The following is a 45,884-nucleotide window of genomic DNA, read 5'->3' as shown; positions in this document are numbered from 1 at the left end:
CCCCCCCCCCCCCCCCCCGAACGACGAAAGCGGTCAACGCCACCCGCACCACACCACACGAACCAGCCCCGGAAGCGGCCAAGACCAACCGCACCACACCGAAGCTGGTCAACGCCCAACCGCACAACGCTGGAACAGCAGGAGCCCGCACCGCAGGGGGCTTGGGGGAGTCGCTCCCCCAACAGATACACGGAGAAAGGGAAGCGGCCCCCAGCGAAGCTGGGGGCCGCGAACAGCACTTCGGTGGAGGTGCCGGGAATCGAACCCGGGTCCTCTGCCGGTTCATCAGGACTTCTCCGTGCGCAGTCCGCTGTGTCTCTACTCGACCCCGCCGGTCTCGCGAACAAGTCCGGTGTGACGGGCCCAGCCGCTGTTTGGTGTCCCGTCGCGGTCCGCGGCCGGCCGCGACGGTGAGCCCCCTAGCTGATGCCGGGAACCGGGGCGGAGGCATCCCCGGGCCGACAGAGTTGCCCCGCTACTTAGGCAGCGAGGGCGAACTCGCGCTGGCTACTAGCCTTGGCGCTTATTAGGTTGCGATGACGCTTGAGGTGGTCTCTCGCCTGCACCTGCACGCTTCCCCTGAATCAACGTCCAGAGTCGAAACCGTTCACCCCCTGGCTTGGTGGGAACACACCTAGTTTAACGCGCCGCACCACCGCATTCCTTCCCGGGACGGCCCGAGAGCCGGTTGCCTGGGCAAACCCGGTGATCACCCCTAGCCGCGCGAACACTCCGGGACGCGACTCGGCCCGTGGTGAGCGCGCACCACGGGCCGAGGTCGGGTATCCGGCGTGAACTACATGGTCAGCACGTGACGTAGCGCCCGTTCGCTGACGGCGGCAGCCCCACCGTGACCGAAACCTCCAGGCAGCGCCCCGATGGAGGGTTGCGGATGAAGTAGTTGGTCACGAAGGCCGCGATGACCGGGCACCCGAACTTCAGGAAGCCGGGGGCCACCTTCATGCACGAGCCGTTCGCCGCGAGCGTGCCGCCGGTGAGGACGGCGGAGTACAGGCCCTGGGTGGTGCCCGCGCTGAACGTGTGCGTGTAGACCTTCGCTGCTGCCTGGGACTCGGCGGAGACGGCGGCCGCCGAGGCAGGTTCGGCACTCGCGGCCCCAGCCACGGTGCCCAGCGCCGACGCGGAGATCGCGAGGACCGCCGCGGAACGCTTCCAGAACGTCAAAGACCCCATAATGGGCTCCCTCCAGTTGTGACGTTCAGCTCATTTCGAGCTTCTGGCGAGAGCCTGCGTTCACCCGGTTCAGGCACGGTATGTATCCGATATAGGTACCTGCTTGTCCCGGCTTCACCCAGCGGATAACTTGTTAAGGTCTAACTAGACCATTAGGGCTAACGGTGACCAGTTTTCAGAAGATGGACTTCAGGGTGCTGGGACCACTGGAGATCGCTGGTCCGGACGGACTTGTCGACCTCGGTGCACCCAAGCAACGAACCCTCGCCGCGCTGCTGCTGTGTCGCGCGGGCACGCCGATATCGGCCGACGCACTGGTCGCCGCCCTCTGGAACGATCACGCTCCGCGATCGGCGCGGAAAAACCTTCAGGTTTATGTCTACCAATTGCGAAAAGCATTCGCTGCTGTCGGAGCGCCCGATCGGCTGCACCACGTGCACTCCGGCTACTGCCTGACCGTGGAACCCGGCGAGCTCGACATCGACCGGTTCAGCGACCTGTTCGGCAAGGGTCGGACGGAGCTGGCCGCCGGTGAGGTCGAGCGCGCGGCGCGGGTGCTGGGGCAGGCGCTGTCGCTGTGGCGGGGCGAGCCCTTCGCCGACCTGCCCGACGTGGAGGCGCTGCAGCGCCAGGGCCGGAGCTGGCAGGAGCGGCGGCTGGTCGCCGAGGAGGCCAGGATCGAGGCCGACCTGCGGCGCGGGCGGCACACCGAGGTGGTGGACGAGCTGTTCTGCCTGGTCAGGACGCACCCGCTGCACGAGCAGTTCCGCGCGCAGCTGATGACCGCGCTGCTGCTGGGTGAGCGCAAGACCGAGGCGCTGGCCGTCTACGACCACGGCAGACAGGTGCTCGCGGCCGAGCTGGGCATCGCGCCCGGCGCGAACCTGGCCCGGATGCACGAGGCGGCGCTGACCGGCGAGGTGCCCGCCATCTACACCGGTGCGGTGCGCACCGCGCCGGTGCGCGTCGTCCCTCGGCAGCTCCCCCGCAGCATCTCCGACTTCGTCGGTCGCGCACCGGAGCTCGCGCTGCTCCAGGACCGGTTGGCCGAGGCAGCACGGGGCGGCTGGCCGCTGCTCGTGCTGACCGGGGCCGCCGGGGTCGGCAAGAGCACGCTCGCGGTCAAGGCCGCGCACGCGGCCGCGGCGCACTTCCCCGACGGCCAGCTCTACGTCGACCTCGCCGAGCACGACGGCGGGGACGCGCTCGCCCGGATGCTGCGCGCCCTCGGCTGCGCCGCGCACGAGCTGCCGGCCGGGCGCTGCGAGCGGCAGGCCCTGTACCGGACGATCGTGGCCGACAAGTCGGTGCTCGTGGTGCTGGACAATGCTGCGAACGAGTCACAGGTTCGTTCACTGCTCCCGGGTTCTGCCTGCTCAGCGACCATCGTGACCTCTCGGAGCCGGCTGCTGGGGCTGGACTCGGCGCAGCTGGTCGAGGTCCCGGCGTTCCACCGGGAGGAGAGCGTCCAGCTGCTGCTCTCCTGCTCCGGGCCGGCCGAGCCGGACAGCACGCGGCACGCCATCGCCATCGCCGAGGTGTGCGACCAGCTCCCCCTGGCGGTGCGCGTGGCGGGTGTGCGCGCGGCGCAGAGGTCCCTGCGCGACCTCGCCAGGCGGTTGGTCACCGGACGCAATCCTTTGGATGAGCTGGTCGCGGGCGACGAGTCCGTGCGCGGGCGGCTCACCGCGAGCTACCGGGAGCTGGACGAGGACGGCAGGACCGCGCTGCGCAGGCTCGGCACGCTGGGTCCCGGCGAGTTCGCGCCCTGGGTGCTCGCCGCGTTGCTCGGCACGCACACCGGGCGCGCCGAACGCAGCCTGGACCTGTTGCTGGACCGGCACTTCGTCCGGCAGATCGACAGCAGCGAGAGCTCGGCGCGGTTCGTGCTCCCGCCGCTCACCCACCACTTCGCCACGGAGGTCTCGCAGGAGCCCGTGGTCCCCCAGCTGTCCTAACAGGACGGAACGGGCCTACTGCCCCAGCAGTCGCGCGGGTGTGTCGTGCAGAACCGCGCGGAGGAAGTCCGCGCCGAGCCGGTCGTCGGACTCGGCCCACCCGGCGATGGCGCGCAGCTGCTCGGCGTACGCGTACGGGATGTTGGGGAAGTCGGTGCCGAGGGCGATCCGGCCTGGCAGGGCCGCCAGCCGGTCCGTCCAGTCCGACGGCATCGGGCAGAACGCGGTGGTGAACTCGACGCCGACCATCGTGGTGTCCAGGTGCACGCCGGGCCATCGCTCGGCCAGCCGCAGCGCGTGGTCGAACTCGGGCATGCCCGCGTGCGCGAGGACGGCGACGAGGCGGGGATGCTCGCGCAGCACCTCCTCGAACACGTCCAGACCGGTGTAGGTGCCGGGCAGCGGGCCATGTCCACAGTGGATGATCACGGGAATCCCGGCGTCGGCGAGCTGCCCCCACACCGGCCGCAACAGCGGGGAACGGGGGTCGTAGTCGCCGACCTGGACGTGCGCCTTGAAGCACCGCACACCCGCTTCGACGGCTTGGCGGACATACGCATCCGCGTCCGGCTCCGGGTAGAAGGTCGCCGTGGGGACCGCCTCCGGCACTCCGGCGGCGAACTCCCGGGCCCACTCGTTGAGCCAGGCCGCCATGTCCGGCTTGTGCGGATAGACCAGCGGCGCGAACCGGCGGACGCCCAGCGAGCGCAGCAGCTCGACGCGCTCCGGCTCGCCGGTCCGGTAGTGGATCGGCCAGTGCATCCCGTAGTGCTCGCCCGCGCGGTCGAAGAAGTCCCAGACCTTGGCCAGCACCCGTTCCGGCAGGAAGTGCACGTGCAGGTCGACGAGCCCCGGGATGCCGAGGTCACGCACCCATGCGGCGACCTGGGCATCGGAGGCAGGTCCGGCCTGTCGGCCGGGCATCAGTCGCGGAACCCCTTGCGGGCGCGACCGATGGCCTTGGCCGTCTCGCGGTCGGCGGTCTTCTTCGCCAGGATGTGCCGCTTGTCGTAGGCCTTGTTGCCGCGCGCGAGGGCGAGCTCGACCTTGACCTTGCCGTCCTTGAAGTACATCGACATCGGCACCAGGGAGAGACCGCTCTCCTTGGTCTTGCCGATCAACCGCTCGATCTCCGCCCGGTGCAGCAACAGCTTCCGCTTCCGCCGCGGCTCGTGGTTGGTCCACGTGCCCCAGTGGTACTCGGCGATGTGGACGTTGCGCAGCCACACCTCGCCGTCGTCCACCGACGCGTAGGCGTCGACCAGTGAGGCCTTCCCGGCACGCAGGCTCTTGACCTCGGTACCGACCAGGGCGATACCGGCCTCGTAGGTGTCGAGGACGGTGTAGTTGTGCCGCGCCCTGCGGTTCTGCGCGATCACCTTCTCGCCGCGTTCCTTGGCCATGACAACAATGTTACGTGGCCCGGGAAACGGTTAGAGGCGCACGTACAGGCGCAGGGTCACGTAGCCGGTGATCGCCGAGATGACCGCGCCGATCGGGAACAGCAGCAGCGAGACCTGGAAGACGTCGGCGTAGCCGAGCGGCGCGATGATGTTGGCCTCGATCGGGGCCTTGAGCACGTCGTCGATGAACGTGCCCTTGGCGAAGAACAGGCCCGTCAACGCGAGGACCGCACCGGTGAGACCGGCGACCACCGCCTCGATGAGGAACGGCAGCTGGGTGTACCACCGGGTCGCGCCGACCAGCCGCATGATCCCCACCTCGGTCCGTCTGGTGTAGGCGGAGACCTGGATGGTGTTGGAGATCAGCAGCAGCGCCGCGAGCGCCTGGACCAGCGCGACCGCGAAGGTGGCGTTGCGGAAGCTGCCGAAGAACTCGAAGAGCTGGTTCAGCAGGACGTCCTGGTCCACCACGCGGAGCACGCCGACCTTGCCGGTGAACTCCTTGGAGATCGCGTCGAAGCGCAGCGGGTCCTTGAGCTTGACCCGGAACGACGACGGCAGCGACTCCGGGCGGGTGAGCTTCACCAGCTCCGGCTGCGCCGCGAAGATCTCCTTGAACCGCTCGTAGGCCTTGTCGCGGTTCTGGAAGGCGACCGTGTCCACGATGGAGTTGCGCTGCAACGACTCGCGCAGACCGGAACAGATCTGCTCGGTGCAGTTCTTGTCGGAGGCGCTGACGTCGTTGGTCAGGTAGACCGCGACCTCGACCTTGTCGTAGTACAGCTTCTCGGTGTTGTCGATGAGCCGCACGATGAGCAGGCCACCGCCGAGCAGACCGAGCGAGATCGCTGTCGTGAGGATCATCGCGATGGTCATCGTGATGTTCCGGCGTAGCCCGGTGATGACCTCGCTGAACACGAAACTGGCACGCATCGGGAGTGGTGCTCCTAGTAGTGGCTCGGGAAAGTTGTCTCAGCAGCCGCGGCCGACCCGAGGGGTCAGCGGCCGACTCCGTACACGCCCCGGGCGTCGTCGCGGACGACCTTGCCGAGGTGCAGCTCGACGACCCGCCTGCGCATGGCGTCGACGATGGAGTGGTCGTGCGTCGCCATCAGCACGGTCGTGCCGGTGCGGTTGATCCGCTCCAGCAGCAGCATGATGTCCTGGCTGGTGTCCGGGTCCAGGTTTCCCGTCGGCTCGTCGGCCAGCAGCAGCAACGGCCGGTTGACGAAGGCGCGGGCGATCGCGACTCGCTGCTGCTCACCGCCGGAGAGCTCGTGCGGCATCCGGTCCGCCTTGCCTTCGAGGCCGACCAGCTCCAGCACCTCGGGCACGACCTTCTTGATGGTGTGCCTCGGCTTGCCGATGACCTCCAGGGCGAAGGCGACGTTCTCGGCGACGGTCTTGTTGGCGAGCAGGCGGAAGTCCTGGAAGACGCAGCCGATGCGCTGGCGCAGCCGCGGCACCCGGCGCCGGGAGAGGCGCCCGACGTTCCAGTCGGCGACGACCAGGTTGCCCTTGGAGGGCACCTCCTCCCGCAGCAGCAGCCGCAGGAACGTGGACTTACCGGAGCCAGACGGGCCGATAAGGAACACGAACTCGCCCTTGTCCACGCTCACCGAGACGTCGTCGAGCGCGGGTCGGGTGGAGGTCTTGTAGACCTTGGACACGTGTTCGAGCCGGATCACGAGGCGCGAGTTTACCCACCGGATGTATGACAGGTGTTTCCCGCAAGCCGACGAACGGGTGCTCGGCGTGTCGCGGCTGGTGACGCCTCGTTTGAGGCCGAACGGCCGCATCCCCCGGGAGGGGGACGCGACCGCGCGGGTGTGCGCTTGCGCGCGCCTGTCGGCGACCGGTCCTAGGAGGCCTCGGAGCCGGACTGGCGGCGCCAGCGGATGCCTGCCTCCAGGAAGTCGTCGATCTCGCCGTCGAGCACGTTGCCGGGGTTGCCGACCTCGTGCTCGGTGCGCAGGTCCTTGACCATCTGGTACGGGTGCAGCACGTAGGAGCGCATCTGGTTGCCCCAGCTGGAGCCGCCGTCGCCCTTGAGCGCGTCCATCTTGGCCCGCTCCTCCTGGCGCTTGCGCTCCAGCAGCTTCGCCTGCAGCACGCCCATGGCGGTGGCCTTGTTCTGCAGCTGCGAGCGCTCGTTCTGGCAGGACACCACGATGCCGCTGGGGATGTGGGTGATCCGGACCGCGGAGTCGGTGGTGTTCACGCCCTGGCCGCCGGGGCCGGAGGAGCGGTAGACGTCGACCCTGAGCTCCTTCTCGTCGATCTCCACGTGGTCGGACTGCTCGACGACGGGCACGACCTCGACGCCCGCGAAGGAGGTCTGGCGGCGGCCCTGGTTGTCGAAGGGCGAGATCCGCACCAGGCGGTGGGTGCCCTGCTCGACGGAGAGGGTGCCGTAGGCGAAGGGGCTGCGGACGCGGAAGGTCGCGGACTTGATGCCCGCCTCCTCCGCGTAGGAGGTGTCGTAGACGTCGGTCGGGTAGCCGTGCCGCTCGGCCCAGCGCAGGTACATCCGCATCAGCATCTCGGCGAAGTCGGCGGCGTCGACGCCACCCGCCTCGGCGCGCACGGTGACCAGCGCCTCGCGCTCGTCGTACTCGCCGGAGAGCAGGGTGCGGACCTCAAGCGAGGAGATCTGCTCGCGCAGCTTGGCGCGCTCGGCGTCGGCCTCCTCGACGGAGGAGGCGTCACCCTCCTCCTCGGCCAGCTCGTAGAGGACCTCCAGGTCCTCGATGCGCTGGCGCAGCTCGGTGACCTTGCGCAGGTCGGCCTGCTTGTAGGCGAGCTGGCTGGTGACCTGCTGGGCCCGCTCCTGGTCGTCCCAGAGGTCCGGCCGACCGGCCTGATCCTCAAGTTCGGCCACGTCGGCGCGCAGTTTCTCGAGGTCCATCACCGCCTCGACACCGGAGAGCGTGGAGGAGAGGTCCTTGAGGTCGGCAGCGACGTCCGGGTTCACGTCGTGAAATCGTACTGACTTGGCGGGGGCTCCGTGCGCGAAGGTGCCACCCGCCCTCCCCGGAACGCGCGACAGGGCCGCCCGCCGGAGCGGGCGACCCTGCCGTGAGCTGTCGTTCGATCAGGCGGTGGGAACCGCGTCGAGCAGCTTGAGAACGGCTTTGGTGTGGGCGACGGCGAAGTCCGCCGCGGCCTTGGCGAAGGGGTCCTCCGCCGACTTGGCCTGGGCCTTGAGCTCGTCCAGCTTGGCCGTGTAGGCCTGCTTGGCCGAGTCGACCATGGCCACCCGCTGCTTGCCGCCGAGCGAACCCGCGTGCACCAGCCTCAGGATCAGCGGGCTGCGGAGGTGGTCGGGACCGGGCTCGGTGGCCAGCCACGTCTTGAACGCCTTCTTGCCCGCGGGCGTGATGACGTACTGCTGGCTGGAGCGCGGCCCCTGCTTGCCGAGCTTGAGCAGCCCGGCCGCGGCGAGTGCGGGGAGTTCGCGGTACACCTGGCTGCGGGTGACGCTGAAGAACGCACCGAAGCGTTCCCCAGCGGACGCGACCAGCTGGCCGCCCGTCTTCGGACCGTCGTGCAGCAGGCCGAGCAGCGCTGCCGCGGTTGCGTTCAGTTCAGTCACCTAGCCAACGGTGCCACGGCTTTCCCCCGCTGTCCACAGTGGTCTGCCCATCTGTCCACTGTGGCTTGAAACGCACTGGGACGAACGTGATCGTTGATCACCCGTTCGGCCCCGGAGCGGCCATCCGGGCGACGACCGCACGCAGTGATCAAGGCGGCGGACGGGTGGAGCGGGACGGCATCTGCTACATGATTCATGTTCACTTATTCACCGTATTGACTGAGCGGGAATCGGCTCTGGAGCGCCGGAGCATCACGTATCAATAACGGCCCGGCGCAGTTCCGCAGGTCGGTCCGGTTCAGCTCACTGAATATGCATGTTTCTGTACGGACAGTCACCCGTGGCGTTGCCCTGACCACTCTGGACGTGCGCGTTATCGTCACGGCTCGACAAGGGCTCGAAGCACTCCCGCGCGGTCAAAGACGACCCCGGGGAGTGGATCGTCCGGGAAAGGACATGGCAGGTGATCGGTTTCCTGCTGCGACGGCTGGTGAACTATGTGGTGCTGTGCCTGGTCGCGACATTCCTCGCGTTCAGCCTCGCATCACTGACGTTCGACCCCATCGCGAAGCTGCGCGAGCGCAACCCACCACCTCCGCCCGCGGCCATCGCGGCCAAGGAGCTGAGTCTGCACCTCGACCAGCCGATCCCCCAGCGATTTTTCACGTGGCTGGGCGGGGTCGTGCAGGGTGACTTCGGTCAGACCATCACCAACAACCCGATCACCGAGGAGCTCGGCCGCCGGATGGGCATCAGCCTCCGGCTGTTCCTCATCGGCACGCTCGTCGGCGTGATCCTGGGTGTGGTGCTTGGCGTGGTCAGCGCGATCCGGCAGTACAAGTTCAGCGACTACTTCGCGACGCTGTTCTCGTTCATAATCCTGTCAACACCGGTCTTCCTGCTCGGCGTGCTGCTGAAGTACGGGGCGCAACAGCTCAACGACGCCACCGGCACGAAAGTGCTCCAGTTCACCGGTGAGTTCACACCGGGCTTCGAGGGCAGCTGGTGGGCGATGCTGCTGGACCGCGCGCACCACCTGATCCTGCCAACGCTGACGATCGCCCTCGGCCAGATCGCCTTCTACAGCCGCTACCAGCGCAGCGCGATGCTCGACGTCCTCGGCAGCGACTTCCTGCGCACCGCGCAGGCGAAGGGCCTCACCAGGGGCAAGGCGCTGTTCAAGCACGGCCTGCGCACCGCGCTGATCCCGATGGCGACGCTGTTCGCCTTCGGCTTCGGCCTGCTGATCACCGGCGGTGTGTTCACCGAGCGCCTGTTCACCTGGTACGGCATGGGCGACTGGCTGGTCACCGGCATCACCGAGCAGGACACCAACATCGTCGCGACCGTGACGCTGTTCGTCGCCGTGCTGGTGCTGATCTCCGGCTGGCTGGCCGACGTCCTGTACGCCGCTCTCGACCCACGGGTCCGGATCTAGGGCCGGGAGGAAACATGTCCGTCAACCTCAACGACAGCGACTCGACGGGAACCACCGGCGCCGCGACCGGGAGTCCGGTGGACGCCGCCGTCGAGACGACGCAGTCGACCGGCCGCGGTGCCCTTGTCGTGCGCCGCTTCATGCGCAACAGGCTCGCGCTGATCGGTCTCGTCGTCCTGGTCCTGCTCTACGCGATGGCGTTCCTGGCTCCGCTGTTCTCGCCGTGGGACTACAAGCAGCAGGACTACAACGCGTTCCTGTCGCCGCCGAGCGCCGACCACTGGTTCGGAACGACGCAGATCGGCGAGGACGTGTTCGCGCAGACCATGCGCGGGCTGCAGAAGTCGCTCACCATCGGCCTGCTCGTCGCGCTGATCTCCACGTTCATCGCCACGATCGTCGGCTCGGCCGCCGGCTACTTCGGCAAGTGGTCCGACCGCACGCTGATGTGGGTCGTCGACCTGCTGCTCGTGCTGCCGTCGTTCCTCATCATCGCGATCATCAGCCCCTCGCTGCGCGGGGAGAACTGGCTGTGGTTCGTGGTGCTGCTCGCGGCGTTCAACTGGATGATCACCTCCCGCATCGTGCGCGGCATGACGCTGACCCTGCGCGAGCGGGAGTTCGTCAAGGCCGCGCGGTTCATGGGCGAGAAGCCCTGGAAGATCATCCGCAAGCACATCCTGCCGAACATGGCGTCGCTGCTGATCATCGACACCACGATCAACGTCGGCAGCGCCGTGCTGGCCGAGACCGGCCTGAGCTTCTTCGGCTTCGGCGTGCAGCCGCCGGACGTCTCCCTCGGCACGCTGATCCGCGACGGGACGCGCGCCGCGCTGACCTTCCCGTGGCTGTTCATGTTCTCCGGTGGTCTGCTGATCATCGCGGTGCTCGCGGTGAACTTCATCGGTGACGGCCTGCGGGACGCGCTCGACCCGACCTCGCAGAAGGGCCGGGTGAAGGAGAAGAAGGAGAAGCGGAAGGGCAAGCACTCCCGGGGCTCCGGCGAGACCGCCGCCGTCACCGGCCCCGGCTCGGCCGAGGTGCCCGCGCCCAAGCGTGAGGATGATCGATGACCAGCGCTGACATCCAGTTCGACGCCCCGGCGTCGGCGAACACCGGACCGCTGCTCGAGGTCACCGACCTCGACGTGTCCTTCCCGAGCGAGGACGGCCGGGTCCGCGCGGTGCGCGGCCTGAGCTACCGCGTCGACCGGGGCGAGGTGCTCGGCATCGTCGGCGAGTCCGGCTCCGGCAAGTCCGTGTCCTCCCTGGCCGTGATGGGCCTGCTGCCGCCGCAGGCGAAGATCACCGGCTCGATCCGGTTCCAGGGCAAGGAGCTGCTCGGCCGCTCCGACCGGGAACTCTCGCAGATCCGCGGCAAGCGGATCGCGATGGTCTTCCAGGACCCGCTGTCCGCGCTGACGCCGGTCTACACCGTCGGCGACCAGATCGCGGAGACGATCCTGGTGCACGGCAAGGGAAAGGTCACCAAGCAGCAGGCGGCCAACCGGGCCGTCGAGCTGCTCGACCTGGTGGGCATCCCCAACGCCGGCCAGCGCGCGAAGGCGTTCCCGCACGAGTTCTCCGGCGGTATGCGCCAGCGCGCGGTGATCGCCATGGGCATCGCCAACGACCCCGACCTGATCATCGCGGACGAGCCGACGACGGCGTTGGACGTGACGGTGCAGGCGCAGGTCCTTGAGGTGCTCAAGACCGCGCAGGAGGTCACCGGCGCGGGCATCGTGATCATCACCCACGACCTCGGCGTCGTGGCGGGCTTCGCCGACAAGCTGCTGGTGATGTACGCGGGCCGCGCGGTGGAGTCCGGTGAGGTCGAGCAGATCTACGCCGCGCCGAGGATGCCCTACACGCTGGGCCTGCTCGGCTCGATCCCGCGGCTGGACGCCGAGGAGAAGCAGCCGCTGGTGCCCATCGTCGGCCAGCCGCCGTCACTGGTGTCGCTGCCGCCGGGCTGCCCCTTCGGCCCGCGCTGCCCGATGCACGTCGCCGCGTGCGACACCGAGGAGCCACCGCTGTCCATTGTGGACACCCGGACGGGTGTCGACAACCCGCACCGCGCCGCGTGCATCCGCAGCGCGGAGATCGCCAGCAAGGAGCCGGACCCCGCCGAGGTCTTCGGCGCCGAGGTCGTCGAGGAGGCCGAGATCGCCTCGGTCCCGCGCGAGGACCGCCAGGTCGTGCTGAGCGTCGACGAGCTGGTCAAGCAGTTCGAGGTGACCAAGGGCGTGGTGTTCCGCCGCAAGGTCGGCACCGTGCACGCGGTCGACGGCATCAGCTTCGACATCCGCGAGGGCGAGACGCTGGGCCTCGTCGGCGAGTCCGGCTGCGGCAAGACCACGACGCTGATGGAGATCCTGGGGCTGGAGAAGCCGACCGGCGGCGGGATCTCGGTGCTCGGCCGCAGCGTCGGCGACATCCCCGCGAAGGACAAGAAGGCCATCCGCCGGGACATGCAGGTGGTGTTCCAGGACCCGATGGCCTCGCTCGACCCGCGCATGCCGATCAGCGACGTGCTCGCGGAGCCGATGCAGGTGCACGGCTTCTCCAAGGCCGAGATCCAGAAGCGGGTGCCGGAGCTGCTCGGCCTCGTCGGCCTGCGCGCCGAGCACGCCGCGCGCTACCCGGCGGAGTTCTCCGGCGGGCAGCGGCAGCGCATCGGCATCGCCAGGGCGCTGGCGCTGGAGCCCAAGCTGATCGTGCTGGACGAGCCGGTCTCCGCGCTGGACGTCTCCATCCAGGCCGGTGTCATCAACCTGCTCGACGAGCTCAAGGCCAAGCTGGGCCTGTCGTACCTGTTCGTCGCGCACGACCTGTCGGTGGTGCGGCACATCGCCGACCGGGTCGCGGTGATGTACCTCGGCAAGATCGTCGAGATCGGTGACGTGGACGCGGTCTTCGGCAGTCCGGAGCACCCGTACACCCAGGCGCTGCTGTCGGCGATCCCCATTCCGGACCCGGTCAAGGAACGGCAGCGGGAACGGATCATTCTCACCGGCGACCTCCCCAGCCCGGCGAACCCGCCGAGCGGCTGCCGGTTCCGGACCCGTTGTTTCAAGTTCGCGGCACTGCCCGAGGACAAGAAGCAGCGATGCCTGGAGTCACACCCGCCACGGGAGCGGCACGGGCGCGACCACGAGGTGGCGTGTCACTACGCCGAGGTCCGCGAGGTCGTGTGACACGCGACCCAGCGAACGCCATTGTGGTGTTATACGGCTGTGCTGGGCGAACCGAAAAAGTTCGACGTAGGGTCCACCTGATCGACGCCCGAAATACACAAAGCGGGCGACTAGTAAGCAGTGGAGGAACTGGCGTGATGCGAGGGCGACGGCAACCAGCGTTGCTGATTGCCGCCCTTACGGCCGGGGCACTCGTGCTCTCGGCCTGCGGTGGCGGTGGCGGCAACAACCCGGCGAACAACCTTCAGGGCAAGGTCGACGCCAACGACATCAACCCCAAGCCCGTGAGCGAGCTGAAGGACGGCGGCGACCTCCGCTGGGCGGTCAGCAAGCTCTCGGTTCAGTTCAACTACCACCACCTCGATGGCACCGAGCGGGACAGCGCGGACATCACCGAGGCGCTGATGCCGCGCATCCACATGCCCAACGCGCGCGGTGAGCTGATCCCGAACAAGAACTACGTGGAGTCCGTCCAGCTCGTCTCGACCAACCCGCAGCAGGTCGTCGAGTACAAGCTGAACCCCAAGGCGGTCTGGTACGACGGCACCCCGCTGTCCTACAAGGACTTCGACGCGCAGTTCAAGGCGCTCAACGGCACCAACGCGGCCTTCGTGACCTCCAGCAACACCGGTTACGAGGACATCGAGAAGGTCGAGCGCGGGGCGACCGACCAGGACGTCAAGGTCACCTTCAAGAACAAGTTCGGTGACTGGCGCTCGCTGTTCGACCCGCTGTACCCGGCGTCGACCAACTCCGACCCGAAGGTCTTCAACGAGGGCTGGATCGAGAAGCCGCTGACCACGGCCGGTCCGTTCAAGCTGGACTCGATCGACCGCGGCGCCAAGATCCTCACCCTGGTGCCCAACGACAAGTGGTGGGGCGACAAGCCCAAGCTGTCGCGGATCATCTACCGCCAGCTCGACGTCGACTCCACCGCGCAGGCCTTCGCCGCCGGTGACGTCGACTTCATCGACATCGGCCCGAGCGTGACGACCTTCCAGCAGGTCAAGCCGGTTCCCGGCGCGGTCATCCGCAAGTCCCTCGCGCCCGACTTCCGGCACATGACCTTCAACGGCGCCAAGGGCGCGATCCTGGACGACCCGAAGCTGCGGCTGGCCATCCAGAAGGCGATCGACCGGACCACCATCGCGAAGTCCCAGATCGGCGCGATCATCCCGGACGCCAAGCCGCTGAACAACCACATCTACGTCGAGGGCCTGAAGGACTACAAGGACCAGGGCCAGCTGGTGGCGTTCAACAAGGACCAGGCCGCCAAGGAGCTCGACGAGCTCGGCTGGAAGCGCGAGGGTGAGGGCACCCGCAAGAAGGACGGCAAGGAGCTCGTCATCCGCGACGTGATCCCCAGCGCCGTGGAGACCAGCGCCAACGAGGCCAAGCAGGCCCAGCAGATGCTGGCCGCGATCGGCGTCAAGCTGGACATCCAGACCGTGCCCTCGGAGCTGTTCTTCAAGGAGTACGTGAACAAGGGCAACTTCGACGTCACGCACTTCTCCTGGATCGGCACCCCGACGCCCGCCAGCTCCAAGGGCGGCATCTACAAGCTCGACCCGAATGCCGTGAACCAGAACTACGGCCGGATCGGCAACGAGACCATCAACAAGCTGCTGACCGACGCCAACTCCGAGCTGGACGACGCCAAGCGCGCCGAGCTGGCGAACAAGGCGGACGAGGAGATCTGGAAGAGCGGGCACTCGCTGCTGCTCTACCAGCGCCCCAACGCCATCGGCGTGAAGGACACCCTGGCGAACTTCGGTGCCTTCGGCTTCGCGGGCTTCGAGTTCGAGAAGATCGGCTACGTGAAGTAGAGCAGTGTGATCGTCCGGAGAGGGCCCGCGAGTACTCCTCGCGGGCCCTCTCGCTGTGTGGCACGACAGAGACAGGATGAACCCGGTGAACCCGATTTCCTCGCCACCGCAACGACTTCTCGACATCCGCGCCGTCCGGCACGGTCTCGCGACAGCGCTGCTGGTGCTCGTGGTGTGCGCGGCGATCGGAGCGATCTCGTTGTCCGCCTACACCTCCGCGCGAGCGAGGATGGACACGTTCTCCGCCCGCGCGGTCGGCGAGGTGACCGCCGTGCACGACTACACCGTGCAGGTGCGGTGGGCGCTTCCGGACGGCAGGCAGGTCACCGCACCGGTGGAGCTCGCCGTGACCGCACCGGAGCCGGGCACCCGCACCGAGATCGCCTACGACCCGACGGCTCCGGAGAACGCGGCGATCCCGGGCGCCGCGCTGCTCGCCCAAGCCGACCGGGGCGCGAGCGGCATCACGTTCGGCGCGGTGGTCGCCGTGGTCGTGATCGGCGTGACGCTGGGCCTCGTCCTCGTGCGGGCGAGGTTGCGCGGGCGTGAACCCCGCAAGCTGCTGGTACGCCGCGTGCGCGTGCAGAAGGGGTTGCTGGCGAGGTCCTGGCTGGAGACCGAGTCCGGCCCGCAGCGGTGGATCCCGGTCTACTTCGACCCGGTCCTGGTCCGCATGCCCTCGCCGGTCGAGGTCACCGCGTACGGCGACCCGCGCGACGACCGCCTCGTGGCCGTGGAGTTCGACGGCACGGTGCTCTATCCCTCCGGGGCCACGGCGCGAACCGAACCGGCGGGCCGCCGGACCGACAACCCGGCAACGCCCGGCGACGACGCGGCCGAGCGCGCGCGGGCGGCGGGCACCGTCCTGCGCCAGCTCCGCGCCGACGGTGCCCTGATCGTCCCGGCTCCGCTGGTCGGCCTGTTCTGGTCCTACCTGGACGTCGGCGGGTTCCCGGTCTGGCTCGGCGCCACGCTCATCACGGCCGCGCTGGCACTGTGGTGGGCCGCCATCCGCGGCTCCGACCCGTCCTGAGCCACGGCTTTCAGCACAAGGCCACGCGGCGTCAGCTCCCCCAGTTCGTCGAAGCACGTGTGGTTGTCACTGCGGTGCATGACCACAAGGCAGGTCAGCCGCAGGGTGTGGTCACGCACGTACTCGATGACGGTTCGCTCCCGGCCACTGTCGAGCGCGGAGGTCGCCTCGTCCAGCAACAGGACACGCGGCTCGCGCAACAGCGCACGGACGATGTTCAACACTTGGCGTCGGCCCAGTTCGAGTTCCGACATCGGGGCTTCAAGAGCAGGAGCTGGGGCGCGAAGAGCTCGATAGACCTCATCGAGCTGATGTCGCAGCGCGGACTCGTCCTGCTCACTCCAGGGATCGAGGAACCCGTGCACGGTCAACGGGAACAACGGGACGTCGCTCTGCACGTACTGGAGTTGTTGCCTGGTCCCGTCGGACAGCAGGTCGGGCTCCTGCCCGTGCACGAGGACCTGTCCGGAAGACGGCTTCCGGAAGCCCGCGAGCACCTCCAGCAACGTGCTCTTCCCCATGCCTGACGGGCCAACAACGGCGATCGTGGAACCGCCCTCGACACAGAGGGAAACATCGTCGAGAACCGCGCGTCCGTCGTCGAAGCGCACGCTCAGCCGGTGCGTGCTCAACGCCGGGCCTGCCCCGCCTCCGGTCTTGGTTGCCCCGGTCACCAGCGACGCGTAGAGCGCCTTCGGCCGCTTGGGAACCTCACGAGCCACCTGGTCACGTCGCGGCAGGGTGGTCTCCCCCAGCATGTCGCTCAGCCTGCTGAAGTGGGCGCTCATGGTGTCCGCCTTCTGCAAACGCTCGACAAGTGCGCAGATCTCGGCGGAGAACGTGTAGGTGGCGTAGACGAGGAAGGCGATCGGGACAGCGACCGGCCCGGCCAGCAGGACGGCTCCCCAGAGCGCCGCGCAGAACACGGCGACGCCCATGAGCTCGATCATCAGCAACACCCGGAAGCTGGCCAGGTCGATCCGGTTCAACGCGGCCGCGCGCAGACCGGCCAGGTCGGCGAACCGCTCGGCGAGCGCACTCCGGATCACCGGCGACCGGCGGTATCCCTCGGAGTCGAGTGCGCCGGAGGCGAAAGTGAGCAGCGGCGCGCGGATCGCGGCGGCAAGACGGGCCCCGGCCTGGACCACGACCCGGCTTTGCCGATAGACCACGATCGCCGCAAGTGCGATGGGCACCAGCACGAGCACTGTGGCGGGTGTTGCGATCACGACAACGAGAATCGCGCCGAGTGCCTGGACAACAGCGGCAACCAGCGACGTGTACTGGTTCGGCGTCTGCATCTCCAACACGAAGAAGTCGCGGGCGAGCCGCCCCATCACCCCGGTGCGGCGGGCTTCCAGGGGAGAAAGCAGCAGAGAGCGGAAGATGGCGTTGTGGAGCAGGTCGATCGCCGTTCCCGGCGCAGCGAAGACAACCGCGTAGCGAGCGACCGCTCCGACAACCGCGGCCAGCGCCAGCACCACCATCCAGCCGAGAGGGTCGCTCTGGGCAGCGACGGGGCCGGTCGCCCCGAGAAGCAGCCCCACTCCGAGCTCGGCGGCCACGAACACGGCAACAGCAGCCAGCAGAACTGCCATCTGAGGCAGCGAGAACAGCGCTCTCCCGTTGCGCAAGAAGTCCCGAACGCGAGGCAGCTGGCCGGACGTGACCTCGAACGCCTCGTCACTGACGACCGCACGTTCGCCTTCGAACGAGAAGGTCCGCGCCTTGGCGACAGCGTCCTCGTCCCCGGTTCGCGTGGCCGAGTCCGTTTCGACGGCCAGGATCTGTGCCAGCCGGGCCGGCAGGTCCGCCCCCAGAAGCCCCGTGACGGTGTCGCTGCGCTCACCGGATGCCAGTTGCTCCCTGGTCACCAGGACCCCACCGGTCCGCCCGACCACGAGCACCCGGTCCACATGACGCACGAGCTCAAGCCGGGAGCTGGTCAAAATCCTTGTGCCCCAAGCATTCCCCGGCGCGAGGAGCTCACCGGCCACCTGTGTCGCCCGGGCGTGGTCGAGTGGAACGAAGACATCGTCCAGCAACAGCACGTCCGGTCGGGCGTACAGGGCCTGCGCGAGGCTGAGTCGAACGGTCTGTCCCTCGGACAACCGGCTTTCGGTGCCGCTCAGCAGAGCCGCGTCACCACCAGCTCGTTCCGCGACATCGGTCAGCAACCCGCTCGCACGCAAGGCGCTGACGTACCGCTGCTCGTCGACCTGCTTGTCCCACAACGTGACAACCTCGGCGACCGGCCCGTCGAACAGGGGCTGCCCCTTCTCCACGAGAACACGCCTGCCACCGGCTTCCGCGGCGAGACCGCGCAGCAAGGCCGATCCGCTGCTGTCCTCACAGATCACGAGAACGCGTTCGCCAGGCTCGATCTCCATCACCGGCGAGCCGGGAAGCGAGATCCGAACAGCACCCGCCCGCGCTGGTGACGCCTCCGCCCCGTCACACTCGGGTGCTTCGGTGAACAGCGCGTCGATCTCCGGCGTGGTCTCGGCCGCGTCGCGCAGCGAGTCGTACGTCAGCAAGTTGCCCCGGACAGCGCCGAGCAGCACGCGAACCGACACGAGCAGGGCGAACACGTCGGCGACGGAGGCGGCTCCGGAGAACCACATCACTGCCCCGACAACGGCCAGCGAGACGAAGGTGACGAACGTGTCCTGGAGGGCCAGCGTTGTCGTCGCCAGTGGCGCCCTTCTCCGCAGCACCCGATGCTGCCGCTGCCGAACCTCGGCGACCGAGGCCAGCAGCTGTCCCTCCAGCTGCTGGCGGCGGATGTCCTGCCATCTCCTGGCCAGCAGCTCGATCAGGTTCCCACGATCCCGGTCGATCTTCAGGTACTCGTACTCGACGCGGTTGGTCAGGAACACCAGCCGTTGCAGGACCACGGTGACCAGCACGACCACCAGCAACGGCACCACGACCACAGCGCCGAACGCGACCGCCAGGTATCCGGTGACCGCGACGACCAGCAGTGAGTTGATCACGAACTCGACGACGAAGGCGAGCTGGGACAGCTGCTGGGGGTAGCTCACCAGGTAGGTCAGCGTCGTGGCCTGGCGCTCACGGCACCACCGAGCGTCGACCCGCTGGAGCCGCCGGAAGACCAAGCGCTGTACAAGCAGCTCGACAACCAGAACCAGCCGCCGAACGTGCGCGGTGTTGAGCCAGCGCAGCACCGCCTGCACGACGATCACCAACGTGAGGCTCCCTGCCGCGGGAACCAGCACAGCAAGATCATCGCTGCGGTCGAGCACGTCCAGGCTCCGCCGAAGCACCCAGGGCACCAGCGGCACCACAGCGACAAACAGGAGGCCGACAAACAGGTAGGAGAACACATGCCGACGAGTCGTCCAGAGCACCGAGCGCCACAGGTTTCCCCCTCGGTAGCGCCGCTCCAACTCCTCGACACTGCGCCTCGCGTCGACCCCGGCGTGCTCCCCCTCCCAGGTGCCCAGCTCCGCCGGCCGAGCGTGGATCCGACGCTGCGCATGCGAAAGCCCACGCCAGTACCGAAACCCGCGCCGCACGATCAGGCTCCCAACGCTTCCAGGTTGTGCCGGACCAGATCCGAACCCGGGTACTTCCGCGCGAGCCGACGGAGCCGCTCCCGCATCCAGCCGGCATCGGCTCCGACCGGGTCGGTGTGCGACTCCACTTCCAACGACAGGAGCTCGACCTCGGCCTGCTCGTCCTCAGGAAGCTCGTCACGCTCCAGTCGCTCCAGCCACATGCGAGCAGAGGCGTGGTCACCGGCCTCGCAGTACTCGCGCACCGCAGCGAGGACATAGTCCTTGTTCCCCGCGTACACACCCGCTGCCCGGACGTACTCGGCAGCCGCGGAGCAAAATTGGGCGTTTCCCGACATGATGCGCTTCTGCATCTAGCCGAAACGTCCGACGCCATCCACGAAGTTCTGCTAGGCGGCCGACCGGAAAGAGTCAAGGCGGACACTATTTCGGCAGCACGTCCAACCAGCCCCCGGAGCGCCAGTACTCGCCGTCGCCCCGGGTGAGCAGGCCCTCGTCAATCAGGTACCGCCGCACGGACACGTGGTCGGCCGAGCCGCCCTCGCACCACGCGCGCAGGATGACGTTCACTTCCTTCTCCGGGTAGCGCACACCGGGTTCGAACGCCTGGACCATGTGCTCCAGCAGCACCTTGCGGCGACCGCGCTGCGCGGGCATGCCGACGAGGTGGCCGTCCTTGACGAAGGTCCGCAGCAGCGACTCCGTCTTGGGGTCGGAGACCGCGTAGCCGTGGTCGCCCGCGCGCTCCTCCGGCGCGGCAGCGCGGGCCAGCTCGGTCAGCACCTCGGTGCGCAGCCGGTACCCGCCGCGGCGCTCCTCCAGCAGGCCGCCGGATTCCAGCTTGCGCACGGCCTTGCCGACCGCCTTCGCGTCCAGACCCGTCGCCTCGGTCAGCTCGGTGAGCGAGGTCGATCCCAACGCGAGCGCCGCGATGACGCGCAGTCTCTCGGGGCCCGCCAGCAGCCCCACCACAGTCTCGGGAGTCACGCTCCGCAACCTAGCGCGACCGAGCCAGGCGAGCAGCTGTTTACTCTGCGCAACCGGCGCTGACCGTTACGTGGGTTTTCCCGCTCCAACCCGGTGGATTTGCCCCCGCCGGGCTATCGAGGCCGCGGCCCGAACCCCGAAGATCTGCCCCAATGGGGCCCGACTGTGGCGTGCGGGCCCCTCGATCGACCAAGGAAGCAGGGAGGTCGACCGTGCACCGTAGTTGGTTCCGGACGAAGCTGGTCGAAAAGCGAGAGCAGGTCACGAGCAAGGTCAAGGAGGGCGTCAAGCAGCGGGCGAAGTCACTCGTCCCGGCCCAGCTCACGAAGAAGCCCGAGTCGATGGACAAGTGCATGGTCTGCGGGAAGTCACTGAAGCGTTCGACGGCGATCTCGGGTGACGGCCGGGTGTGCTCCCCTGCTTGCGCCCACGCGTGGGTTCGTGACCTGAAGTAGCTGGGCATGCGAAAGATCCCCCGGCCCTGGCGGCCGGGGGATCTTTCGTCATGTGGTAGCGGGGACAGGATTTGAACCTGCGACCTCTGGATTATGAGCCCAGCGAGCTACCGAACTGCTCCACCCCGCGTCGTTGAGACAACCCTACACCCTCACCCAGCGCACTCCCAAAACGCCCCCTCCCCACCGCGATCAACGCTGGTCAGACCAGGACCCCGCGCAACAACACCGGCCCCACCGGAGCCGCCACAACCAAAGCGGATCAGCACCGCCCCCCACCAGAGCCGGCCGCAACCCGACGCAAGACCGCCAGGGCCCCGGAGGCTGGTCACCACCCGACGCACCGGGGCTGGTCACAAGCCAGCGCAGACCACCACTGGCACCTGGCACCTGGCACCCCACGATTGCTGGTCACACCCGAACGCACCAACGCCGGAACCCAGCAAGCCCGCACCGTGGGGGTCCGGGGGTTCGACCCCCGGGACGCAAATGCGAACAATCCCCGTCCGCGCACTCTGCGGACGGGGATTGCCGAATTGGTAGCGGGGACAGGATTTGAACCTGCGACCTCTGGATTATGAGCCCAGCGAGCTACCGAACTGCTCCACCCCGCGTCGTTGAGATAACCCTACACCCTCACCCAGCGCACTCCCAAAACGCCCCCTCCCCACCGCGATCAACGCTGGTCAGACCAGAACCCCACGCAACAGCACCAACGCCCCACCGCCGCAGCTCACGCCCCGAGCCCCCCTGGCCAGCCGCGCAACGCAGATCAACACAACGCCCCAACCTCCGCTGGTCACACCCCCAACGCACCAACGCCGGAACCCAGCAAGCCCGCACCGTGGGGGTCCGGGGGTTCGACCCCCGGGACGCAAATGCGAACAATCCCCGTCCGCGCACTCTGCGGACGGGGATTGCCGAATTGGTAGCGGGGACAGGATTTGAACCTGCGACCTCTGGATTATGAGCCCAGCGAGCTACCGAACTGCTCCACCCCGCGTCGTTGAGACAACCCTAGCCGGTGGCGTCACCGAGGAGCAAATCGGTTAACGCCACCGGCGTTGGGCCGCTACTTCTGGTTGAACCGCTTGGTCGCGTCCTCCAGGTCCTTCTGCGCCTGGCCGATCGCGGCGAAGTCACCGTTCTGGGTCGCCTTGCGCAGCCGGTCGATCGCGGCGCCGATGTCCTGGATCGCCTTGGCCTGTTCCGGGGTGATCTGCTGGTTGCCCGGCGGCGCGGTGCCGCCGGGGTTCTCTCCGGGCGGCGGCGTGGCACCCGGGTTGGGCTGCGTGGTGCCCTCACCGGCTCCGCGGCCGAAGACCTCCTCCAGCGCGCCCGCCAGCGTCTCGGAGAAGCCGACCTTGCCGCCGAAGCCGACGAGCACCCTCGCCAGCTGCGGGAAGGCGTTGGTGTCCTTGCGCTGGATGTAGATCGGCTCGACGTAGAGCAGCCCGCCCGCGACGGGCAGCGTCAACAGGTTGCCGTTGACCGCGTTCGCCTGCGGGTTCTGGAACAGCGTCCGCGCCTCGGTGACCTTCGACGCCGAGAAGAACTGGTTCTGCATCTGGCCGGGACCCATGGTCTGGGTCGTGGTCGGCAGCTGGAGAACGGTGATCTTCCCGTAGTCCCCCGGGTCCGAGGACGCCGACACCCACGCGGAGAGGAACTCCCGTCGCAGACCCGTCAACGCGCTGGTGATCTGGAACGTCGGCTTGTCCTGGCCCGGCGCCTGCGCGATCACGTAGTACGGCGGGAGCTTGCCGCCCGAGGTCTGCGAGGCCGCAGCACCCGGCTGCTGCGACTGCGGCGGCTGCTGGGTGGTGGGCTGCTGCTCGTCGGTCGGGTCGTCCGGCACGTCCCAGAACTCGTTCTGGGAGTAGAAGACGTCCGGCTTGTTGACGTGGTAGCGGGCCAGCAGCTCGCGCTGGACCTTGAACAGGTCCTCCGGGTAGCGGAAGTGCTCGCGCAGCGACATCGAGACCTCGGAGTTGGGCTTCACGGTGCCGGGGAAGACCTTCATCCAGGTCTTGAGCACCGGGTCCTTCTCGTCGATCGCGTACAGGTTCACGGTGCCGTCGTAGGCGTCCACAGTGGCCTTGACGGAGTTGCGGATGTAGCTGAAGGTCTGCGCGGGTTGGCGGACCCCCTGCGAGGTCTGCGTCGCCTGGCTCAGCTGGGTCTTCTGCGCGTAGGGGTAGTTCTCCAGCGTGGTGTAGCCGTCGACGATCCACTTGATCCGGCCGTCGATCACGGCGGGGTACGGGTCGCCGTCGGTGGTCAGCCACGGCGCGGTCATCTTCACCCTGGACCGGGGGTCCCGGTTGTAGAGGATCTTCGACTCGTCGCCGATGGAGCTGGAGAACAGGATGTTGCGCTCGCCGTACGCGGCCGAGAACACCAAGCGGTTGAACAGGTTCCCGAGGGAGACACCGCCCTTGCCGGTGTAGCCGTAGGAGGCGGTGTCGGTGTCGTACTCCCGGTCCTTGCCGCCGTCCTTGCCGCCGACGATGGCGTAGTCGGTGGCCAGCTCGCCGTAGTAGATCCGCGGCTGGTCGACCTTGATGTCGCCCTGACCGCTGGTGTCGCTCACCGTGTAGACGGGGTAGCCGCCCTGGCCGCTGGTGTCCTGCAACGCCGAGTTCACGGTGTTGGCGGGCGCGGCGACGAAACCGTTGCCGTGCGTGTACACCAGGTGCCGGTTGATCCAGTTCTGCTGGTTCTCGGTGAGGTTCTTCGGGTCGATCTCGCGGACCGCCACGATGTAGTCACGCAGCTGCCCGTTGACCCGGTAGCGGTCCACGTCCAGCTTGTCGCCGAAGCCGTAGAAGTTCTTCCGCTGCTGCTGCTGGGTGAAGGTGCGCGCGAGCACGTTCGGGTCGAGCAGCCGCACGTTGGAGATCGTGCCCTGGTTGTTGGCGTTGCTGCGGATCTCCTGCGGGGTCGACTCGGAACGACCCGGGTACTCGGTGAAGGTCACCTTGTCCTGGGTCAGTCCGTAGGCGTCCCGCGTCGCCCCGATGGCGCGCTCGATGGACTGCGCTTCCTTCTGGATCGCGTTGGGGCGCACCGAGAACTGCTCCAGCAGCGCGGGCCAGGCCGCGCCGACGAGCAGGCTGGAGAGCACCAGCAGCACGGTGGCGATGGCCGGGATCTTCAGGTCCCGCAGGAAGGCCGCGGCGAAGAAGGCCACCGCGCAGAAGATCGCGATGATGGTGAGGATGAGCTTGGCGGGCAGCACCGCGTGCAGGTCGGTGTAGGTCGCGCCGTAGAAGTTCGGGTTCCTGCCGGAGAACAGCAGCTCGTACCGGTCGAAGAAGTACGAGGCCGCGTAGAGCAGGACGAACAGGCCGGCGAGCACGGCGAGCTGGATCCGCGCGGGCGCGGAGAGCTGGCCGCCGCGGCCGGCGAGCCGGATGCCACCGAAGATGTAGTGGGTGACCAGGGCGCCGACGAAGGACGCGGCGACGATCACGAAGCCCCAGGAGATCAGCCAGGTGTAGAACGGCAGGCCGAAGGCGTAGAAGCCGATGTCGAGGTTGAACTCGGGGTCGGTGATGCCGAAGTTCTCACCGTTGAAGAAGGTCTGCACGACCTGCCAGTCGGCCTGCGCCGCGACACCCGCCGCGATGAACGCGACCACCGGCACGGCGAACCCGACGAGCCGGAGCCGCTGGATGATCACCGAGCGGTACTTCGACACCGGGTCGTCCGGCCCGCTGACCGGCACGAAGACCGGGCGGGACCGGTAGGCGATGGTCAGGTTGAGCATCAGCACACCGGCGACGATCAAGCCCATCACGACGAACAGGCCGATCTGGGTGAACAACACGGTGTTGAACACCGAGCGGTAGCCGACCTCGCCGAACCACAGCCAGTTCACATAGGTGCCGAGCAGGCGGGACGCGGCCACGACCACTGCCAGCAGCACCGCGCCGATGATGAGCAGGATCCGGCTGCGCTTGGACAGCTTCGGTATTCCGACCGGGGGCCGCATGGCCACGTGGCACGCTCCTAGGGGATGGTTCCTGGGCGACGGGACGCACGCGAGCACGAAGGTTCGACGACGCGGACACGCGTCCCGATATGTCCAACTCTACGAGGCCCCTTCCGGGTTCCCGTGGCGGCCTTCACGTGGGGGGATGAAAACATGCCCGTATGGGATCTCCTACCGAATCCGGAAGCTTCTCCACGGCGCTGCCCGCCGCGGTGCGCGAGGTCGAGGACTTCGTCGCCTCGGCCGGATGGGACCAGCCGCCGCAGCTGTTCGCGCTGGTGCCGACGGCCGACCTGATCGAGCGGGAGCCCGGACTCGCCGAGCGCATCGACCCCGAGGCGACGCTGACCCCGATCGCGCAGGACTCGCTGCCCGAGGACGACCTCGGCACCACGCTGGCCAGGATCGTCTGGCCGGACGCGGTCGCCGGGTGCGTGCTGACGCAGGAGATCCTGATGCTGCCGCCCGAGGCGGAGGCCGACCTGCCGGACGAGGAGGCCGACCCGGCGGCGGCCGAGAAGTTCATCGCCGAGCACCCGCTGCGCCGGGAGGCCCGGCTGGTCGCGGGCGTGCTGCGCGACGGCGAGAACGGCGTCTGCCTGCTGCGGCTCAAGAGCGGCGGGGCGGAGGAGGCCGACGAGCTGATCGAGCACCCGGACCTCGCGCCCAACCTGGTCGACGCGCTGCGCTCGACCTTCCAGCACGACAAGGCACCCGAGTAACCGGTGAGCACGGAAGCGCCCGCGGGACCACCCGCGGGCGCTTCGGCGTCGTCCGGGCCGCCTGGCTCAGCAACCGGGCGTGGGCTTGCCCTCCTGGAGCGCCTGCAGTGACTCCACCGCCCCCGCGAGCGTCTCCACGCGGACCAGCCGCAGTCCCTCCGGCGCGCGCTGCCGCGCTTCGACGCAGTTGTCGGCTGGCACGAGGAACACCTCGGCCCCCTGGTCCTTGGCGGCCCGCATCTTGAACGGGATGCCGCCGATCGCGCCGACCTTGCCCTCCTGGCTGATTTCGCCGGTGCCCGCGACCGAGATGCCGCCGTTGAGCTTGCCGGGGGTCAGTTTGTCCACAATGGCCAGTGCGAACATCAGCCCGGCCGACGGCCCGCCGACCTCCTTGAGGCTGATCTTGATGTGGAAGTCCGCCGAGGGCCGGTCGATCGGCGTGATGCCGAGGAAGCCGTAGGTCGGGCGGTCCGGCCCCTTCTCCGGGCGCTCCCCGAGGGTCACCTGCGCGGAGGTCGGCCCGGACTGTTCGTTGCGCTGAAAGCGAACAGTGACCTGCTCGCCGGGCCTGGTGTCCTGCAGCGCGGCGCGCACCTGGTCCGACGTCGTCGCGGGCTGCCCGTTGACCTCGACCAGCTTGTCGCCGGGCTGCACCACCTTGTCCGCGGGACCGTTGGTGACGACGGAGCCGACGAGCACCTTGTTGGGGTACTTCAGGTACCGCAGCGCGGCCACCTCGGCGCTGTTCTGGGAGTCCTCGAACGCCTTGGTGTTCTCGGCGTCGACCTCCTGCTTGGTCTTCTCCGGCGGGAAGATCTCCTCGCGCGGGACCAGCGCGAACCTGCCACCCGCCCACAGCCCGAGCGCGCCGAAGAGGGTCACGCCGTCGGTCACGCCGACGGTGGTCATCGTCAGGTGTCCACCGAAGTCCGCGGTGTCGCGCCCCTCGAACTGCACGACCGGTGTGTCACCGATCTTGCCGAGGGTGTCGTAGGTCGGGCCGGGGCCGAGCGCCACGTACGGCACCCGGACGAAGCCTCCGACCAAGCCGAGCACGAGCACGAGCAGAACGCTCAGTGACAGGGTCCAGGTGCGGCGGGTCACAAGCCGACAGCGTACGGGTCCACGCACCCCGCGACCGGGTGCGGGACCCGCGCGCCGCGTACCGTGGATGACATGAGCGATCTGCCCTTCGGGTTCAGCGGCTCCGATCCCGACAAGGACCCGGAGCGCAAGGGAGAGAACAAGCAAGGCCCCCAGGACCACGGCCAGGGGTTCGGGTTCGGGCAGGGCATGCCCGGCATGCCGCCGGGGTTCGTGCCGCCCGGCGGCCAGAACCCGTTCGGCGCCGCGGGCGCCGGGGGCTTCGACATCAGCCAGCTCGGCCAGATGCTCAGCCAGCTGGGCCAGGTGCTCAGCCAGGCGGGCTCATCGAGCGGGCCGGTCAACTACGACCTGGCCAAGCAGCTGGCCATGCAGCAGCTCGGCGGCAACGGCGGCACCACCAGGCCGACCTCCCAGCAGGAGAGCGCGGTCGGTGACGCCGTCCGCCTCGCCGAGCTGTGGCTGGACCCCGCGACCGCGCTGCCCGCGGGTGCGCGCACGGCGAAGGCGTGGTCGGCGGGTGACTGGGTGGAGAGCACCCTGCCCAGCTGGCAGCGGCTGTGCGACCCGGTGGCGCGGCAGATGTCCGGCGCCTGGGTGGAGGCGATGCCCGAGGAGGCCAAGCAGGCCGCGGGTCCGCTGCTGTCCATGGTCGGGCAGATGGGCGGCCTCGCGTTCGGCTCGCAGCTGGGCGGCAGCCTGGCGCAGCTGGGCTCCGAGGTGCTGACCTCCACCGAGGTCGGCCTGCCGCTCGGGCCGGAGGGCGCGGCCGCGCTGCTGCCCGCCAACATCGAGAAGTTCACCGAGGGCCTCGGCAGGCCCGCCAGCGAGGTGCTGGTGTTCCTCGCCGTGCGGGAGGCCGCGCACCACCGGCTCTTCGCGCACGTGCCGTGGCTGCGGCAGCGGCTGATGAGCACGGTCGAGGAGTACGCCAAGGGCATCAAGGTCGACACCTCCGCCCTGGAGGGGCTCGCCGGCCAGATCGACCCCAGCAACCCGCAGGCGCTGGAGGAGGTCATGCAGTCCGGCGTGCTCCAGCCGCAGAACACCCCGGAGCAGCAGGCCGCGCTGGCCCGGCTGGAGACCCTGCTGGCGCTGGTCGAGGGCTGGGTGGACGTCGTGGTCGCGGACGCGGTCGGTGACCGGCTGCCCGGCGCGGAGGCGCTGCGGGAGACCCTGCGCCGCAGGCGGGCCAGTGGCGGCCCGGCGGAGCAGACCTTCGCCACGCTGGTCGGCCTGGAGCTGCGGCCGAGGCGGCTGCGCGCGGCGGCCGGGCTGTGGCGGTTGATGACCGACAAGCACGGGGTCACCGGCAGGGACTCGGTCTGGGACCACCCGGACTTCATCCCCACCTCCGCCGACCTCGACGACCCGCTGGAGTTCGCCGAGCGCTGGGGCGAGGCGTCGGTGGACCCGATCGCCGAGCTCAAGCGCACCGAGGGCAACGCGCCCGAGGAGGACAGCTGAGCCGAGTCCTCCCCTCGATCGGCGCTTGACCGCGCCGGTCGAGGGGCACGAGGCTGGTTTTCGCCGCCGCGACAACGATGTCAGCCTCGGGAGGCTCGATGGAGCCCGATCGCTTGTCCACTGTGGACAGAAGAACCGTGTTGCACGGCATGGCAGCCGCACCGGTGGCGGGAGCGCTCGGCGGGGGCTCGACGAAGCGCCGCGTCCGGCTCGGCGTGAACTACGTGCCCAGCCGGAACTGGTGGTTCAGCTGGTCGGACTGGGACCGCGCCTCGATCACCCGCGACCTCGCCGACATCGCGGGCCTCGGCGTGGACCACATCCGGATCATGTGCCTCTGGCCCGACTTCCAGCCCAACGCAGGGCACGTGCGCGGCGAGATGCTGGACCGGCTCGCCGAGCTGCTCGACCTCGCCGACACCGTCCGGCTCGACGTCGAGGTCACCGTGTTCAACGGCGCGCTGAGCGGGTTCCTGTTCGTGCCACCGTGGCTGATCGACAACAGCACCGGCAGGACCAGGAACATCTTCACCGACCCGGTGGCGCTCGCCGGGCAGCACGCGTTGCTCGAAGCCATCGCGGCGCGGGTCGGCGCCCACCGCCGCTTCCTCGGCTTCGACCTGTCCAACGAGGTCAACTGGTTCGCCCAGCCCCTGGGCATGAACATCACCCCCGAGCAGGGCGACGCGTGGCACACGGCACTGTTCGCCACCTGCGAACGCGTCGCGCCCGGCAGGCTGCACGTGTCCGGGATCGACCACTACCCGTGGCTCAACGACGCCTACTTCACCCGCGAGGGGCTTGCCACCAGCGGCACCGCGACCGCCTGCCACACCTGGGCGGGCTGGACCAACGTCATCCAGCGGTACGGACCGCTGTCCACGCCCTCGCTGCACTACTCCGAGTACTTCGTCGAGCTGCTCAAGGCCTTCCACACCGACCTGCGCCGAACGGTGTGGATCGAGGAGACCGGGGTGTCCACGAAGTGGATGGACGCCGCGGTCATCCCCGAGTGGACCGAGCGCTCCATCAGGAACATGGCCGCCTGCGGCCAGCTGTTCGGGATCACCTGGTGGTGCTCGCACGACCTCAGCCCCCGGCTCACCGGCTTCAACCCGCTGGAGTACGACCTCGGCCTGCTCTCCCGACGCGGCGACCGCAAGCCGATCGGCGCGGTGGTGGCGCGGCTGGCGCGGGAGTTCGACCACCACCCGCCCCGGGAGCTGCCCCGCCCGGTCGCCCTGGTCCTGCCCGACGGCGCCGTTCCCGGGCTGTCGTTCCTCCTCGCCTGGGCGAAGCTGGTGGACCAGGGTGTCCGGCCTGCGATCGTCCGGCAGGGCCGCAGCACGGACCTGCGCTACCTCGCGGCTCGCGGGATCGACCGGGTGGTGCTGCCGGACTGACCGGGCTCAGTCCTCGGCCTCGATCTCCCATCCGGCCGCCGCGGCCAGCCCCTCCAGGTAGCCGACGGCCCGCTCGGTGCGCGGGTAGTTGCGCACCAGCTCCCAGAACCGCGGTCCGTGGCCGGGCACGAGCAGGTGGGTCAGCTCGTGCACCAGCACGTAGTCGAGCACCCAGGACGGCACGTCGCGGAGCCGTTCGCTGATCCGGATGGTGCGGTCGCTCGGCGTGCAGGACGCCCAGCGGGTGCGCATCGGCGGCACCCACCGCACGCTCGCCGGGTTCGCCTTCCCGCCCAGGTAGCGGGCGGAGAGGTTGGCGCAGCGCAGCAGCAGCGCCTCGTCCGACTGCCGGGCTGGCGAGCGCCGTTTGGTCTCGCTGCGCTGGAGCCTGGCCAGCATCTCGGCGACCCAGTGCTCCTCTTCCGACCTGCTCATCCTCGCCGGGATGAGCACGATGACCTTGTCTCCGTCGCGGTACGCGGTGACCGTGCGCCGTCGTCGCGTGCTTCGACGGACTTCAACTTCCGCCTGTGTCACGAGGAGCACGCTACGACGAGGGACCGACAGCCTGCTGCGGTTTGCCCGCACCTCCCGGCGCAATCACACGTTGGACGTGTCATGCGCGCATCTACATAGATGCACAGGTAGCGTGGCGCCGAGTCGCGAGCACGGACGGTGAGACGTGCTCACGGTGCTCCCGTCTCACCGCGGGGGCCGTCCGAGCAAGGGAGGAAGCCGTGGCGGAGTCGTACAACGGCTACTGCGTCAAGTGCCGTGAGAAGCGGGATTTCCAGGGAGAAGTGGAAGAGAAGAACGGTCGCCGGATGGCGAAGGGCACCTGCCCGACGTGCGGCACCAAGATGACCCGGATCCTCGGCAAGGCGTCGTAGCAAGAGGTTTCCTCGGGGGTGGCCTTCGGTCCACGGGGCCCGAAGGCCACTCTCCGTAACCAATCCTGCGCGGTTGCCGAGGCTGTCAAGCTCTTCCCACAGGTTGTGGACAACTTCGCGATCCTGTGGACAACCGTTTTGCCGACGGTCTTCCCCGGTGCGACTGTCGATGCCATGAACGCAACCGGAACCCACCCCGCTCCCCTGCCCAAGCGCCCCCGGCTGCTGCCCGGCCTGCCCGTTCTGTGGCGCGGGGAGGGCACCGTGCAGATCGGTCTCGACCCGCGCTACGCCGTGGTGGTCGACCGGCTCTCCCCGGACCTGGTCCGCGTCCTGCGCGAGCTCGACGGCAGGCACACGCTCCAGCACCTGCTCGCCACCGGCGCTCCGGACGGCGGGACCACCGCGCGGTCCGACCTCGCGGGCCTGCTCACCGCGCTGTCCCGCGCGGGCGTGCTCGACCGCGACGGCGCTCCGAGCCCGGCCAGTGGCTCCGGGGGTTCCGAGCGGGAACCCCCGCCGGGGCTCGCCGTCGACGCGGGGGTCTGGGCGCTGCGGACCGGGCGCGCGTGCTCCGACGTGCTCGCCGAGCGCGGCCGGGCCGCGGTGACCGTGCACGGAACGGGCCGGGTCACCGACGCGCTGGCGTCACTGCTGCGCTCGGCCGGGATCGGATCGGTGCGCAAGGTCGCGAAGCGGTCCCGGTCGACGCCGGACTTCGTGGTGCTCACCGGGGCGGCCGTCCGGGACCAGGACCTGCGTTCCGACCTGATGTCGCGCGGGGTCTCCCACCTGGCGGTGGAGCTGCACGAGGCCAGCGCGCACGTCGGCCCGCTGGTCAGCCCCGGCCGGAGCAGCTGCCTGACCTGCGCCGACCACTGGCGCGGCGACCGGGACCCCGGCTGGGCCGTTGTGGCGGGCCAGCTCGGCGGCCTGTCGCCGCCGGAGGAGCTGGTCTGCGCGCACGGTGCCGCGGTGTTCGCAGCGGGACAGGTGCTGCTGGCGCTGGGCCACCTGCGCGGCGGGGCCGAGGCGCCGCCGACGTGGAACGCCGCGATCGAGCTGGATCCGGTGCGGGCACAGGCTTTCCGCCGTTCGTGCCCGCCCCATCACCGATGTGGTTGTGGCGGGAGCGAAGGGGGGTCTGTTTATATGTAGACACGCAACTCAGACCCTTCTCGCACCACTCGGACGCGTCAGGAGGTCAGCGGCCCGGCGAGGGCCGAGCCGGGAAACGGCTGCGTCCGGCGGGGCTGTCAGGAGAGAATCAACCGGTGACAGAGATCCCGCGTCGTGCCGTGCACCGCACGGCGAAACTCGCCAGCCTGCCGCTCGGTGCCGCGGGACGAGTCGCCGCCGGATGGGGCAAGCGACTCGTGGGGCGCAGTTCCGACGAGATCAGCGCCGAGTTCTCCGCCAAGACGGCCGAGCAGGTGTTCGCGGTCCTCGGCCAGCTCAAGGGCGGGGCCATGAAGTTCGGCCAGGCGCTGAGCGTGTTCGAGGCGGCGGTGCCCGAGGAGATGGCCGCCCCGTACCGGGAGGCGTTGACCAAGCTCCAGTCCGCCGCGCCCGCGTTGCCCGCGAAGACGGTGCACCGGGTGCTCGCCGAGCAGCTCGGCCGGTCCTGGGAGAAGCGGTTCTCCTCCTTCGACGAGGTGCCCGCGGCGGCGGCGAGCATCGGTCAGGTGCACCGGGCGACGTGGCACGACGGCCGCGAGGTCGCCGTCAAGGTGCAGTACCCCGGCGCGGACGAGGCACTGCTGGCCGATCTCCGCCAGTTGGAGCGCTTCTCCCGCCTCTTCCGCGCGCTGATCCCGGGGCTGGAGGTCAAACCGCTGCTCTCCGAGCTGCGCGAGCGCATGGTCGAGGAGCTGGACTACCGCATCGAGGCCGACAACCAGCGGGCCTTCGCCGCGGGCTTCCAGGGCGACGACCAGATCCTGGTGCCCAGGGTGGTGGCGAGCGCGCCCAAGGTGATGGTCTCGGAGTGGGTCGAGGGCACACCGCTGTCGGCGACGATCAAGGACGGCACCCGGGAGCAGCGCGACGCCGCGGGCTACCTGCTCTCGGTGTTCCACTTCTCCGCGCCCGCGCGGACCGGTCTGCTGCACGCCGACCCGCACCCCGGCAACTTCATGACGCTGCCGGACGGCAGGCTCTGCGTGATCGACTTCGGCGCGGTCGCCCGCCTGCCGGAGGGGCTGCCGCACACGCTGGGCGTGCTGAGCAGGCTGGCGTTGCAGGACCGGTCGGAGGACCTGGTCGAGCTGCTGCGCCAGGAGCGCTTCCTCGGCCAGGAGACCGAGCTGGCCCCGCAGGACGTGCTCGACTACTTCACGCCGTTCGTGGAGCCGATGCACGGCGAGCGGTTCCGCTTCACCAGGAGCTGGTTGCAGTCGCAGGCCGAGCGGATCAGCAACCTGCGCGGCGCGGACTTCCGCACCGGGCGGTTCCTGAACCTGCCGCCGAACTACCTGCTGATCCACCGGGTGACGATGGGTTCCATCGGCATCCTGTGCCAGCTGGACGCGGAGGTGCCCGCGCGCGAGATCGTCACGCGCTGGCAGCCCGGCTTCGCCGAGGACGACGAGGACACCGGGACCGGCGAGGACTGAGCGGGATCAGGCCCACCACTCGCTGGGCAGCTTGCTCTCGATGTCGCGCACGTGGGCCCTGGCACAGGCCGGGCACAGCCAGCGGGTGCGACCGTTGTCCCGGTCGCTGACCCAGGCCAGCGCGCCCGCCGGGTCGCCGTCGAGGTCGCGCTGGGTGCCGCAGCGGTGGCAGGCGGCGGGTTCGCTCATGCGCCCGAAGGCTACGCGACCGGCCGGCGGGCGAGGTGCACGGTGTTGGCCTGCAACCAGAACAGGTCCGCTCGGCCCCCGAGGTACACCTCGTCGGCCGGGTCGAGCAGGCGGTCCAGCAGCGCGGTGTCCTCGGCGGAGCACCAGCCCTCGGTGGTGTCGCGCAGCCAGCGCACGCGGGAGAGCACGGTGTGGCGGTCGTCCTCGCTCAGCGGCGCGGGCCGGTCGAGGAGATAGCTGAACGCGGTCACGTCGGTGAGCCCGGCGTCGCGGAGAACACTGCTCCAGCCGACGTTCAGCTGGACAGAACCCGCCATCTCCGCGCGCATCGACACGAACCACTGGGTTTTCGCGATGTCCAGCCGCTGCTGCAGACCGGGCTCGCCCAGGCCGATGGTGTTCAGGAAGCGAGGCGCGAGCCCGCCCTCGGCGAGCGCGAGCCTGCCGCCTTCCGCGAGCGACGCGGCCAGGTTCCGAACGCCCTGCTGCTCGTCGGGCAGGTGGTGCACGACGTGCGAGGCCCACACGAGGTCGGCAGGGGGAAGCTGCCCGGCCAGCTCCGGCGAGGCGGCATCGCCGTGCACGGCAACGACTTCGACCTCGGAACCGGCCGCGGCGCGGACGCTCTGCTCGGCGGCGGCCAGCAGCTCGGGGACGGCGTCGACCAGGACGAGGGTCGCGCCGGAGGCGCCAGACGTGCGCAGTGCCTCGGCGAAGGACGCCGCCCAGCCACCGGAACCCGACCCCATGTCGATCACGGTGCGCACGCCGTCGTCGATCAGCTTCGCGGCGACCTCCGCGCGCGCTGGTGCGCTCAGCCGGTCGGCCCGGCGAAGCTCGGCGAGCTTGCTCGGCCAGTCGATGTTGTCGTGTGCGTGCGCGTGGGAACCCATGGGCTGACCGTACTGACGGGCACTACCGATTTCGGGTGCTCGTCGCCGCGGAACACCCGCACGGCTTGTCCTTGTTTCCGGCTGATCAGCAAGCATCGGGGCCGCACAACGACGACGGGCGCCGTCCCGATGAGGACGACGCCCGTCAGTTCACGGTCGATGACGTTGTGTGGATCTTGTTGGGGCGGAACGGGTTCGGCCCGCCCCCACCATCAGAGCGAGGCGGTGTGCCGCGCCGCCCGGCGGTTCGCCACGGAGGCCAGCCACTGCCAGCGCTGCGCGGCGGAAAGGCGACGGGCTTGTCGCTCGTGCGCGGCGGAGTGCTCCGCCTCCCGCATTCGTTGACGGGTTAGATGCTCGTGCAGAAACATTTTCGAAGCCACCCTTTGGTGAAGGTCGTTGCTGGTCATCGCGTTGAAGTAGATGTGGTCGTTCATGCGGCTGCCTCCTGCTTCGTGGTGACGCCGGCGGTGGCGCCGACGCTGACCTCCTTGCGCGGACGGCCACGGGGCCGCTTGCGCGCGATCACCGCGCCACGCTCGAAGATCTCACCTCCCCAGACACCCCACGGCTCACGCCGTGCCAGCGCTCCGGCGAGGCACTCGGCCTTGACCGGGCAGCCCACGCACAGGGACTTCGCACGGTCGAGGTCGGAGGGCGCCTCCGCGAACCAGAGGTCCGCGTCGTCGACCCGGCAGGGCAGGTTGCCCGCCGCGTCGAACACGTCGGCGGTTCCGCAGTCGGGGGCGAGCCCGACCTCGGGGATCGCTCCGCTGAGCGGAACGGTCGCGGTCAACACAGTGTTCTCCTCGGTTGTTGCTGTGTTTTCTTTGTGCGGAAATGACGAAGGCCGCGAACCGACTTGCGGTCCGCGGCCTTCGTGAGCCTGTCCTGACTGGCGTCAGGGACTTCGGTCCACTGGTACGGACGTGCAAGCACGGACGATCTGCTGAGCATCAACGGCGAACTGGTTCTCACGGCCCACGTGGAGCGCGGCGGCAGCGGCGGAGGACAGAGTCGTCCCCTCCGGCTTCAGAGCGCCTGGGGCGGCGATGGTCCACGCGCCACCCCTGAACTTCACGCCGCCGCCAACGGGCGCGGACATGCCAATGCCCCCGGCCAAGGGGTAGTCCACGAGCGAGAGATTCCTGATGTTCTTCACTGGGACCACCTCCTTCCGAGGGCATTCGCGGGCCCGTGACCGGGCCTGATCAAGTTGATGTCAGGAGCCTGGGCTCCGTCCTTTGCAGGCTATGTCTCGTGTGCCAGGGCGTGCAACCGATTTATTCGAGTTGGTCTTCAATCGCCCGTTCCAGTGACCGAGCGGTCACCGTCCGAACCCCCAGCGTGCACGAGATCGAGCACGTCGGAACCATACTTGTCCAGCTTCGACGCGCCAATACCCGAGATGGCTACCAGCCCTGCGACCGTGGTCGGACGCTGCTCCGCGATGGCCATCAGGGTCGCGTCGGTGAACACCACGTAGGCCGGGACCTTGAGCTGCTTCGCGCGGTCGGCGCGCCACAACCGGAGCCGGTCGAGCAACAGTTCGTCCACATCGGACGGACAGGCGGCGCACCTGCCGAGCTTGACCGCGACGCTGCCGATCAACGGTCCGGCGCACGTCCTGCACACCGGCTTGGCGGCGTCCCTGCGCAACGACGAGGCGCCCGCGACGGTGCCCTTGGCCGGCAGGGCCGCCGGGTGGTCGTCGGGCACGAGCCCGTAGAGGAAGCGGCTGCGGCGGCGAGGGCGTCCACCACCGGCGGAACGCACCAGTGCCCACGACAGCCAGAGGTGCTCACGGGCACGGGTGACCCCGACGTAGAAGAGCCTGCGCTCCTCCTCGACCGCTTCGGACTGGCCCGAACTGTCGGAGACCGCGTGCTGGATCGGCAGCGTTCCCTCGGTCAGGCCGACCAGGAAGACGGCGTCCCACTCCAGGCCCTTCGCCGCGTGCAGCGAGGCCAGGGTCACCCCCTCCACCGTCGGCGGGTGCTGCGCCTCCGCCCGAAGCAGGAGCTCGGCGACGAAACGCGGGAGATCGGCATCGGGCACCGCGGCGGCGAACTCCTCGGCGAGCTCGACGAGCGCGAGCAGCGACTCCCACTTCTCCCGCATCGCGCCACCCGCGGGCGGCTCGTCGGTGAGGCCGATCGTGGCGAGCAGCTTGCGCACCACGTCGGGCAGCGTGTTCGCACCGACCTCCAAGTCGCTGTTGGCGCGCAGCACGTGCATCGCCTGGCGGACCTCGGGGCGGTGGAAGAACCGCTCGCCGCCGCGCACCTGGTACGGGATCTCGGCCTCGCTGAGCGCCTGCTCGTAGACCTCGGACTGCGCGTTGACCCGGTAGAGGACGGCGATCTCGCTGGCGGCCACGCCCGCGTCCATCAGCTTGCGGACCCGCCGGACGACGGCCCTGGCCTCCGCCGTCTCGTCGTCGAACTCCGCGAAGTGCGGCTGCGGCCCGTCCGGCCGCTGGCCGATCAGCTGGAGCCGGGAGCCCGCGGGGCGGCCGCGCGCGGCACCGATGACCTTGTTGGCCAGCGCGACGACCTGCGGGGTGGAGCGGTAGTCGCGTTCGAGGCGGACGACGGTCGCCTCGGGGAAGCGCTTGGAGAAGTCCAGCAGCGGCCGGGGGGAGGCGCCGGCGAAGGAGTAGATCGTCTGGTTCGCGTCGCCGACCACGGTGAGGTCATCCCTGGCACCGAGCCAGGCGTCGAGCACGCGCTGCTGGAGCGGGGTGACGTCCTGGTACTCGTCCACCACGAAGCAGCGGTAGCGGTCGCGGAACTCCGCGGCGACCTCGTTGTGCTCCTCCAGCGCGGCGGCGGTGTGCAGCAGCAGGTCGTCGAAGTCCAGCGACCGCGCGCGGGTCTTGAGCGTCTCGTAACCCGCGTACACGGCGGCGACCTGCTCCGAGGGGCCCGGGATGTCCCTTCCGATCTTCGCGGTGGCCGTGCCGTAGTCGTCCGGGCTGATCAGCGAGGCCTTGGCCCACTCGATCTCGCTCGCGAAGTCGCGCAGGGACTCGCGGTCGGTCGGCGCGCCCGCGCGCTGCGCGGCCTGGCCGACGAGCCGGAGCTTGCCGTCGAGCAGCTCCCACGGCGCGTCGCCGACGACCCTAGGCCAGAAGTAGCGGAGCTGGCGCAGCGCGGCGGCGTGGAAGGTCCGCGCCTGCGCCCCGTGCACGCCGAGCGCGCGGAGCCTGGTGCGCATCTCCCCCGCAGCGCGCGCGGTGAACGTGACCGCGAGGACCTGTCCCGCGGCGACGTGACCGTGGTTGACCAGGTGCGCGATGCGGCGGGTGATCGTCCTGGTCTTGCCGGTGCCCGCGCCCGCGAGCACGCACACGGGACCGCGCGGCGCGTGCACCGCCGCCCGCTGCTCCGGATCGAGCCCCTGCGTCAGTCCTTCGCTCAGTTGGTCTCCACGCTCCGAGTCACCCACGGCCTCATACTCGCAGAGGCCGCGCGCCGAGGTGACGCGCGGCACGGCGAGGGGGGATCCCGTTTCACGACCGGACGTTCGCCCAGGCGCCGAGCATCCGGTGCGCGATCGAGCTCGCGCCCGGAAGGCCGAGCCCGGGGACCGCGCCACCCGCCTCGAAGGCCGCGCGGACCTCGTCGCGGTGCACCCACTTGGCGTGCTCGATCTCGCCCTCCGCCGGGGCGAGCGGCGCGTCCCGGTCAGCGAGGGCGGCGAAGCCCACCATCAGCGAGCGCGGGAACGGCCACGGCTGGCTGCCGAGGTACCGGACGTCGCGGACGGCGACGCCGACCTCCTCGCCGACCTCGCGGACGACACACGCCTCCAGTGACTCGCCGACCTCGACGAACCCGGCGAGCACCGAGTAGCGCTCCGCGGGCCAGATCGGCTGACGCGCGAGGAGCACATGGGAATCCCCGTCGTGCACGAGGCAGATCACAGCGGGATCGGTGCGCGGGTACTCCTCCCGCCCGCAGCCGGTGCACTCGCGAGCCCATCCGGCGCGGACGGCTTCGGTCGGCGCACCGCAGCGCGCGCAGAAGTTGCTGAGGTCGTGCCACGCGAGCAGTCCGACCGCCGCCGTCATCAGACCCGCGTCGGTGTCGTTGAGCAGCGCCCCGCACATGCGCAGGTCCTGCCAGTCGTCCGCACCGGGGCCGCGCACCGCCCAGTAGGCGACCTCGTTCTCCTCGCCGAGGAACACCGCACCGTCGACGGGCGCGTCGCCGAGCTCGCCGCTCCACCCGAGGTGCAGCACGTCACCGGCCAGCCGGGCGCGGCCACGCTCGTCGATGACGACGAGCCTGGCTTCCTCCCACCCCTTGGCAAGCCGTTCGGCGTTGTCCCGCAACGCGTCCGCACGGTCCACAGTGGACCGAGAGAGCGCGGGGAGGCCGTCAAGCACGAAGTCGGCTCCGGTCACGGGAGGACGACACCCCCGAGTGCGCGCAGCGGAGCCTCCAGTGCCGCCGCGTCCCCGACGACGACCCCGGTCCACGCGGTCGGCCGGAAGAACTCCATCGCGGCCTCGGCGACCTGCTCGACGGTGACCTGGCGAAGCCGGTCCGGGTGCGCCCACAGCCACTCCGGGCCGAGGCCGACGGCCGCCATGCCCGCGAGGTTGCTGGCCAGACCGGCCTGCGAGGAGACACCGATCGACAGCGAGCCGACGAGGTAGCGGCGCACGGTGTCCACTTCGGACTCAGTCGGGGGCACGAGGCACATCCTGCCGAGCTCGTACCGGGCTTCGAGCACGGCGGGCGCGGTCACCTCGCTCGCGGTGTCCCCGCTGAGCAGCAGGGTCGCCTTGCCCGGGGTGAACTCGAACATCGAGTGCACCGAGTAGGTGTAGCCCTTGTCCTCGCGCAGGTTCTCCACCAACCGCGACGAGAAGAAGCCGCCGAAGGCCACGTTGGCCATCTGCAACGCGGGATAACGCGGGTCGGTGCGCGGAATCGCCTGCGTGCTGAAGCGGAGCTGCGACTGCACGGCCCCCGGCCGGTCCACCAGGCACAGGTCGCCGCCCGCGATGTCCGGCAGCTGCGGCATTTCCACCGCGCTGGCGTCGGAGTGCCATCCGGCGAGCTTCGCGGCGATCTCGTCGGCCGCGCGCCGGGGCTCGACATCGCCGACCACCACGAGCACCGAGCCACGCGGTAGCACGGCTCGGCGGTGCAGCTCGCGGACGTCCTCGACGGTGACGGCGGTGGCGTCCTCCTCGGTCGGCACCTCCCTGGTGAACGGGTGGTCGCCGTAACGGTGGCGCTGCAAGGCTTCCCTGGCGATCGTGCCCGGCTGGCTGCGCATCAGCGAGATCGAGCTGACCAGCCGCTCGCGCTCGCGGTAGACCTCCTGCTCGGGGTAGGCCGCGGCGGTCAGCAGGTCGGCGAGCACGTCCAGCTGGAGGTCCAGTCCGCTGACGAGTCCGCTCCACGACAGGGAAAGGTGCTCCGGATCGACGCCGACGCTCAGCGCCGCACCGACCCGCGCCAGGTCGCTGTCGAGCTCGACCATGCTGCGGCGGGCGGTGCCGGAGAGCAGCGTCGCGGACAGCAGCTCCGCCTGCGCGGCGTGCTCAGGGCGGTCTCCCGCGAACGGGATGTTGAGGCGGAACTCCACCATCGGCACGGTCGAGCGCCGCGCGACGATGACGCGGAGTCCGTTGTCCAGCACCGTGTCCACGAGCTCGGGCTCGACTGCCGTGCTCTGCGTGACCAGCTCGGGCAGCGGGCGCGGACCGGCCTCGGTGCGCCCGATCGCCTCGGCGGTGCGGTGCGCGGTAGGGATACTCACTGCTCGCCTCCTGCGGGGGTCAGGGTCAGCACGGCGCGGGAGTCGGGGCGCAGGCCCTTGGCCGCCTTCGCCACGTCGTCGGGGGTGACTCCCGCGATCAGCCCGGGAAGCTCGCCGATCAGCTCGGCACGGCCGAACAGCAGCTCGGCGGAGCCGTAGTTCAAGGTGCGCGAGGTCAACCGGTCGTGCGCGCCGTGCAGCGTGGCCGCCCACCGCGCGGTGATCCTGGCCAGCTCGTCGGTGTCGGGGCCGTGCGCGGCCAGCTTCTCCAGCTCCTCGTCGATCGCGCCCAGCACGCGGGCCTGCTCGACCTGCCCGGGGTGGATCGCCACGACGGCGAAGGTGTCCGGGTCGCGGGCGTCCAACGAGCTGCCGAGCAGCCCGCAGCGCGCGCTGACCTCGATCACCAGCTCGTCGGAGTGCACCAGCCGCTGCACCAACCGCGCGGAGTCACCGTCGCTGAGCAACGAGGACAACACCATGTACGCCAGGTAGGCGTTCATGTCGGTGCTCGGGTCCGGCAGGCGGTAGCCCACGGTCAGTCCGGGCAGCGTCGCGTGCCGGTCGACGTGCTCGCCGCGCAGCTCGGTGGTGGGCAGCGGCTCGGAGAACGACGGCCGCGGCGGCACCGGGCGCGCCGGCACGTCGCCGAAGTGCTTGTGCACCAGGTCGATGGTCGGCTGGACCTCGAACTCACCGGTCACCGTCAGCACCGCGTTGCCGGGCGCGTAGTAGGTGTCGAAGAACGCCGCGCAGTCGTCGAGCGTGGCCTCCTCCAGCTCGGCGAAGTCGCCGTAACCGTTGTGCGCGTTGGCGAAGCTGGAGTACAGCACCGGCGGCAGGGTGATCCACGGGAACCCGCCGTACGGCCGGTTCAGCACGTTGAGGCGGATCTCCTCCTTCACCACGTCCACCTGGTTGCGCAGGTTCTCCTCGGTGATCTTCGGAGCGCGCATCCGGTCGGCTTCCAGGAACAGCATCCGCTCCAGCGCCGCGGACGGGGTGACCTGGTAGTAGTCGGTGTAGTCCTGGTGCGTCGAGCCGTTGAAGGTGCCGCCGGAGCCCTGCACGTGGCGGAAGTGGGCGAGCTTCTCCAGGCTCTCGCTGCCCTGGAACATCAGGTGCTCGAACAGGTGGGCGAAGCCGGTCCGCCCCTCCGGCTCGGAACGAAATCCCACGTCGTAGTGCACGCTGACGCCGACGACCGGAGCTGAGGGATCCGGAGCCAGGAGCACCCGCAACCCGTTGGGCAGGGTGAACCGGTGAAGCTGGGGTTGGGCCATGACCGCAAGCCTATGCCCGCACACGCCCCCTGCATCCGCCTATGCTTTGAAGCGCCATGGCTTGGCCCCGGGGACGTGCGTCTTCGGTCCGACCGAACCGGCTTGTGGAGGCCCCGACGATGACAGAGCCAGTCGAGCCGCCGCTGGAGGACCCGACAGCGCACTACCGCAGGCGCGGCAACTCGCCGCTGGTGATCACCCTCGTCGTGGCCGGTCTGCTCGCGGGCACGCTCGGGTTCGCCGGGCTGGCGCGCACCTGGGGATCGGAGCCGGACATCGGCGACCCAGGACTGGCGGGACCACTCACGAGCACCTCCCGCGCCCCCGAGGACGAGAAGCCCATGGCGCGGCCGAAGTACCGCCTCGCCGACCACCCGCTGCTCGCGGAGGGGCTCGGCCTCGGCCCGACCGACTGCGAGCTGCCCGCGTTCGGCCGCACCGCGGAGCAGCTGCACGACTACTACGCGGCGGGGCTGAAGTGCCTGGAGGCCGCGTGGTCGCCGGTGCTGCAGGCGACCAACCTGCCGGTGCACCAGGCCAAGCTGGACACCTCGCCGGACCTGCCCCGCAACCCCTGCGGAGAGCCGCCGAACGAGGACGAGGCGATCGCGATGTACTGCGGCGCCAACTTCACGATCTACATGCCGATCACCAGGCTCCAGCGCAACTACGGCTCCGGCAAGGCAGCCGCCTCCGGTCACCTGGCGACGCTGGCGCACGAGTACGGCCACCACGTCCAGGCGGTCAGCGGCATGCTCTCGGCGGCCAACCGCCAGCAGATCGACGCCGGTGAGTCCACCCCAGCGGGCCGCGAGACCTCGCGCCGCATCGAGATGCAGGCGACGTGCTTCGCCGGCATGTTCTTCGCGGCCACCTCCGGCCGAGGCTCGGTGACGAAGTCGCTGGCGGACAACGGCGTCGCGGACTTCCGCCGGATGGACGACACCTCGGTCCAGGGCAGCACGCACGGCAAGGCCAGCAACCAGGCGGCCTGGGCGAAGCGCGGTCACAAGGACAACCGCACCGCCTCCTGCAACACCTGGACCGCCTCCTCCGCCGAGGTCAGCTGAACCCGGTCCGGGACCGGATCAGTCGAGGCCGCTGGTGCGGGCGGTGTCGGTGAGGAGCCTGCCGACCTGGTTGGTGAGGCGGGCTATGCCACCCGGCGCGATCGTGGTCCAGGCAGGGCCGTTGTAGGTGGCTCGCTGTTCGATCAGGTAGCGGCCGTGCTCGGTGTCCACGAAGGCGACCGCGTGGTTCCCGCGCTTCCTGCGGTTGAGGGTGTCGCGCACCGCCGAGGTGAACTGGCCACCACCGACCACCCCGCTGAGCATCTCGCCGATCATGGTCGCGTCCGCGGTGCTCACCTTGCGCTCCACCAGGCTCCTGGTGAGGTCGTCACCCGCGGCGCAGGCCGCGTCGAACACCGCGCTCGGCAGGCTCACCGAGCGACCGGGGCCGCCACGCATCGCGGGCATCGCCGTGACGATCGTCCTGGTCAGCGCCTTCCCGAAGATCGTGCTGAGGGTGATCCGGTCACCGTCGCACACCGCGAGCACGCCCGAGTCGCCCGCGGCCGCCGCCATCGCCCTGCGCCCGGGCTCCTGGCGCAGCGTGGCGTGCAGCTCGTGGCGGCCGGTGGCCAACAGGGTCAGCAGGTCGCGCAGCGGCGCGTCCACCGGACCGGGCGGCACCGGGCCGCGACCGCCGAGGTGGGCGAAGGGCTCCGGCAGCTGTCCCAAGCCGAGGGCGCGCCAGCCGCGGTCGAACTCGCCCGTTGTCAGGCGGACCAGCGTCCGGGCCCGCGCGGTGTGGTGCGGCATCGGACTCCTCACGGCGAGCGGGCGAAATTTCCCGCTCCGACGTGCTGCCCGCGCTCCGGGTTCCCGGCGTGACCAGGGGGTGATCAGTCGGTGATCACGCCGGCTGGCCCGCGGTCGGGCGCCGTCGTCCGCGCCCGGCGAGCAGCAGCGCGTAGATCGCGCCCGCGACCCCGGCGACGGTGCACAGGACCGCGCGCAGCCGCTGGCCGAGGCCGCTGCTCGCCTGCCCGGTGCCGACCACCTGGACGACCAGGTTGTCGGTGTCGGCCGGCAGCTTCTGCGGCACCTCGACCTCGATCCGCTCGCCCTCACGGCTGCCGCACGCGTCGAGCTTGGCGCGCATCGGCAGCCCGTCCACGCGCAGCTCGATGCCGTCGCGCGCCTGCGAGCCGCACGCCACCGGGGAGACCACGGTGGCAGGCACACGGCGGGTCGGGGCGAGATCACCCGACGACGAGCCCGTGACCAGCGGCAGCCCCCACACGACGAGGGCGGCGCCGAGTCCGACAAGGCCGACGACGAGCAGGATCAGACCCCAACGCACAGGGGCAGGGCGAGCGACCACGGGGAGGATGCTCCCAGACTCCCCGGGACTAGTGCTCGCCAGCCGGTGTCACCTTGCGTACGTAGAGCAACCGGTCCCCCGTCTCGACGGCGTCGGCCTCGGGCGCGTCGACCCGGTAGAGCCGCCCGTCGCGCACGACGCCGAGCACGATGTCGGAGATGTGCCGGGGGGAGCCGCCGACCTCGCTGGGCTCGACGTCGCGCTCGGAGATGGCCAGCCCGGCGTCGGGGGTGAGCAGGTCCTCGAACATCTCCACCACCGACGGCGTCGAGGTGGCCATGCCGAGCAGGCGGCCCGCCGTCTCGCTGGAGACCACGACCGAGTCGGCGCCGGACTGGCGCAGCAGGTGGACGTTCTCCGCCTCGCGCACCGCCGCCACGATCTGGGCCTTCGGCGCGAGCTCGCGAGCGGTCAGCGTGACCAGCACCGCGGTGTCGTCGCGGTTGGCCGCGACCACGATGGCCTTCGCCCTGGACGCGCCTGCCAGCCGCAGCACGTCCGAGCGGGTGCCGGAGCCGTGCACGGTGACCAGGCCCTGCGCGGACGCGGCTTCCAGTGCCTCGTGGTCGGTGTCGACGACGACGATCTGGGTGGCCTCCGTGCCCTCGCCGAGCAGCGCGGTGACCGCGGAGCGCCCCTTGGTGCCGTACCCGATGACGACCGTGTGGTCGCGCACCCTGGACCTCCAACTTTGGATCTTGAGAGCTTGCCGGGAACGGTCGGTGAGCACCTCCAGGGTGGTACCGACCAGGACGATCAGGAACAGCACGCGCAGCGGCGTGATCACCAGGACGTTGATCAGCCGGGCCGACGGCGACGCGGGGGTGATGTCGCCGTAGCCGGTCGTGGACAGCGAGACGGTCGCGTAGTAGATCGAGTCCAGCAGCGACAGCCCGTCCTCGTTGACGTCGCGGTAGCCGTCGCGGTCGAGGTAGACGATGAGCACCGTGGCGATCAGCGCCAGCGAGGCGCCGATGACCCGCCGCACGATGGCGCGGATCGGGCTCGCGGTCGCCGTCGGGATCTTCAGGACGCCGACCAGGGCGTGCCCCGGTTTGACGTCCAGGTCGCTGTTGTTGCGACGCAGGCGGATCATGCCGCGCTCCCGTGGTCGAGAAGGTCGATCCTCGCCGGGTTCCGGTGCAGACCGCCCAGAAGTCCCGCCAGCCGCACCGCGTTGTGCAGCAGCAGCGAGGTGCTGAGCTGTTCATCCTGATGGGTGGAGTCCTCCGCACCGCACGCGGCCCCGTCCTGGACCGGCAGACCGGGCAGCGCGGGCACTCCGAGCTCGCCGAGCAGCACCGGCTCGGCGGCGCTGGGGGCGGGCGCGAACATCAGCAACAGCTCGCAGTCGAGCTCCGGCCGATGCGCGGCGACCAGGCGTTCCAGGTGCTGGGAACCGACCGCGCCCGCGCCTTCGGCGAGCAGCACGAGGTTGGCGGCGGGGCTGGTCCTTCCGGTGACCGCGAGGTGCGCGGCGATCGCGAGGCGCACGGAGGTGAGCAGTCCCTTGTTCCGCGCTCCCCTGGCGACCAGCGCGCCGTCGCGCAGCGTCGGCTCGAACGGGGGGTAGCGCCAGCCCTGCACGTCACGGATGGGCGCCACGTCGTGGTGGCCGTAGACCAGCACCGTGGGGCCGTCGCCGCGCCAGGTGGCGTGCACGGCGGGCCGGGCGGAGCCGTCGTCCCAGACGCGGGCGACCGGCCAGCCGTCGCGGCGCAGGGTCGTGGCGAGCCAGCGCGCCGAGCGGGTGAGGTCGTCGCCGTGTGCGAGGTCGGAGCTGATGGAGGGGATGGTCAGCCAGTCACGCAGGTCCGCGAGGTAGGACTCGGCGCGGGCCGAGACCTCCTGTACTTCGGCGGAACCCGCGCCCGGATGGTGCGCGTCGGTCACGGCGCAGGAGGTTAGGGCATGTGAGCGGCGCGCGGGCTGTGATTCCCCACGCGCCGCCCGTTCCGGTTGCCGAAAATACGGTTACCGTTCAGTAGTGCCCCAGCAGAAGCAGACCGCGGCCGTCGTCCTCGCCACCTTCCTCGGCGGCATGGGCGTGCTCCACTTCGTGAAGCCGGAGCCGTTCGACGCGATCGTGCCGCGCCAGTTGCCCGGTGCGGCGCGGACGTGGACCCACCTCTCCGGGGTCGCCGAGCTCGGTTGTGCCGCTGCCGTCGCCGTGCCGCGCACCCGCAGGCTGGGCGGGCTGCTCACGGCGGGCCTGTTCGTCGGCGTGTTCCCGGCCAACGTCAAGATGGCCTTGGACTACCGGCGCAAGCCCGCCAAGCAGCGGCTGGTCGCCCTCGCCCGGCTCCCCCTCCAGGTTCCCCTCGTGCTGTGGGCCCTGCGGGTGCGCGACAAGGCACCGCGCTAGCGGCGGTCACCAGTACAGGACGTCCCAGTGGTTGCTCTCGTTGGTGTAGATGTTGCCGCTGGGCGCCTTGTACTGCTCGATGCCGAAGGTCGGCGGGTTGACCTTGGTGAAGTTGCGGCGGATGTAGCCCTCGACGCACTCGCCGCGGCTGAAGTCGACC

At 69.7% G+C, this 45,884-nt stretch carries 41 protein-coding genes, 3 tRNA genes and 1 other RNA gene (1 of these 45 only partly in view); 15 read left to right on the top strand and 30 right to left on the bottom strand.

All coding sequences use genetic code 11. The features are described from left to right. Window positions 1–241: 241 nt before the first annotated feature. Both ssrA and ACFFQA_RS26260 read right to left on the bottom strand, forming a co-directional pair. Window positions 242–615, bottom strand: a transfer-messenger RNA (tmRNA) gene (gene ssrA, locus ACFFQA_RS26265). A gap of 189 nt (window positions 616–804) precedes the next feature. Further along, a complete protein-coding gene (locus ACFFQA_RS26260) occupies window positions 805–1,194 on the bottom strand; it encodes a hypothetical protein (protein WP_377857572.1) in 390 nt (129 codons plus the stop codon). 182 nt (window positions 1,195–1,376) lie between these two features. Between ACFFQA_RS26260 and ACFFQA_RS26255 the strand changes: the two genes are divergently transcribed. Beyond that, window positions 1,377–3,152: an AfsR/SARP family transcriptional regulator gene (locus tag ACFFQA_RS26255; RefSeq protein ID WP_377857570.1), complete on the top strand. Its 1,776-nt coding sequence runs from the start codon at window positions 1,377–1,379 to the stop codon at window positions 3,150–3,152. A gap of 15 nt (window positions 3,153–3,167) precedes the next feature. Here the strand turns inward: ACFFQA_RS26255 and ACFFQA_RS26250 are convergent, their stop codons facing one another. The 6 genes from ACFFQA_RS26250 to ACFFQA_RS26225 all read right to left on the bottom strand — a co-directional run bounded on the left by ACFFQA_RS26250 (window position 3,168) and on the right by ACFFQA_RS26225 (window position 8,150). Continuing rightward, window positions 3,168–4,076: an amidohydrolase family protein gene (locus ACFFQA_RS26250; protein WP_377857568.1), complete on the bottom strand. Its 909-nt coding sequence runs from the start codon at window positions 4,074–4,076 to the stop codon at window positions 3,168–3,170. Continuing rightward, complete coding sequence (smpB, locus tag ACFFQA_RS26245; RefSeq protein WP_377857565.1) at window positions 4,076–4,555, bottom strand: SsrA-binding protein SmpB; 480 nt, start codon at window positions 4,553–4,555, stop codon at window positions 4,076–4,078. The genes ACFFQA_RS26250 and smpB overlap by 1 nt, the downstream gene beginning before the upstream one ends. Before the next feature lie 30 nt (window positions 4,556–4,585). Then, window positions 4,586–5,488, bottom strand: coding sequence for a permease-like cell division protein FtsX (gene ftsX, locus ACFFQA_RS26240; RefSeq protein ID WP_377857563.1), 903 nt, complete (start codon window positions 5,486–5,488; stop codon window positions 4,586–4,588). Window positions 5,489–5,553: 65 nt separating this feature from the next. Next, on the bottom strand, window positions 5,554–6,243 hold the full coding sequence (ftsE, locus tag ACFFQA_RS26235; RefSeq protein WP_377857560.1) for a cell division ATP-binding protein FtsE: 690 nt from the start codon (window positions 6,241–6,243) through the stop codon (window positions 5,554–5,556). A gap of 173 nt (window positions 6,244–6,416) precedes the next feature. After that, window positions 6,417–7,529 carry a peptide chain release factor 2 gene (gene prfB / locus ACFFQA_RS26230; protein ID WP_377857558.1) on the bottom strand — a complete coding sequence of 371 codons (1,113 nt, stop codon included), beginning with the start codon at window positions 7,527–7,529 and terminating at the stop codon, window positions 6,417–6,419. Between the two features lie 120 nt (window positions 7,530–7,649). After that, entirely contained in the window at window positions 7,650–8,150 is a 501-nt protein-coding gene (locus tag ACFFQA_RS26225) for a helix-turn-helix transcriptional regulator (protein ID WP_377857555.1), read from the bottom strand. 463 nt (window positions 8,151–8,613) lie between these two features. Between ACFFQA_RS26225 and ACFFQA_RS26220 the strand changes: the two genes are divergently transcribed. From ACFFQA_RS26220 to ACFFQA_RS26200, 5 genes are all read left to right on the top strand, one after another. After that, complete coding sequence (locus tag ACFFQA_RS26220) at window positions 8,614–9,588, top strand: ABC transporter permease (protein ID WP_377857553.1); 975 nt, start codon at window positions 8,614–8,616, stop codon at window positions 9,586–9,588. A gap of 14 nt (window positions 9,589–9,602) precedes the next feature. Then, entirely contained in the window at window positions 9,603–10,661 is a 1,059-nt protein-coding gene (locus tag ACFFQA_RS26215) for an ABC transporter permease (protein ID WP_377857549.1), read from the top strand. After that, complete coding sequence (locus ACFFQA_RS26210) at window positions 10,658–12,784, top strand: ABC transporter ATP-binding protein (RefSeq protein WP_377857546.1); 2,127 nt, start codon at window positions 10,658–10,660, stop codon at window positions 12,782–12,784. The genes ACFFQA_RS26215 and ACFFQA_RS26210 overlap by 4 nt, the downstream gene beginning before the upstream one ends. A gap of 137 nt (window positions 12,785–12,921) precedes the next feature. Next, a complete protein-coding gene (locus ACFFQA_RS26205) occupies window positions 12,922–14,610 on the top strand; it encodes an ABC transporter family substrate-binding protein (RefSeq protein WP_377857543.1) in 1,689 nt (562 codons plus the stop codon). An 85-nt stretch (window positions 14,611–14,695) separates the two neighbouring features. Further along, on the top strand, window positions 14,696–15,643 hold the full coding sequence (locus ACFFQA_RS26200; RefSeq protein ID WP_377857540.1) for a DUF3592 domain-containing protein: 948 nt from the start codon (window positions 14,696–14,698) through the stop codon (window positions 15,641–15,643). On the opposite strand, the gene ACFFQA_RS26195 is transcribed toward ACFFQA_RS26200, so the two are convergent. The 3 genes from ACFFQA_RS26195 to ACFFQA_RS26185 form a co-directional block, all read right to left on the bottom strand. Next, window positions 15,541–18,939: an ATP-binding cassette domain-containing protein gene (locus tag ACFFQA_RS26195; RefSeq protein ID WP_377857537.1), complete on the bottom strand. Its 3,399-nt coding sequence runs from the start codon at window positions 18,937–18,939 to the stop codon at window positions 15,541–15,543. The genes ACFFQA_RS26200 and ACFFQA_RS26195 overlap by 103 nt on opposite strands. A 245-nt stretch (window positions 18,940–19,184) precedes the next feature. Continuing rightward, window positions 19,185–19,535 (bottom strand): hypothetical protein, encoded by a 351-nt coding sequence (locus ACFFQA_RS26190; RefSeq protein WP_377857534.1) that lies wholly within the window; start codon window positions 19,533–19,535, stop codon window positions 19,185–19,187. A 70-nt stretch (window positions 19,536–19,605) separates the two neighbouring features. Beyond that, on the bottom strand, window positions 19,606–20,169 hold the full coding sequence (locus ACFFQA_RS26185; RefSeq protein WP_377857531.1) for a DUF2087 domain-containing protein: 564 nt from the start codon (window positions 20,167–20,169) through the stop codon (window positions 19,606–19,608). A gap of 212 nt (window positions 20,170–20,381) precedes the next feature. Between ACFFQA_RS26185 and ACFFQA_RS26180 the strand changes: the two genes are divergently transcribed. Beyond that, complete coding sequence (locus tag ACFFQA_RS26180; protein ID WP_377857528.1) at window positions 20,382–20,624, top strand: hypothetical protein; 243 nt, start codon at window positions 20,382–20,384, stop codon at window positions 20,622–20,624. Between the two features lie 53 nt (window positions 20,625–20,677). On the opposite strand, the gene ACFFQA_RS26175 is transcribed toward ACFFQA_RS26180, so the two are convergent. The 4 genes from ACFFQA_RS26175 to ACFFQA_RS26160 form a co-directional block, all read right to left on the bottom strand. Continuing rightward, a tRNA-Met gene (locus ACFFQA_RS26175) sits at window positions 20,678–20,754 on the bottom strand. Window positions 20,755–21,161: 407 nt separating this feature from the next. Then, window positions 21,162–21,238, bottom strand: a tRNA-Met gene (locus ACFFQA_RS26170). 312 nt (window positions 21,239–21,550) lie between these two features. Continuing rightward, window positions 21,551–21,627 (bottom strand) — tRNA-Met (locus ACFFQA_RS26165). A gap of 69 nt (window positions 21,628–21,696) precedes the next feature. Further along, window positions 21,697–24,621: a UPF0182 family protein gene (locus ACFFQA_RS26160; protein WP_377857721.1), complete on the bottom strand. Its 2,925-nt coding sequence runs from the start codon at window positions 24,619–24,621 to the stop codon at window positions 21,697–21,699. A 161-nt stretch (window positions 24,622–24,782) separates the two neighbouring features. Here ACFFQA_RS26160 and ACFFQA_RS26155 point away from each other — a divergent pair, with 161 nt between their 5' ends. Then, entirely contained in the window at window positions 24,783–25,343 is a 561-nt protein-coding gene (locus ACFFQA_RS26155; protein WP_377857525.1) for a PPA1309 family protein, read from the top strand. Window positions 25,344–25,409: 66 nt separating this feature from the next. Here ACFFQA_RS26155 and ACFFQA_RS26150 read toward each other — a convergent pair whose 3' ends face one another. After that, window positions 25,410–26,450, bottom strand: a complete 1,041-nt coding sequence (locus ACFFQA_RS26150; RefSeq protein WP_377857522.1) for a YlbL family protein — start codon at window positions 26,448–26,450, stop codon at window positions 25,410–25,412. Window positions 26,451–26,522: 72 nt separating this feature from the next. Between ACFFQA_RS26150 and ACFFQA_RS26145 the strand changes: the two genes are divergently transcribed. Both ACFFQA_RS26145 and ACFFQA_RS26140 read left to right on the top strand, forming a co-directional pair. Then, complete coding sequence (locus ACFFQA_RS26145) at window positions 26,523–27,917, top strand: zinc-dependent metalloprotease (protein ID WP_377857519.1); 1,395 nt, start codon at window positions 26,523–26,525, stop codon at window positions 27,915–27,917. Window positions 27,918–28,015: 98 nt separating this feature from the next. Further along, window positions 28,016–29,320: a glycoside hydrolase 5 family protein gene (locus ACFFQA_RS26140; protein ID WP_377857517.1), complete on the top strand. Its 1,305-nt coding sequence runs from the start codon at window positions 28,016–28,018 to the stop codon at window positions 29,318–29,320. A gap of 6 nt (window positions 29,321–29,326) precedes the next feature. Here the strand turns inward: ACFFQA_RS26140 and ACFFQA_RS26135 are convergent, their stop codons facing one another. Beyond that, window positions 29,327–29,866 (bottom strand): M48 metallopeptidase family protein, encoded by a 540-nt coding sequence (locus tag ACFFQA_RS26135; RefSeq protein WP_377857514.1) that lies wholly within the window; start codon window positions 29,864–29,866, stop codon window positions 29,327–29,329. Window positions 29,867–30,057: 191 nt separating this feature from the next. Here ACFFQA_RS26135 and ACFFQA_RS26130 point away from each other — a divergent pair, with 191 nt between their 5' ends. From ACFFQA_RS26130 to ACFFQA_RS26120, 3 genes are all read left to right on the top strand, one after another. After that, complete coding sequence (locus ACFFQA_RS26130) at window positions 30,058–30,210, top strand: DUF5679 domain-containing protein (protein WP_377857511.1); 153 nt, start codon at window positions 30,058–30,060, stop codon at window positions 30,208–30,210. Between the two features lie 174 nt (window positions 30,211–30,384). After that, window positions 30,385–31,368, top strand: coding sequence for a hypothetical protein (locus ACFFQA_RS26125; protein ID WP_377857508.1), 984 nt, complete (start codon window positions 30,385–30,387; stop codon window positions 31,366–31,368). Between the two features lie 116 nt (window positions 31,369–31,484). Then, window positions 31,485–32,825 (top strand): ABC1 kinase family protein, encoded by a 1,341-nt coding sequence (locus ACFFQA_RS26120; RefSeq protein WP_377857506.1) that lies wholly within the window; start codon window positions 31,485–31,487, stop codon window positions 32,823–32,825. 6 nt (window positions 32,826–32,831) lie between these two features. On the opposite strand, the gene ACFFQA_RS26115 is transcribed toward ACFFQA_RS26120, so the two are convergent. The 8 genes from ACFFQA_RS26115 to ACFFQA_RS26080 all read right to left on the bottom strand — a co-directional run bounded on the left by ACFFQA_RS26115 (window position 32,832) and on the right by ACFFQA_RS26080 (window position 40,971). Then, a complete protein-coding gene (locus ACFFQA_RS26115) occupies window positions 32,832–33,014 on the bottom strand; it encodes a hypothetical protein (protein WP_377857504.1) in 183 nt (60 codons plus the stop codon). A gap of 11 nt (window positions 33,015–33,025) precedes the next feature. Further along, entirely contained in the window at window positions 33,026–33,907 is an 882-nt protein-coding gene (locus tag ACFFQA_RS26110) for a class I SAM-dependent methyltransferase (RefSeq protein WP_377857501.1), read from the bottom strand. A gap of 212 nt (window positions 33,908–34,119) precedes the next feature. Next, window positions 34,120–34,344 carry a hypothetical protein gene (locus ACFFQA_RS26105; protein WP_377857498.1) on the bottom strand — a complete coding sequence of 75 codons (225 nt, stop codon included), beginning with the start codon at window positions 34,342–34,344 and terminating at the stop codon, window positions 34,120–34,122. Next, window positions 34,341–34,706 carry a WhiB family transcriptional regulator gene (locus ACFFQA_RS26100; protein ID WP_377857495.1) on the bottom strand — a complete coding sequence of 122 codons (366 nt, stop codon included), beginning with the start codon at window positions 34,704–34,706 and terminating at the stop codon, window positions 34,341–34,343. Before ACFFQA_RS26100 ends, ACFFQA_RS26105 begins: the two co-directional genes overlap by 4 nt. Window positions 34,707–35,206: 500 nt before the next feature. Next, the gene (locus ACFFQA_RS26095) at window positions 35,207–37,357 is read right to left on the bottom strand and encodes an ATP-dependent DNA helicase UvrD2 (RefSeq protein WP_377857492.1); all 2,151 of its coding nucleotides are present in this window, start codon (window positions 37,355–37,357) and stop codon (window positions 35,207–35,209) included. A 64-nt stretch (window positions 37,358–37,421) separates the two neighbouring features. Then, window positions 37,422–38,318, bottom strand: a complete 897-nt coding sequence (gene nudC / locus ACFFQA_RS26090; protein WP_377857489.1) for an NAD(+) diphosphatase — start codon at window positions 38,316–38,318, stop codon at window positions 37,422–37,424. Further along, window positions 38,315–39,682, bottom strand: a complete 1,368-nt coding sequence (locus ACFFQA_RS26085) for a M16 family metallopeptidase (protein ID WP_377857718.1) — start codon at window positions 39,680–39,682, stop codon at window positions 38,315–38,317. The genes nudC and ACFFQA_RS26085 overlap by 4 nt, the downstream gene beginning before the upstream one ends. Before the next feature lie 2 nt (window positions 39,683–39,684). Next, complete coding sequence (locus ACFFQA_RS26080) at window positions 39,685–40,971, bottom strand: M16 family metallopeptidase (protein ID WP_377857487.1); 1,287 nt, start codon at window positions 40,969–40,971, stop codon at window positions 39,685–39,687. 119 nt (window positions 40,972–41,090) lie between these two features. Between ACFFQA_RS26080 and ACFFQA_RS26075 the strand changes: the two genes are divergently transcribed. Beyond that, the gene (locus ACFFQA_RS26075) at window positions 41,091–42,041 is read left to right on the top strand and encodes a neutral zinc metallopeptidase (protein ID WP_377857485.1); all 951 of its coding nucleotides are present in this window, start codon (window positions 41,091–41,093) and stop codon (window positions 42,039–42,041) included. An 18-nt stretch (window positions 42,042–42,059) separates the two neighbouring features. On the opposite strand, the gene ACFFQA_RS26070 is transcribed toward ACFFQA_RS26075, so the two are convergent. The 4 genes from ACFFQA_RS26070 to ACFFQA_RS26055 all read right to left on the bottom strand — a co-directional run bounded on the left by ACFFQA_RS26070 (window position 42,060) and on the right by ACFFQA_RS26055 (window position 45,252). Continuing rightward, window positions 42,060–42,794 carry an ESX secretion-associated protein EspG gene (locus ACFFQA_RS26070; protein ID WP_377857482.1) on the bottom strand — a complete coding sequence of 245 codons (735 nt, stop codon included), beginning with the start codon at window positions 42,792–42,794 and terminating at the stop codon, window positions 42,060–42,062. A gap of 94 nt (window positions 42,795–42,888) precedes the next feature. After that, window positions 42,889–43,338 (bottom strand): hypothetical protein, encoded by a 450-nt coding sequence (locus ACFFQA_RS26065; protein ID WP_377857480.1) that lies wholly within the window; start codon window positions 43,336–43,338, stop codon window positions 42,889–42,891. 49 nt (window positions 43,339–43,387) lie between these two features. Beyond that, window positions 43,388–44,455: a potassium channel family protein gene (locus tag ACFFQA_RS26060; protein ID WP_377857477.1), complete on the bottom strand. Its 1,068-nt coding sequence runs from the start codon at window positions 44,453–44,455 to the stop codon at window positions 43,388–43,390. Next, on the bottom strand, window positions 44,452–45,252 hold the full coding sequence (locus tag ACFFQA_RS26055; protein WP_377857475.1) for a zinc-binding metallopeptidase family protein: 801 nt from the start codon (window positions 45,250–45,252) through the stop codon (window positions 44,452–44,454). Before ACFFQA_RS26055 ends, ACFFQA_RS26060 begins: the two co-directional genes overlap by 4 nt. A 94-nt stretch (window positions 45,253–45,346) precedes the next feature. Here ACFFQA_RS26055 and ACFFQA_RS26050 point away from each other — a divergent pair, with 94 nt between their 5' ends. Next, window positions 45,347–45,724: a DoxX family protein gene (locus ACFFQA_RS26050; protein WP_512699666.1), complete on the top strand. Its 378-nt coding sequence runs from the start codon at window positions 45,347–45,349 to the stop codon at window positions 45,722–45,724. A gap of 6 nt (window positions 45,725–45,730) precedes the next feature. On the opposite strand, the gene ACFFQA_RS26045 is transcribed toward ACFFQA_RS26050, so the two are convergent. Next, window positions 45,731–45,884 carry the 3' portion of a hypothetical protein gene (locus tag ACFFQA_RS26045; RefSeq protein WP_377857472.1) on the bottom strand. 413 nt of this gene lie beyond the right edge of the window, so the window shows 154 of its 567 coding nt (coding positions 414–567); its start codon lies beyond the right edge, outside the window — the gene reads right to left on this strand; the stop codon is at window positions 45,731–45,733.

Origin of the sequence: Allokutzneria oryzae (assembly GCF_042429765.1) — a bacterium.
Lineage (GTDB): Bacteria > Actinomycetota > Actinomycetes > Mycobacteriales > Pseudonocardiaceae > Allokutzneria > Allokutzneria oryzae.
The sequence above is the reverse complement of the archived record's forward strand: the minus strand, read 5'-3'. Positions and strand labels throughout refer to the sequence as shown.

Excerpts from the sequence above, each read along its gene's own strand:
- ACFFQA_RS26250 (WP_377857568.1), bottom strand. The coding sequence starts at position 4,076 with ATGCCCGGCCGACAGGCCGGACCTGCCTCCGATGCCCAGGTCGCCGCA.
- ACFFQA_RS26260 (WP_377857572.1), bottom strand. The coding sequence starts at position 1,194 with ATGGGGTCTTTGACGTTCTGGAAGCGTTCCGCGGCGGTCCTCGCGATC.
- ftsX (WP_377857563.1), bottom strand. The coding sequence starts at position 5,488 with ATGCGTGCCAGTTTCGTGTTCAGCGAGGTCATCACCGGGCTACGCCGG.
- ACFFQA_RS26210 (WP_377857546.1), top strand. The coding sequence starts at position 10,658 with ATGACCAGCGCTGACATCCAGTTCGACGCCCCGGCGTCGGCGAACACC.
- ACFFQA_RS26255 (WP_377857570.1), top strand. The coding sequence starts at position 1,377 with ATGGACTTCAGGGTGCTGGGACCACTGGAGATCGCTGGTCCGGACGGA.
- ACFFQA_RS26070 (WP_377857482.1), bottom strand. The coding sequence starts at position 42,794 with ATGCCGCACCACACCGCGCGGGCCCGGACGCTGGTCCGCCTGACAACG.
- ACFFQA_RS26110 (WP_377857501.1), bottom strand. The coding sequence starts at position 33,907 with ATGGGTTCCCACGCGCACGCACACGACAACATCGACTGGCCGAGCAAG.
- ACFFQA_RS26060 (WP_377857477.1), bottom strand. The coding sequence starts at position 44,455 with ATGATCCGCCTGCGTCGCAACAACAGCGACCTGGACGTCAAACCGGGG.
- ACFFQA_RS26190 (WP_377857534.1), bottom strand. The coding sequence starts at position 19,535 with ATGCAGAAGCGCATCATGTCGGGAAACGCCCAATTTTGCTCCGCGGCT.
- ACFFQA_RS26125 (WP_377857508.1), top strand. The coding sequence starts at position 30,385 with ATGAACGCAACCGGAACCCACCCCGCTCCCCTGCCCAAGCGCCCCCGG.
- ACFFQA_RS26075 (WP_377857485.1), top strand. The coding sequence starts at position 41,091 with ATGACAGAGCCAGTCGAGCCGCCGCTGGAGGACCCGACAGCGCACTAC.
- ACFFQA_RS26140 (WP_377857517.1), top strand. The coding sequence starts at position 28,016 with ATGGAGCCCGATCGCTTGTCCACTGTGGACAGAAGAACCGTGTTGCAC.
- ACFFQA_RS26160 (WP_377857721.1), bottom strand. The coding sequence starts at position 24,621 with ATGCGGCCCCCGGTCGGAATACCGAAGCTGTCCAAGCGCAGCCGGATC.
- smpB (WP_377857565.1), bottom strand. The coding sequence starts at position 4,555 with ATGGCCAAGGAACGCGGCGAGAAGGTGATCGCGCAGAACCGCAGGGCG.
- ACFFQA_RS26115 (WP_377857504.1), bottom strand. The coding sequence starts at position 33,014 with ATGAGCGAACCCGCCGCCTGCCACCGCTGCGGCACCCAGCGCGACCTC.
- ACFFQA_RS26145 (WP_377857519.1), top strand. The coding sequence starts at position 26,523 with ATGAGCGATCTGCCCTTCGGGTTCAGCGGCTCCGATCCCGACAAGGAC.
- ACFFQA_RS26080 (WP_377857487.1), bottom strand. The coding sequence starts at position 40,971 with ATGGCCCAACCCCAGCTTCACCGGTTCACCCTGCCCAACGGGTTGCGG.
- ACFFQA_RS26215 (WP_377857549.1), top strand. The coding sequence starts at position 9,603 with ATGTCCGTCAACCTCAACGACAGCGACTCGACGGGAACCACCGGCGCC.
- ACFFQA_RS26155 (WP_377857525.1), top strand. The coding sequence starts at position 24,783 with ATGGGATCTCCTACCGAATCCGGAAGCTTCTCCACGGCGCTGCCCGCC.
- ACFFQA_RS26105 (WP_377857498.1), bottom strand. The coding sequence starts at position 34,344 with ATGAACGACCACATCTACTTCAACGCGATGACCAGCAACGACCTTCAC.
- ACFFQA_RS26205 (WP_377857543.1), top strand. The coding sequence starts at position 12,922 with ATGCGAGGGCGACGGCAACCAGCGTTGCTGATTGCCGCCCTTACGGCC.